A 57,033-nucleotide genomic window follows, 5' to 3' on the forward strand; every position below is an offset into this window, starting at 1 on the left:
GGCAGATACACACTGAGCCGGCCGTCGCGGCCGCGTATGAGCCAGTCGCCGTTCACCGGTTCACTCTAAGCGGAGGGCTTCACACAACGTGTCCGGGGCCCGGGCTTGGGCGCGGGGGGGCGGGGCGTGGGGGCGGGGCGCGGGGCACGGGGCACGGGCCGCCGAGCACCGGGCACCTGGCACCGGGCACAGGCCGCGGGACACGGGGCAGGGGCCGGGCCGCGGAACACGGGACACAGGCCGGGCCGCGGGACACGGGGGCACAGGGCAGGGGCCGGGCCGCGGGACACGGGGGCACAGGGCAGGGGCCGGGCCGCGGGACACGGGGGCACAGGGCAGGGGCCACAGGCCACGGGGCAGGGGCCGGGCCACGGAACAGTGGACACAGGCCACAGGCCACAGGCCACAGGCCACGGGACAGGGGCCGGGCCACGGAACACAGGCCACAGGCGACGGGACACCGGCCGGGCCACGGAACACAGGCCACACGCCAGGGCTTGTCGAGGGCGCGGCTGGATGAGGAAGAGGGTGCTGGCGGGGTGCGGCCGCGAAGTGGCGCATAAGCAGCCGTCCGGCGGCAGGTGCCGCGCCCGGGGAGGATCACCCAGGGCCGCAGGCAGGTGCCACACCCGGGAAAGGTCACGCAGGGCCGCGAAGAGGCCGCCGCCTGCCCTGCCGCGGACTCAGCTCGAGGCGGCAACCAGGACCTGCTCCCCCGTGGCGGTCGGACCCGACGCAGACGAGGACCCGCCGGCCGCGCGGGCGGCTGGGAGCCAGGGTGGGAAGGAAACGTGGGTGCACAGCGGCCCTCAGGGGCCCGCCAGGCGCACGGGAGCGGTGCGGCGGAGGCGGGGACCGCTGCCGACTCCGGGGGCCGCGTGCGGCTCACGACGGGGCCATTGCCGCCGTCGGGAGACCTCGCCGCGCCGAGCAGCGTCGCCGAGCCTGCGGTCGGTGTCCGGGGCGGTCTCCTCGGCGTCGACCCGCGCTGATCAGGCAGGCTGGTCCACAGCAGCAGGCACGTACGAGGACAGGAAGTTGACGTCATGACCGACACCCGCACCGTGAGCGTCCTGGGCACCGGGATCATGGGGGCCGCGATGGCCCGCAACCTCGCCCGCGCCGGGCACACCGTCCGGGCCTGGAACCGCACCCGCGACAAGGCCGACCCCCTCGCCGCCGACGGCGCGTTCGTGGCCGGCACGCCCGCCGAGGCCGTACGGGGCGCCGACGTGGTCCTGACGATGCTGTACGACGGTCCCGCCGCCCTGTACGTGATGCGCGAGGCGGCGCCGGGGCTGCGTCCCGGCGTCGCCTGGGTGCAGTCGACGACCGCGGGCATCGAGGCGGTCGGCGAGCTGGCCGGCTTCGCCCGCGAGCACCAGCTCCGTTTCTTCGACGCGCCGGTGCTGGGCACGCGTCAGCCGGCGGAGGCCGGACAACTGACCGTGCTGGCCGCCGGACCGGTCGAGGGCCGGGCCGCGGTGGCGCCGGTCTTCGACGCGGTCGGCGCGCGGACCGTGTGGACCGGCGAGGACGGCGCGGCCGGCTCCGCCACGCGGCTGAAGCTGGTCGCCAACAGCTGGGTCATCGCCGCCACCGCGGCGACCGGCGAGGTACTGGCCCTCTCCCAGGCCCTCGGCGTCGACCCGCAGAGCTTCTTCGACCTCATCGCGGGCGGCCCGCTCGACATGGGCTACCTGCACGCCAAGGCCGCGCTCGTCCTCGACGACCGGCTGACCCCGCCCCAGTTCGGGGTGGCCACCGCCGCCAAGGACGCCCGTCTCATCGTCGAGGCGGGCGAGCGCAACGGCGTACGGCTGGACGTGGCGGTCGCGAGCGCGGAGCGGCTGGAACGGGCCGCCGCGCAGGGGCACGCCGACGAGGACATGGTGGCGGCGTACTTCGCGAGCTTCGACGAGAAGCGGGAGGACTGAACCGGAGCCCTGCTCCCCCCTCGGCCGTGGGACCCTGGCCGGTATGGACGAGAACGCCCCGCTGCTCGTGATCGTGGACGCCGCGAACGTCGTCGGGTCGGTGCCCGACGGGTGGTGGCGGGACCGGCGGGGGGCCGCGGAGCGGCTGCGGGACCGGCTGGCGGCCGACGGGGTGCCGGGGCGTTCCGAGGCGGTGGAGATGGTCCTCGTCGTCGAGGGCGCGGCCCGGGGTGTGGAGTCGGTGCCGGGGGTGCGGGTCGAGGCCGCGCCGGGGAGCGGGGACGACCTCATCGTGGACCTGGTGGACCGGGCGGGTGACCGTCCGGTCCTGGTCGTCACGGCGGATCGCGAACTGCGCCGCCGGGTCGGGGAGTCGGGGGCCGAGGTGGCGGGCCCACGGACCGTCAGGCCGACCTGACGGCCGACGTGCCCGACGGTCCAGCGGGTCCAGCGGGTCCAGCCGGTCCAGCCGGTCCAGCCGGTCCAGCCGGTCCAGCCGGTCCAGCCGGTCCAGCGGGTCCAGCGGGTCCAGCGGGAAGGGTCTACCCCTCGGTCCCGTTCGGGGGCTTCGGGGCCTGGCCGGCCGGGCTCTCCTCGCGTAGTCCGAGACGGCTGTGCGAGCGGCCGTAGAGGAAGTACACGACGAAGCCGATCGCCATCCAGAGGGCGAACCGCAGCCAGGTCTCGGCGGGCAGGTTGAGCATCAGCCACAGCGAGGCGCACACCGACAGGATCGGGATGAACGGCACCCACGGGGTGCGGAAGGCCCGGTGCAGGTCGGGGCGGGACTTGCGGAGGATGATCACGCCGATCGCGACGACCACGAAGGCGAACAGCGTGCCGATGTTCACCAGCTCGGCGAGTTCGCTGAGGGGGGTGAAGCCCGCGAGGATCGCGATGAGCACACCCAGCAGGATCGTCGGCCGGTGCGGGGTCTTGAACCGCGGGTGGACCTGCGAGAAGAAGCGGGGCAGCAGTCCATCGCGGCTCATCGCGAAGAAGACGCGGGTCTGGCCCAGCAGCAGGATCATGCAGACGGTCGTGAGGCCGACGGCGGCGCCGAAGCTGATGAACCCCGCGAACCAGGGGTGTCCGGTGGCCTTGAAGGCGTCGGCGAGCGGGGCGGTCACGGACAGCTTGGTGTAGTGCTGCATGCCGGTCACCACGATCGACACCAGGACGTACAGCGTGGTGCAGATGATGAGGGAGCCGATGATGCCGCGGGGCATGTCCCGCTGCGGGTTCTTGGTCTCCTCGGCGGCCGTGGCCACGACGTCGAAGCCGATGAAGGCGAAGAAGACGACCGAGGCGGCGGTGAAGATGCCCATCACACCGAAGTTGGAGGGCGCCCAGCCGAACATCAGCTGGATGAGCGGGGACTGGAGACTGTCGCCCGCCGGCACCTCCTGCGCCTTCGGGACGAACGGGTCGTAGTTGCCGCTCTTGACGAAGAAGGCGCCGGCGACGATCACCGTCAGGACGACCGTCACCTTGATGGCGACGACCAGCGAGGTGACGCGCGCGGAGAGCTTGGTGCCGAGCACGAGGATGCCGGTGAGCACCAGGACGAGCGCGGCGGCGAGGATGTCGAAGCCGAATCCGTCGGCGCCGTCCCTGACGCCGAGCGCCTCGGGCAGGTGCCAGCCGGCGTTGTCCAGCAGCGAGGCGACGTAGCCGGACCAGCCGACGGCGACCACCGCGGTGCCGAGCGCGAACTCCAGGACCAGGTCCCAGCCGATGATCCAGGCGGGCAGTTCGCCGAGTGAGGCGTAGGAGAAGGTGTACGCCGAGCCGGCCACCGGGACCGTCGAGGCGAACTCGGCGTAGCAGAGCGCGGCGAGCGCGCAGACGACCCCGGCCACCGCGAAGGCCAGGGCGACGGCGGGACCGGCGTTGTTCTTGGCGACGGTGCCGGTCAGGACGAAGATGCCGGTGCCGATGATGACGCCGACGCCGAAGACGGTCAGGTCCAGCGCGGACAAGGACTTCTTGAGCGCGTGCTCTGGTTCCTCGGTATCGAGGATGGACTGCTCGACCTTCTTCGTCCGGAAGAGGGTGCTGCTCACGGGGTACCTCCCACGCTTGTCGTCCTCGACATGATCGAGAGGGGGCGTACTGCGTATGCCCCGGCGCGGGCGGATTCACGCCAATGGGCCGGTTCCACCACCCTTCGCGGTGGCGGAACCGGCCCATCCGGCCTACCTGCTGCGGCTAGTCGCGCGCGGGTTCCACCGCGTCGACCTCGGCCGCCGTGCCGCCGTACCGGCCGTCCAGCTTGGACACGAGGCCGGTGACCTGGCGGGCGATGTCGGGGGCGGTGAGTCCGATCTCCGCCATCACCTCGGCGCGGGAGGCGTGGTCGAGGAAGCGCGGCGGGATGCCGAAGTCGCGCAGCGGGACGTCGACTCCGGCGTCGCGCAGGGCCTGCGCGATCGTGGAACCGACGCCGCCGACGCGGGAGTTGTCCTCGACGGTGACGACCACGCGGTGCCGCTCGGCGAGCGGGGCCATGGCCTCGTCTACGGGCTTGACCCAGCGCGGGTCGACGACGGTGGTGGAGATGCCCTGCTTGTCGAGGAGGTTCGCGATCTCCAGGCACATGGGCGCCAGGGCGCCCACGGAGACGAGGAGCACGTCCGGGGTGTCGGTGCCGGGCTCGCGCAGCACGTCCATGCCTCCGACCCGCCCCACGGCGGGTACGGCGGGGCCGACGGCGCCCTTGGAGAAGCGGACCACGGTCGGCGCGTCGTCGACGGCGACGGCCTCGCGCAGCTGGGCGCGGACCTGGTCGGCGTCGCGCGGGGCGGCGAGCCTGAGGCCGGGCACGACCTGAAGGATCGACATGTCCCACATGCCGTTGTGGGAGGCGCCGTCGGTGCCGGTGACGCCGGCCCGGTCCAGGACGAAGGTCACACCGCACTTGTGGAGGGCGACGTCCATGAGGACCTGGTCGAAGGCACGGTTGAGGAAGGTGGCGTACACCGCGAACACCGGATGCACACCACCCGTGGCGAGGCCCGCCGCGGAGACGGCGGCGTGCTGCTCGGCGATGCCGACGTCGTAGACCCGCTCCGGGAAGGCCTTGGCGAACTTGTCGAGGCCGACCGGCTGCAGCATGGCGGCCGTGATCGCGACGATGTCCTCGCGCTCCTTGCCGAGCTTGACCATCTCCTCGCCGAACACGGAGGTCCAGTCGGCACCGGAGGTGGAAATCGGCAGGCCCGTGTCGGGGTGGATCTTGCCGACGGCGTGGAAGCGGTCCGCCTCGTCCTGGAGGGCGGGCTGGTAGCCGCGGCCCTTCTCGGTGAGGCAGTGCACGATGACGGGTCCGCCGAAGCGCTTGGCCCGGGCCAGCGCCGACTCCAGGGCCTCGATGTCGTGGCCGTCGATCGGACCGACGTACTTCAGGCCGAGGTCCTCGAACATGCCCTGCGGCGCGATGAAGTCCTTGAGGCCCTTCTTCGCCCCGTGGAGGGTCTCGTACAGCGGCCTTCCGACGACGGGCGTCCGCTCCAGCACCTCCTTGGTACGGGCGAGGAACCGCTCGTAGCCGTCGGTGGTCCGCAGGGTCGCGAGGTGGTTGGCGAGGCCGCCGATGGTCGGCGCGTACGACCGCTCGTTGTCGTTGACGACGATGACCAGCGGGCGGTCCTTGGCGTCGGCGATGTTGTTGAGCGCCTCCCAGGCCATACCGCCGGTCAGGGCACCGTCACCGATCACGGCGACCACGTGGTCGTCGCGTTTGAGGATCTGGTTGGCCTTGGCGATGCCGTCGGCCCAGCCGAGGACCGTGGAGGCGTGGCTGTTCTCGATGACGTCGTGCTCGGACTCGGCCTGCGAGGGGTAGCCGGAGAGGCCGCCCTTCATCTTCAGCTTCGAGAAGTCCTGACGGCCGGTGAGCAGCTTGTGCACATAGGACTGGTGGCCGGTGTCCCAGAGCACCTTGTCCTTGGGCGAGTCGAACACCCGGTGCATGGCGATGGTGAGCTCGACCACACCGAGGTTGGGGCCGAGGTGGCCGCCGGTCTTGGAGACGGCGTCGACGAGGAAGGTCCGGATCTCCTCGGCCAGCTGGTCCAGCTGCTCCAGGCTGAGCCGGTCCAGATCGCGCGGTCCCCTGATGCGGGTCAGCAGCGGCACCCGTGCCTCCTTGCAGTAGAGCTGTTGCCGGGCTTGTCGAGTCTAATGTTCCGCCTTCGGGGCCCGCGCCCGGGCGGTGCGTGGTACGTCACGCGATCGGCTGTACCCAGGTTGTGGCGTTCCTACGACACAACTGTGCCCGGCACCGCGATCGGTGCCGGGCACAGAGTTCTTTCAAGAGGCGCAACCGCATCGCCCCAGGGGCGCGGGGAACCGCGCGACCAGCCACAAACGGCCGGTCAGCCGCCAGAACACCGCACCCCCACGGCGCTTCCGCGCTATGCGCGACCCGCGGCCTTCTGACTCCTACGCGAGACGGAGTCGATGACCACCGCACCCAGCAGCACCGCGCCGGTGATCATGTACTGGATCGAGGTGTTCATGTTCAGCAGGTCCAGACCGGTCTGGATCGACTGGATGACCAGCATGCCCAGCAGCGCCGACCACACGGTGCCCCGCCCGCCGAACAGGCTGGTACCGCCGATGACCGCTGCCGCGATCGCCAGCATCAGCGTGTTGCCGCCACCGGCGTTCAGCGTCGCGCTCTGCGTCTGACCGGCGAAGAACATGCCGCCGATCGCCGCGAAGCCACCGGCGATGGAGAACACGGTGATACGGATCATGGACACGTTGATACCGGCACGGCGGGCGGCCTCGATGCCACCGCCGACCGCGAAGATCTTGCGGCCGTACGGGGTGCGGCGCAGCACGAAGTCCACGATCACCAGGGACGCGAGGAAGATCACCAGGGCGTTGGACACACCGGCGGCCTGGTTCAGGACGTAGGCGGAGACGAACGCGGCCAGCGCGAGGGCACCGACCCGCAGCGCGATCTCACTGGTGGGCCGGAAGGGCACACCGGCGGCCCGACGGCGGCGCTGGTCGATGAGCGAGCCGTAGAGCATGGAGGCGACACCGAGGCCGGCCAGCAGGTAGGCGCCGATGACGGCCTGGTCCATGAAGAACGAGCTCTGGCCGAAGAGGTGCACCGGACCCTCGTCCGGGATGTTGATGGTGCCGCTCTCGCCGAGCAGCCACAGCATCAGACCGTTCCAGCCGAGGAAGCCCGCCAGGGTCACCACGAAGGCCGGAACACCGATCCTGGCGAAGAACCAGCCGTGCAGGGCGCCGATGCCGACACCGGTGATCACGGTCAGCACCAGGGCCAGCCACGAGGTCACCCCGTGGTCGACCACGAAGACGGCGAACAGCGTGGACGCCAGGCCGCTGACGGAGCCGACGGACAGGTCGATCTCACCCAGCAGCAGCACGAACACCAGGCCGATGGCGAGCATGCCGGTGGCCGAGAGGTAGTAGCTGATGTTGGACAGGTTGTCGGCGCTGAGGAAACGGTCGTTCTGCAGCTGGAAGATCGTCCAGATGACGATCAGACCGATGACGACCGGCAGGGAGCCGAGCTCGCCGCCCTTCATCTTCCGCTTGAACTCGGTCAGGTAGCCCTTGAGGCCCTCTTCGCGGATCAGCAGACGCGGGTCGACTACGGTGACCGGAGCGGCCGTGGGGTCGTCGGCAGGGGCGACGGTGACCTGGGACGCCGACTCCGGATCCTTCTTCACGGTCTTGGACGTGTCACTCACTTTGCCGCCTCCGTGGTGCGTCGCCCGGCACGACGGGTCACGGCGTTGTCCGTGGCACCGGTGATCGCGGCGATGATCTCTTCGTGGGTGGTGTCCTTCACGGGGAAGGCTCCGTTGTTCTTGCCCAGGCGCAGCACGGCGACGGTGTCCGCGACCGCCTTGACGTCGGCCATGTTGTGGCTGATGAGGATGACGCCGAGGTTGCGCTCGCGCAGCCGCTCGACCAGGTCGAGGACCTGCGCGGTCTGCTCGACGCCCAGGGCGGCGGTGGGCTCGTCGAGGATGACGATCTTGGGGTCGCCGATCAGCGCGCGGGCGATGGCGACGACCTGACGCTGGCCGCCGGAGAGGCTGGCGATCGGGATGCGCACGCTCGGGATGCGGATGGAGAGGGTGCTCAGCAGCTCGCGAGCGTTCTTCTCCATCGTGACCTCGTCGATGACACCGCGGTGCAGCAGCTCACGGCCGAGGTAGAGGTTGCCGACGACGTCGAGGTTGTCGCACAGGGCGAGGTCCTGGTAGACGGTCGCGACGCCGAGTCCCTGGGCGTCGTGCGGCTTGTTGATGCTGACCGGCTTGCCGTCCCACTCGATGACGCCCTCATCGATGGGGTGCACGCCGGCGATCGTCTTGACCAAGGTGGACTTTCCTGCGCCGTTGTCGCCGACCAGGGCGACTACTTCTCCGGCGTGGACCTCCAGCTCGACGTCGGTGAGGGCCTGCACCGCACCGAATCGCTTGGAGACTCCGCGCAACGCCAGCACGGGCGTAGCGGACACGTGAACCATCTCCTTCGCCGCCTGACCGGCGGGGATGCCGCGCTTGTCGAAAGGCGCGGAGTGTTGTGCACAAGGCACTGGTTTACAAGATGAACATGCGCGCGGCCGATGCCTCTTGGCAACGGTTGAGCGGCGCCGGAGAGTGCGGGTACGTTTCCTCGCCCGCCGTGGCGGCGGCCGGTGCCGGTCCGTGCGTCTCGGGAGAGCGCCCGGAGGGCGGCGTGGGGGTGTTCCTGGACTTGTCCGGAGTCGCTCACGTCATGCTTCCGTCCGGCGCCCGCCCCGCAGCGGGGTGTGAAGGTGGGGCGGGCGCCGGACAGGCTCTGCATGCCGCTGTGCGGCTCTTACTCGAGACCGGCTGCCTTGCACTTGGCGGCGTAGTCCGCGGTGCAGATGTCGGCGACGGTGTAGAGCTTGTCCTTGACCACCGTGTCCTTGATGTTGTCGACGGTGACCGAGACCGGGGTCAGCAGCTGCGAGGGCACCTTGTCGCCGGAGCCGCTGGTCAGCGTCTCGGTGGCCAGGTCGTCGATGCTCTTGCCGTCGAGCAGGTTGACCGCGAGCTGGGCGGCCGCGTCGGCCTCCGGCTTGAAGGCCTTGTAGACGGTGCTGGACTGGGTGCCGGCGACGATGCGCTGGATACCGGCGAGCTCCGCGTCCTGACCGGTCAGCGGGATGCCGCTGATGCCGGCGCCCTTGAGGGCGGTCGCGATGCCACCGGCCATGCCGTCGTTGGCGGAGTAGACGCCCGCGATGTTCTTGGCGCCGAGCTGCGTGATGGCGGCCGACATCTTCTGGGCGGCGACCGTGTCCTTCCACAGACCCGACTGCTCGTAGGCGATGTCCACCTTGCCGTCGAGGGCCTTGTGGGCGCCTTCCTTGAACTGCGCGGCGTTCGGGTCGGCGTCGTCACCGTTGATCATGACGACCTTGGACTTCGGGGTCGCCTTGGAGCCGAGGGCGTCGACCAGGGCCTGGCCCTGGAGCTCGCCGACCTTGACGTTGTCGAAGGAGACGTACGCGGAGACCGGGCCCTGGGCCAGACGGTCGTACGCGATGACCTTGACGCCCTTGTCGACCGCGCTCTGGATCGAGGACTTGATCGCGGCGGAGTCCTGGGCGCTGATCACGATGACCTTGACGCCCTTGGTGATCATGCTGCTGACCTGCTGCGCCTGCTTGGCAGAGTCGGCCGCGGCGTTCGCGTACTCGACCTTGCAGTCGGAGCAGAGTTCGGCGACCTTGTCCTCGAAGTACGGCCTGTCGAACTTCTCGTAACGAGCGGTGACGTTGTCGGGAAGGAGCAGGCCGATCGACTTGCCGCCCGAGCCGCTGCTGCCGCTGTCCGAGTCGTCGTCGCCGGCCTTGCCACAAGCCGCCACCGAGACGGCGAGCGCCCCGATCGCTACAGCAACGGCGGTACGACGCATTCGCGTGTTCACTTTGTAACCTCCCTGACGAGGCCGCGTCGTTGCGGCCGAGGTGGCTGGAAGTCAACTCGGCCACGCGTGCGACGTCAAGAAGTAAATACTTAACGAGATGGCAACGGCGTCCTGCGTTCTCTAAGTGAAGACAGGCGTCGCGGCATGCAGCGTGCTGTCCAAAAGGGTCGAATCACCCATCTCGCTGAGCGCGAGGGCGAGTGCTCCGAGCACCTCCGCACGACCTCCAAGTGCCCCTGGAAGCACGGACAGTTGGCGAGCCGCACTGGGGATCGCATAGCGGCCGACGGACTCCCTGATGGGCCCGAGCACCAGCTCACCGGCCTCGGCGAGATCACCGCCCAGGACCACCCGGCTCGGGTTCAACAGATTGCAGAGATTGGCGACTCCACTGCCGATGTGTCGGCCTACGTCGGCGATCACCCGACGACAGCCTGGGTCTCCGTCCCGCGCCAACCGCACGACGCCTTCCATCGTCAGATCGGTCCCGTGGCTGGACTGGAGCAACGGCAGCACGTAGCGCGCGGCCGCGAAGGTCTCCAGGCAGCCCCGGTTTCCGCAACGGCAGACGGGGCCGGACTCGTCAAGTGTAATATGTCCGATTTCACCCGCAGTGCCACCGGGGCCGCGGTAGATCGTCCCGTTGATCACCAGGCCGGCCCCGACACCGCTGGCGACCTTGATGTACGCCAGGTCACGCACCCCCCGCCCACTGCCCCACACCAGCTCACCGAGGGCGCCGAGGTTGGCGTCGTTGTCCACGTGTACGGGTACGCCCAGGCGCCCGCGCAGCTCCTCGGCGGGCTTGGTGCCGATCCAGCCCGGCAGGATGGCGGAGGAGCCGAGCGTGCCGGACTCCAGGTCGATGGGGCCGGGTACGCCCAGACCCACACCGGCGATCTTCGACCGGTCGACGCCCGTCGCTGCGATCAGGCGATTGACCAGGTGTTCCGCCCGGTCGAAGCCCTGCGCCGAGGAGGCGTCCACGTCGAGCGGCTCGGACTCCTCGGCCAGCACCTGGTGGGCGAGGTTTCCGACCGCGACGCGCAAATGCGTGTGCCCGAAGTCGACACCGATGACGATCCCGGCGTCCCCGCTCAGGGAGACGCTGCGAGCCCGGCGGCCACCCGCCGACGTGGGCGTGACCTCGACCGTTCCGCCGTCCTTGAGTTCACGCACGATGTTGGAGACCGTCGCCGCGGACAGCCCCGTGGTCCGCGCGATCTCGGCTTGCGTGAGCGACCCGGCCAGCCGAACGGCCCGTACGACCCGCTCCAGGTTGGCTCGGTGCAGTGACGACTGCGACCCCGGAGTCTCCACGACGACCTCCTGCGCGCGGGACCGCTTCAATGGGGCCCCGTCTATGTCCAACTAGTGAACTCTAAGCTGAGCCGTTCGTGCTGCCTCCCGTCAAGAGGTTGAACCCACTCGCGTTCATGTACACAAACACGGCCGCCGCTTCCGGAAGATCCGGAAGCGGTCGCCGTACGGGTGGAGGGGCCGCTACTTCAGCGCCCCCGCGGTCAGTCCCTGCACCACCTGCCGCTGGAAGATGATGTACGCCGCGAGCACCGGCAGCATCGCCATCACCAGGCCCGCGAACAGTCCCGACCAGTCGCCCTTGTACCCCTGGCTGACCGCCAGCTGCACCAGGCCCTGGGTCAGGACGCGCTTGTCCGGGTCCGTGTTCAGCACCGTGGGCAGCATGTACTGGTTCCACTGCCCGAGGAAGTTGAAGATCCCCACGCTGATCAGACCGGGCTTGGCCATCGGCAGCATGATCTGGAAGAACGTCCGGGAGTGCGAGGCCCCGTCCACGAAGGCCGCCTCCGCCACCGAGGTCGGCAGGGTGCGGAAGAACGCGGTGAGGAAGAACACCGTGAACGGGAGCGAGTAGGCGATGTAGACCAGGATCAGGCCGTGGATCGTGTTCAGCAGGCCCATGTTGTTCACGACGTAGAACAGCGGGACCAGCGCCAGCATGATCGGGAAGCTCATGCCGCCGATGAACAGGTAGTAGATGAACCGGTTGCCCGGGAAGTCGAAGCGGGCCAGCACATAGGCCGCCATCGAGCCGAGCACCAGGGTCCCGATGAGCGAACCCCCCACCACCAGAATGGTGTTGAGGAAGTAGTCGCTCATGTTGGCCTCGGTCCAGGCCCGCGACCAGTTGTCGAAGTGCAGCCGGTCCGGCAGCGACCAGGGCGAGCCGAAGATGGCGCTGTCGTCCTTGAAGGACGTCATCACCGCCCACAGCAGCGGCAGTACGACCATGATCGCCCAGATGACCAGGATCCCGTGCGAGAAGACGTTGAGGGCGGTGCCCTGCTTCTTCTCCTTGCGGGGCGGGCCGGCCGGGACATCGACCTTGGCGACGGGAATGCCGGGCTCTGCCGGTACGGGGGCGGGGGTCTCGGTCGTCTTCATTCGATCAGTACTCCAGCCGCTCGCGCCGGCCCAGCCGCATCACGAGGGCGGCGAAGGCCAGCGTGACGACGAGAAGGGCGACGCCGATGGTGGTGGCATAGGCGGCCTGCCCGTCGCGGAACGCCTTCTGGTACACGTACAGGACCATGACGGTGGTCGAGTAGTCGGGGCCGCCCGGCCCGGTCGTCATGATCTGTACGACCGCGAACGACTCGGCGCCCAGGGCGAGGATGCCCATGTAGACCCAGCCGGACTGCACGGTGTCCCACAGCAGCGGCAGGGTGATCCGGAAGAACGTGGTGGCGCGGCCCGCCCCGTCGAGCAGTGCCGCCTCGTACAGGTCCGCCGGGATGGAGGCCATGCCGGCGGAGAAGAGGACCACGAAGAAGCCGACCGTGGACCACACGAGCACCGCCATCACGCACCACAGGGCCAGGCTCGGGTCACCCAGCCACAGGGGCTGGACGCTGTCGAGTCCGATGCCGCGCAGCAGTGAGTTGATGGCACCGCTGTCCGGGTTGTACGCGAAGGCGAACAGCAGGGCCACGATGGCGATCGAGAGCACCTGCGGGAAAAAGTAGACGATCTTGTAGAAGGAAGAGCCCCGGACTCCGGAAATCACCGGGCCGCCCTTCCTTCTCCGTCCGCCGACATTGATCATGAAGGCGAAGAACAACGCCAGACTGATCGTCACCAGCGGCAGCACGACCGCGAAAATCAAGCTGTGCTGCAAGGACTTCCAGAAGATCTCGTCGTCCAGCATCCTCCGGTAATTGTCCAGGCCGACCATCTTGAATTCGGGGCTCAGGCCGGTCCAGTCCGTGAACGAGTAGTAGATGGACTGGATGAACGGCCAGATCACGAATAGCGCGTACAGACCGAGGGGCAGTGCCAAAAACCCCACGATGAACCGGTACTTGCCGTGCTGCATCGCTTCTCCGGTCCGTTTACTGGTGCTTGTAGTGCTTGATCGAACTGTCCTTGGCCGTCTCGTCCGCGTAGGCCTGGATCTTCTTGATCGCCTCGGCCGGAGTGAGTCGGCCGGCCATCATCTCGCCGAGTCCGGACACCCCGATCTTCTCCTTCTGCAGCTGCACGTACCAGTCCTGCAGACGCGGATTCACCACGTTGTCGCCGGCCTTCTCCAGCGCCGCGACACCGGACTTGAGACCGGGGGTGAGGGTGATGCCGTCGGTGCCGCCGTTGTACGCGGTCAGCGACTTGACCTTGCTCGTGAAGTTCTTCGAGGACGCCTCGCTGAGCATGATGCGCAGCTGCTCCATGCCGCCCGTGCCGTTCTTCGCCTTGGCCGGGACGATGAAGGGCTCACCGCCGGAGGCCCAGATGGTGCCGAAGGGCATCTTGTCGGAGGAGTCGATGCCGGTGGGCGCGGAGACGGCGAGGTCGAAGTCGGCCGGGATGACGTTCGCCGACTCGTTCTCCACCCAGGAGCCGTTCGGGATGAACAGCGCCTTGCCCTTGGCCCACGCGGTCTGCGACTGGATGTGGTCCAGACCGGGTGTGCCCTTGAGGATGTAGCCCTTCTTGAAGAGCTCGTAGTAGGCCTCGAAACACGCCTTGACCGCCGGGTGCTTCCAGGCGTTCGGCTCCAGGTTGTCGATCGCGTCGAGGACTTCGACGCCGCCGACCTTGCCGATCATCGGGTACAGCGAGAAGGGGAGGTAGTACGGGTACTTGCCCGCGTACGTCCAGCCCGCGATGCCCTGCTTCTTTGCCTTCTCGCAGACCGCGAGCATCTCGTCCCAGGTCTCGGGATAGGTGGCGTCGAGCGAGTCCAGGGCCTTCTGCGAGTACCACACGCCGTACACCGTGTAGGCGTAGTACATGATCCAGACCGGGTCGCCGTCCAGCTGGCCCATCTCCACGATGCCGGGGCGCAGCGTGTCGCGGACCTTCTTGTTCGGGTCGTCGTAGGACGGGGCGTCGAGGAGCGGGGTGAGGTCGGTGAGCTGGTTCTTGCCGGCCAGGACGCCCATGTCCATCTGCTCGGCGCCGGAGTTGTCGATGAGGTCCGGCGGGGTGCCCTGGTTGAAGCGTGGCTGGAGGGTGGACTGGATTTTCTGGGTCGCGGAGAACTTCACCTTGGCCTCGGGGAAGTTCTTCTCGTAGATCTTCACGGCGTCCTCGGCGTACTCCTTGCCGAATCCGCCGTCGAACAGGACGAATTCCATCCCCGCGGTCTCGTTCACACCCAGCGGGTTCTTCTCGGTCTTCTTGCCGGCCTTGGCCTTGTCCCCGTTGTCGTCGCCGCCACTGCTGGCGCACGCGGACAGGAAGCTCATCGTGGGGACGGAGATCAGGCCCAGCGCGGCGGACCGCTTGATCAGATCGCGGCGGCCGACGCCACCGGTGCCGTTGTTCTCGGCGGAAGTGGATCCCATGCTCAAGTCCTCGCCTTCTCCAGGACTCAGGCGGTGTACCGGATCCTCCCGGGCACCGCGGTCAGGTCAAGCAGGTTCGTGCGGATCATGACGTGCGGATCGTGTGAATCGTCGACAGGTATAGTCCACTTCAGGTCAATGGAGCAAGATCGAATGCAAGGTTGACCGCGGGTCTTTCCCGAGTTGAGACCTCCCGGAAATATGAGCGACCTGTGCGCACCTTGCCTGAAAAATCCCTGACATAGAGCTCGAATACCACAGTCAAGACTCTTGACATCATGGGCCACAGGAGTCAGAGGCGATCCTTGCGCAGCGACATTGACAACGTTGTCCACGGCGCAGGGAGGGTGCCCGCGTCCGCCGTTCAGTTCTCCACAGCGGCAGCGAGTACCTGTCCGCCACGGCATGCTCTCGCTGGTCGACCGTGGCCCGAGTGCTCGCCCACCGCCAAGGCGGGCGCGGGATTCACCGGAAAGCGTGCACTGCGCTACGCCGGCCGGCGGACGGGCGGGCGTCCTCGTGCACCAAGGTCTTCGGCGTCGTCGGGGCCGTGGGCCGGGCGGCCCGGCTCACGTACCGGATCTTCCCATCGACGGCGGACGGCGACCGGGACGTCGACGCCACGACCGTCCGCGTCGACCTGACCGTCACCGACGGCACCCCCGAACGGGGAGGTTCCGGCACCACCGGCTGGTCCTCGACACGCAACCTGCCCTGGCCCAGGCGGAGTTGCCGGCCAGAATCCGCCACATCCCGGCAGTCGACAGGTACCTCGCGAGCGTCCCATGCACCAGAATGGCCGGGCCGCCGGTGAGCACCGCGCGGCACGACATCCGGAGGGGGAGGAAGCGCGGATGAGCTTCAAGAGACGGCTCCCGGGCCTGCTCGCGGGGACCGGCCTGGTGGTGGGCGCGCTGTGCGCGACGGCCGCGCCGGCCCAGGCCTACAGTCCCAATCCCGGTCTCGCCAAGTACTACTACGACACCGACAACTGCCCGTGCAGCGGCGGGAATCTCACGGACCCGTTCGACGGCACCTACTTCGCGGACGACGCCGGTGGCCTGGCCGTCAAGATGGAACTGAACGACGACGGCTGGTTCGTCGGCAAGGTGGAGTTCCATCCCTACGACGAGAAGCTCTGGGTGTACGACACCCGCAACGACGGGGACGGCTTCTTCGTCGCCGTCGGCTACTCGTCCGGCGGCAGCTACCACGACCTCGGCACCTTCTCCGCGCCGGGCACCTCCGAGGTCGTGGACGTCACTGTGAAGGACTTCGACATCCCGGACGGCGCCTCCGTCGACATCTCGGTCTACGACGAGTCGGGCCGCACCGACCTGATCGGCGCGGCGCGCGGAACGGGCGCGGCCATTGCCTGACGTCGACCCCGCCTGGCTGCCGCCCGGCGTCTTCCGGGCGCTCGGCACCCGGCGCACGCTGATCCGCGGTTCGGGACGCCTGGTGGAGACGGTGCACGGGGAAGCGGCCGAGGCCTGTGCGCGGTTCGGCGGCCGTGTCGTACGCGACTCCGGGCCGGGCGACACGACGGACGACCTGGTGCTGGAGCTGACCGGCTCCGACGGCTCAGACGGCTCAGAGGCGTTCACGTACGAGCGCGAAGGCGGTCTGACGACCGTCACCGCGTCAGGGCAGGCCGGGTTGCTCCACGGCTTCTTCCACGTCGTACGGCTCGGAGAGGACGCCTTCCGCGGCGAACGGGCGCGGGAGACGCACTGCCCCGCGGTGGCGCTGCGGATGGTGGACCACTGGGACAACGTGGCCGTGCACCCGGTCATGGGCCAGGTGGAGCGCGGCTACGCCGGCGGATCGCTGTTCTGGGCGGACGGGCGGGCGCGGGGCGAGACGGAGCGGGTGCCGGCGTACGGCAGGCTGCTGGCCGCGTGCGGGATCAACGCCGTGGCGGTGAACAACGTCAACGTGCACGAGTCCGAGGCTCACCTGCTGACCGACCGGATCGGTGAAGTAGCCGAGATCGCGGGCGCGTTGCGGCCGTACGGCATCCGTACGCATCTGTCGGTCAGCTTCGCCGCGCCGGTGCTGCTCGGCGGACTGTCCACGGCCGATCCGCTGGACGCCTCGGTGCGCGCATGGTGGGCCGAGGCGACGGAGCGGGTGTACGAGAGCGTCGAGGACTTCGGCGGGTTCGTGGTGAAGGCCGACTCGGAGGGTCAGCCGGGGCCGTTCGCCTACGGCCGCAGCCACGCGGACGGCGCCAACATGCTGGCCGCCGCACTCGCCCCGCACGGCGGCACCGTGCACTGGCGGGCGTTCGTCTACGACCACCGCCAGGACTGGCGGGACCGGACGACGGACCGGGCGCGGGCCGCGCACGACCACTTCACCCCGCTGGACGGGGAGTTCGCCGCGAACGCGGTGCTCCAGGTGAAGCACGGGCCGCTGGACTTCCAGGTGCGGGAGCCGGTCTCACCGCTGATCGGCGCGATGCCGGGGACCCGGCTCGCGGTGGAGGTACAGGCCACGCAGGAGTACACCGGTCAGCAGCGGCATGTGTGCTGGCTCGGACCGATGTGGAGCGAGGTGCTGCGGTTCCGGCCGGAGGGTGAAGGGGGCGCTTGTGTCGGGGAGTTGGCGCGCGGCGGTCTGGTGGCGGTGTCCAACGTCGGCGACGACCCGTTCTGGACGGGGCATCCGCTGGCGCAGGCCAACCTGTACACCTTCGGGCGGCTGGCCTGGCAGCCGGACGCGGATCCGGACAGCGTCCTCGACGAGTGGATCCGGCTCACCTTCGGACCGGAGGAGACCTCGGACCCCGTACGGCTGCGGGGCGGGCTGCACGCCGTGCTCGACGGCTCGTGGCGGACGTACGAGAAGTACACCGCCCCGCTCGGGGTCGGCTTCATGGTGCAGCCGGGACACCACTACGGGCCGAGCGTGGACGGCTACGAGTACAGCCCCTGGGGCACCTACCACTTCGCCGACCGGGACGGCATCGGCGTCGACCGGAGCGCGGCGACCGGCACGGGGTACGCGGCGCAGTACGTCAAGCCCTGGGCGGAGGTGTACGAGTCGCCGGCCACCTGCCCCGACGAGCTGCTGCTGTTCTTCCACCACGTGTCGTACGACCACGTACTGCACAGCGGGAAGACGGTGATCCAGCACATCTACGACACCCACTTCGAGGGCGTGACGGAGGTGGAGCAGGCCCGTGAGGTGTGGGCCTCACTCGCGGACCTCGTCGGCCCGGCACGCCACGCGCGGGTCGCGGAGCGGTACGAGGAACAGCTCCGCAGTGCCCGCGAGTGGCGCGATCAGGTCAACAGCTACTTCTTCCGGAAGTCGGGTGTGCCGGACGCACATGGGCGGCGCATCTACTGAATCCGCAGGATCACTGTGCCGAGCGGGTCGAGGGTCAGCGGGTCACCCTGCTCGACCCGCTTGCCGGTCAGCAGGTCGGTGGCGGAGGCGTGGGCCGTCAGCGCGGCCGGTTCGGGGACGTGGTTCAGGAGGAAGACGAGTCGGGTCCCGTCCGGGGCGACGCGGGTCGCGGTCTCCACGGTCGTGTGGTCGGCGTACGGGCCGATCAGGTCGTGGCGGGTGAGGACACGGCGTACGACCTCGTCGACGCCCGGCTGGTCGAGGGCGGTGGCGACGTACCAGGCCTCGCCTCCGTTCTCGCCGAACCGGTTCCGGGTCACGGCCGGCGTGCCCGCGTAGAAGTCGGCGCCGTAGGTGGCGACCGGCTCGGCGCCGCGTGGCAGGACGATCTCGAAGACGAGGCGCGCCTCGCTCTTCAACTCCCCCAGCCTCACTGGTTGTACGAAGTCCGGTGGGCGGGAGTCCCATTCGTCGACGCGGATGCCCGTGAGAGGGGCGAGCGGGCCGGGGACGTCGGTGAGGAAGGCGCGGTCGTGTTCGTCCACGCGGCCGGAGAGGAACGTGGACAGGACCGTGCCGCCGCGGGCCGCCACCCCTTCCAGGCGGTCCGCCAGATCGCCCTTGATCATGTGCAGGACTGGGGCGAGGACCACGTCGTACGGGGTGAGGTCGGCTGTCTGCGGGATCACGTCCACGTCGGCGCCGGCCTCGCGGGCGGCCCGGTAGTAGGCGTGGACGGTGTCCTGGTAGCGGACGAGACGGGACGGGCCGTCGGAGATCTCCAGGGCCCACCAGCTGTCCCAGTCGAAGAGCAGGGCGGTGCGGGCGGGGGTGCGGGCGCCCAGACTCGCGTCTCCGAGCAGCTCCAACTCCCTTCCCAGGTCGGCCACTTCATGGAAGACCCGGGTGTCGTCGCGGCCCGCGTGGCCGATCACCGCCCCGTGGTACTTCTCGCAGGCGCCGCGGGAGGCGCGCATCTGGAAGTACAGGGCCGCGTCGGCGCCGTGGGCGACGGCCTGGAAGGTGGCGAGGCGGAGTTCGCCGGGGCGCCGGAGGGGGTTGACGTCACGGCAGGCCGTGGTGGACGGGGTCTGTTCCATCAGCCAGAAAGGGGCACCGTCCTTGAGGCCGCGCATCAGGTCGTGGGCGAGGGCGGGCCAGGTGGGCGGGGCGTCGAGGGGCGGGTAGCTGTCCCAGGAGGCGAAGTCGAGGTGGGGCGCCCAGCGGTGGTAGTCGAGGGGGCGGAACATGCCCATGAAGTTGGTGGTGACGGGGGTGTCCCGGTCGTGCTGCCTGATCGCCTCCTTCTCGGCGAGGAAGCAGCCGAGGAGGGCGTCGGTGGTGAAGCGGAAGTAGTCGAGGGTGGTGCCCTGGAAGGCGGTGTGATCGGGGCCGCGCCAGTGCTCGGTGAGGACGTTCGGCGGCTCGATCTCGGCCCAGTCGGTGTAGCGGTGGGACCAGAAGGTGGTGCACCAGGCGTCGTTGAGGGCCTCCAGGGTGGCGTACTTCCCGCGGAGCCATTCCCTGAACCCGTCGGCGCACAGGCCGCAGTAACAGACCCCGCCGTACTCGTTGTTGACGTGCCAGGCGAGCAACGCGGGGTGTCGTACGTACCGTTCGGCGAGACGGGCCGCCATCGCGGTGGCCTGGCGGCGGTACGCCGGTGAGCTGGGGCAGAAGTTGTGCCGCTGGCCGTAGCGGTGCCGCCGCCCCTCGAAGTCGGTGCGGTTGACCTCGGGGTACTTCTTCGCGAGCCAGGGCGGGAGGGCGGCGGTGCCGGTGGCGAGGCAGACCTGGCGGCCCTCGGCGGCGGCGCGGTCGAGGATGCGGTCGAGCATCGTGAAGTCGAGGGCGTCCTCGGCGGGTTGGGTGAGCGACCAGGAGAAGACGCCGACGGTGAGGGTGTCGATGCCGGCCCGGGTGAACAGCCGGTGGTCCTCGTCCCAGACCGGCTCCGGCCACTGCTCGGGGTTGTAGTCACCGCCGTACGGGATCTTGGGGGTGCCGGGCACGGTCATGCGGTGAAGTCCTCCTGGGTCTCGGCGATCACCGGGCGGCCGCTGTGCAGCAGGGACAGCAGCAGCGTGGCGGCCAGCAGGGCGGTCAAGGCCTCGGTCAGCAGGGCGGTCAGTCCGGCGGCCAGGACGAGCAGCGAGGCGGCGCCGAGCGTGGCGCGGCCGTGCCGGAACAGGAAGTACGCGGCGAGGCGGGCCGTGTCGCGGGCACGGAAGGCGAAGAGGGAGGTGAGCACCAGTGCGTGCGCGCCCCAGAGGAGGGACCCGGCTCCGATGGTCGCGAGCAGTACCGCCCACCAGCCGGGAAGGCCGGTGGCGGAGAAGTGGGTGAGGGTGAAGGCGACGACGGTCAGCCAGGCGAGCAGCGGCGTCCACAGCTTCAGGGCGGGGAGGGCGTTGAGCCGCCAGCCCCGCCAGTAGGTGCGGGCCGGGTGGAGGTCGGCGAGGTCACGGTCGCGGTGGTGGAGGGCGTACAGGGCGGCGGACAGGGCCGGGCCCAGCGGCAGGAGGCATACGGCGGCCAGGGGGAGGTTGGCGGCGTCGGGGCCCACCAGCAGCAGTCCGGCGAGGCCCGGCGCGGCGGCGAGGAGCAGCAGCGCCTCGACGGTGACGAGGGTGTGGATCAGGGCGGCGGCGCGGGAGAGGGCGCCCTGCCCGAAGGTGACGGACGTGCTCGTGCTCACTGCGGCTCCCTTCCGAGCAACCGCCGCTCGTCCGACCAGGGCGGTGCCTCGTCCTCGACGGGGGCGGGCACACGGATCACCCGTTCTCCTTCTTGAAGCGGTCGTACGCCTTGTTGTGCACGTCGACCAGCTGGTCCATGTTCTTGGCCTTCAGCTCGGTGACGTAGTCGTCCCACTCGGACAACGGGCGCTTGCCGAGGGCGAACTTGAGCGTGTTCTGCGTGACGTGGTCGCGCAGCGGGGTGTCCCAGAGCGTCGCCTGCTCCTGCTCGACGGACTGCAGCGGGTGGGCCGGGTCGACGGGGAGTTGCTCCCGCTGGGACATGGCGTCCTGGAACTTCTTCTCGTCCGGGCTGAACGAGGAGGAGACCAGCGCCCAGCTGCCGCCGTAGGTGAAGACGCCGTTGAAGAAGCCGTAGTCCTTCTGCAGGTCTTTCGGGGCGTCCGGGTCGGAGCCCATGAGGCTGATGCCGGGCTTCAACTCGTACTGGTCGCCGGACGCGGTGTAAGTGACGTTCTGGACGCCCCACTTGCAGAACTTCTGGCCCTCGTCCGAGTACCACAGCCAGTCCACGAACTGCATCATCGCGACGAAGGTGTCGCTCTTGAGCGCCTTGCCGGCGATCATGACGCCGTTCTCGAGGCGGCTTCCGCCGATGAGTACCGGCCCCGCCGGGCCGAGCGGCACCGGCACCATGTCGATCTTCGCGCCCTTGACCTGCTTCTCCAGGTTGTAGCGGTAGTTCTGTACGAGCTCCTGCGGGTTGGCGCTGATCGCGAACGACTTCTCTCCCAGCAGCTTCTGCACGGCGGCGTCGTCGGTCTGGGTGAAGCTCTCCGGGTCCATCAGCTTCTCGGCGACCAGTTTTCTCAGGAACTCGATCATCTGGCGGTAGCCGTCCTGCGCGCCGGTGAAGACGAACTCCTTCGCCCTGGAGTCGAAGCTGATGTTGTCGTACGTCCAGCCGGCCCGGACGCCGTACGCCTGGCCGAGGTAGCTGAGCAGGGCGGCGACGGGGTAGGGGGTGTTGGTGCTCCAGCGGTCCGAGAGGGGGTAGCGGTCGGGGTACTCCGCCTTGAGTGCCTTGAAGACGTCGTACACCTCGTCCCAGGTGGTGGGCAGGCTCAGGCCGAGCTGGTCGAGGACGTCCGTGCGGAAGGACAGCGAGTAGCCGGACTTGGCCTTCTCGTGGAGGCCGGGCAGCAGGTAGTACTTGCCGTCGGACTGGCGGATGGAGTCGAGCTCGGGCTCCAGGCCCCACTTCTTCACCTTGGCCCGGAAGTTGGGCATCAGGTGCACATAGTCGCTGACCGGCAGGATCGCGCCGGAGGACACGAAGGCGACCTCCGCCGGGTGGTACGTCTTGGGGATCAGGAACGGGGCGTCGCCCGCGCCGATGAGGACGCTGCGCTTCTTCTCGTAGTCGGCCAGGGGGACGTCGACGGGCTTCAGGGTGACACCGGTGCGCTTGGTGACCTCCTTCCAGAACAGCCAGCTGTCCTTCATCGGGTAGACCGGGTTGTTGTTGTGCAGGACCGAGAAGGACAGCGGCTTGGCGGCCCTGAACTGCTGGCCGGCGCGGTACTCCTTCATCGCGCCGTTCTGCTTCTTGGAGAGGTCCTTGGAGTCGCCTCCGTCGTCTCCGCTGCCGCATCCGGTGAGGGTGGCGAGGCCTATGAAGCCTGCGGCGGCCAGGATCTGACGCCGGGACAGCTCTCCTGCGTTCGTCACGGATACTCCTTTGTTCCGTAGGGAATTGAGTTGCCGTCAGCCCTTGACCGCGCCGAGCATCACGCCCGAGACGAAGTAGCGCTGGACGAACGGGTACACGCACAGGATCGGCAGCGCGGTGAGCACGATGGTGACCGACTGGATGTTCGCCCCGACCTGGCTGAGCTGCTCGGTGGCGGCGCCCGCGTTGCCGCCGCCGGTGGCACCCGAGATGAGGTTGCGCAGGTAGACGGTGGCCGGCATCAGCTCGGTGCTGTCCATGTACAGGAACGCCGCGAACCAGGAGTTCCAGAAGGCCACCGAGTAGAAGAGGATCATCGTCGCGACGACCGCCTTGGACAGCGGCAGCACGATGCGCAGCAGGATGCCGTACGTGCTCAGCCCGTCGATCTGCGCGGCTTCCTCCAGGTCGGTCGGCAGGCTCTCGAAGAAGGCCTTCATCACCAGGAGGTTGAAGACGCTGATCGCGTTCGGGAGCGCCAGCGCCCAGATGGTGTTCTTCATGCCCAGGCTGCTGATCAGCACGTAGTTGGGGATCAGTCCGCCGGTGAAGAACATGGTGAAGACGGCGATGCCGACGAGCAGGCCCCGCCCGCGCAGGTGCTTCTTGGACAGGACGTAGGCGTAACAGGTCGTCAGGACCATGGCGACGACGGTGGACACGACCGTGTAGAGCACGGTGTTGCCGTAGTTCCGCCAGAACATCGAGTCCTGAAAGACGATCTCGTAAGTGGTGAGGTTGAAGCCCTTGGGCCACAACGTCACCTCACCGGCCCGGATCTGGCGTTCCCCGCTGAAGGACCGCGCGACGATGTTGACGAACGGGTACAGGGTCACGACCACGACCAGGGTGAGGATCACTCCGTTGACGCCCTGGAAGACGCGGTACCCACGCGTGGGTCGGTGGACGCTCACCACAGGCTCGTCCCCACGGTGCGGCGCGAGAGCTGGTTGGCGGAGGTGATCAGCACCAGGCCGATGATCGCCTCGAACAGGCCGATGGCGGCGGCGTAACTGAAGCTGTTGGACTCGACTCCGGTCCGGTAGAGGTACGTGGAGATCACGTCGGCCTTCGGATAGGTCAGCGGGTTGTACAGCAGCAGGACCTTCTCGAAGCCGACGGCCATGAACGTGCCGATGTTGAGGATCAGCAGCGTGATCATCGTGGGCCGGATGCCGGGCAGGGTGACGTGCCAGATCTGCTGCCAGCGGTTGGCGCCGTCGATGCGGGCGGCCTCGTACAGTTCCTCGTCGATCGTGGTGAGGGCGGCGAGGTAGAGGATGGTGCCCCAGCCGGCGGTCTGCCAGATCTCCGAGCCGACGTAGATCGTGCGGAACCAGTCCGGTTCCTGGATGAACCGGATCGGATCGTGGCCGAACCAGCCGAGGGCGTGGTTGACCGGGCCGTCCGTGGCGAGCATCTGCATCGTGATGCCCGCGACGATCACGATCGACAGGAAGTGCGGAAGGTAGGACACCGACTGCACGAACCGCTTCAGCGAACGTCTGCGCACCTCGTTGAGCAGCAGGGCCAGCACGATCGGGATCGGGAAGCAGAAGACCAGCGTGAGCCCGCCGAGCCAGAGGGTGTTGCGGAACACCTGCCAGAAGGTGGGGTCGGTGAGGAACATGCGCACATAGCGCAGCCCCACCCACTGCTCGCCGAAGAGAGAGCCGCCCGGCTCGAAGCGCCGGAAGGCGATGACGTTGCCGATCATCGGCAGATAGCGGAAGACCAGGAAGAACAGCAGCGGCAGGACGGCCAGCGAGTACAGCTGCCAGTCCCGGCGCAGGGACCGCCGCCATCCGGGGCGCGCGGCTTTCCGCCGACGACGGCGGGGTGCGGCTCTGGCCGGAGGCGGGTCCTGGGTGCCCGGCGGTGGGGCCGACGTGGTGGACGTGCTCATGCTCGGGCCTCCCGGGGCATGGGACGGGGAACCGAAACTTTCGAGCTCTTACCGGTAACTTCGCGGCAACTTAGGGGCAGCAGAAAGCGCTGTCAATGGGGGCTGCACACGGGGATGTTGAGCCTGGAGGCGACCACACCGCACTGGATTCACCTCAAGGTGCGGGTGGAAGAGATGAAGGGATCGGCGCGGCCACTTCGGAACTTTCTGTCACATGACCGCAACGATCGGACCGAGCCGCGTCGTTGAAGTCTGTGAGGAGCCGCCGTGCCCGCGTTCGACCTGCCCTGGAGAGAGCTCGAGCAGTACCGACCGGATCCCGAAGAGCCCGCCGACTTCGACGAGTTCTGGCTCGGCACCCTCAAGGAGGCCGGACAGAGCGACCCGGTGGTCTCGGCCCGGCCCGTGGACAGCGGCCTGCGGCTGACGCAGACGTGGGACGTGACCTTCCGCGGCTTCGCCGGTGACCCCGTCCGCGCCTGGTACAGCCGGCCCGCCGGGGTGCGCGCGCCACTGCCGGCGGTCGTCGAGTACGCCGGGTACGGCCGTGGGCGCGGCCTTCCGCACGAGCGGCTGACCTGGGTGAACGCCGGGTACGCACACCTACTCATGGACAACCGGGGCCAAGGTGACCAGTACGGCTGCGGAGGCGACACCCCCGACCCGCACGCGGGCGCGCCCGGCGGCCCCGGACCCGCCGTACGCGGCCTGCTCGCCCCGCGGGACCACCACTACCGCCGTCTGATCACGGACGCGGTGCGCGCGGTCGCCGCGGTGCGGGAGCTGCCCGGGGTCGACGGTCGTCGCGTCGCGGTCGTCGGCAACAGCCAGGGCGGCGGACTCGCCCTGGCCGTCGCGGGGCTGGTGCCGGATCTGGCGGCGGCCCTGGTCACCGCCCCCTTCCTGTGCGGCATCCGACGCGCCCTCGACCTCACGGACGCGGCCCCCTACGGCGAGATCACCGCGTACCTGTCCGTGCACCGGGGCGCCGAACAGGCCGCGTACCGCACGCTGTCCTACCTGGAGGGCATCTCCTTCTCGCGGCGCGCGCAGGCCCCGGCGCACTTCGGGGTGGGCCTGCGCGACACGGTGTGCCCGCCGAGCGGGGCGTACGCCGCCTTCAACCGCTACGGGGAGTTGACCGGCACCGATCCCGGCAAGGAGATCCACGCCTATCCCTACAACGGCCACGAAGGCGGCGACGCCGTGCACGTGCGGCGCCAACTCGGCTGGCTGGCGGGGGTGTTGCGTCACGGGGTGGAGTGAGCACGTACAGGTCCGCGTGGTCGGGCGGCGACTTCACGCCCGCAGACGGTCCGCCTCTCCGGTTCCGTGAACGGCTTCGTCTCCCGGGCCTGCGGGGCGACCGGGTCCCGGGAGGGCGAGTTCGACCGTGCCGGTGCGGCCGTCGGCGCGGGTGGCCTTCGCCCGGGTGGCCTTCGCCCGGGCGGCTCGCGGGCCCGGCGGCACACCGCCACCGGGCCCGCTCCGAGCGAAGGTTCAGTACGGCGATTCAGGTGATCGCGGCTGGGCCGGAGTTCAGCCCACTCGGCAGGGAAGTGTCGTCGCCGAGTCACCGCCGGAGCCGGAGACGACGTAGCCGAACGTCGTACTCTTCCCCGGATCCAGCGAGCCGTTCCAGTTGGCGTTGTGGACCATCACCGCCTGGCCGTTGTACGTCGCGTTGCCGCTCCACAGGCTCTCGACCTTCTGGCCGCTCGGCAGCGTCCAGTCGACCATCCAGCCCAGCATCGGGACGTCGCCGGAGTTGGTGACGGTCACCTCGGACTGGTAGCCGCCGTTCCAACTGCCCGTGGTCTTACGGGTGGCCGTGCAGGTGCCCGGCACCGGTTCGGTCGGGTTGCCCGGCTCGTGGATGCCGGTGACCTCGCCGTTGCCGCCGTCGAAGACGACGTCGGAGCACGAGTAGAAGGTCTCGGCACTGTCCGAGCGCTGCCAGACCATGTAGATGATGTGCCGTCCCGACTTGCCGTCGGGGAGCTTGCCGTTCCAGGAGTAGTTGGCCTCGACCGTGCCCGGGCTGCCGTTGAGCGGCGGGTGGTCGACGGAGAGGAAGGGCTGGGCCTCCATGTCGTTCCAGGTGAGAGCCTTCTTCGGGTCGAAGCCGTCCTTGGTGACGTAGACGTAGAACCAACCCGGGTGCGCGGCCCAGGCGTTGTACGAGAAGTCGACGGTCGCGCCCGAGGTGAGGTGGGTCAGCGGCCAGTCGTCGCGGGCGGCGTTGAAGCCCGTGAAGTTGGTGTTGCCGCCGCTGCACAGTTCGCCGTCCGGCACGAAGCCGCGGGTGCGGCCGGCGCCGTCCGAGCGCAGCACCGAGAACCAGTTGTAGAACGGCGTGGTGCCGCTGACCTGTTGGGCGTTCTTGCAGGCCGGGTTGACCGGCTTGATCTCGCCGGTGTCGGTGAGGCCGTCCTGCCAGCACAGGAAGGTCCGGCTGCCTGGCTTCATCGGAGTGCCGTGAGCCTCCGCCTCGCCGCCGGCCGTGACGACAAGGCTGAGCGCCGGGATGGTGGCGAACAGGGCCACGAGGACGAGGAAGAGGGCTCTGGCGCGGGTGGGGAGCGTTAATCGCGGTGAGGAGTCCGGGGACTTCGCCGTTGTTCTTGTCAGGATCATGACAGATCAGTCCGTTCCTTGAGGTACGGGCCGTGTGGATGCGTGTGCGAACGCGCGTGTGCGCGTGTGCGGTTGCCTGTGCGGAAGCGGGGGGTGGGGGCGGCCACGGGGGCGGGTTCCGGTCCACCCGCATGGGAGCGCTCCCACCCCACCTGTGGGGGAAGCTAGCGCCGAGTGGCCGACTTGTAAACGTATGGCGCACAAGGGCCGCACCTAATGAGGTGCGGCCCTGGGTGCCTGGCGTGCCCTCCGTGGCGCCCTCCGTGGCGCCCTCCGTGGTGGTACAGGGTCATCGACCGCGGTGACACATCCTCGGGGCGGACGAAGTACACGGCGCCGTCGACAGCGGCGGCCGGAGAATGGTGGAGCGATGCGCACCAAGGCGGCGAACCTGGGGCTCATCGGCCTCACGGCTTGCCGAAGACCACTCCGCGCCAGGTCCAGCCCGCCTCAAGGACTGCGTTCTGCAGGGGGTTGCGCAGTTCGGCGGCGTCGAAGCGGAAGGTCTCCGTCGCTTCGAGGCTGCCGCTGTCCCCGCGTTGGACCGTGTAGTGGCGCGAGACGGTCCTGTCGGGGCCACGCGAGTACGCCCCGGAAATCTTGAGCGTCGGCGGATTCCCCACCCGGGTGACCTCCCACCCCTCCTCGAGGGCGCGCACCTCATGGTCCCCCTGGACCAGCCGCATCCGGATCCGGACGGCGCGAGACAGCTGCGACTCGACGAAGACGGCCTGCCAGGCGGGCTCCGCCATCCGCCATTCCGCTACCAGGTCGGCGCCCTCCGGGCCGCCGTCGCGGATGACGTACGGGACATCCGGCCGGTTGACGCCGAGAAGAGCGGCCCGCACCTCATCGGCCGAGCGCGGAGCGACACCGTCATCGGGGCGCTTGGTTCCGGTCAACTTGTCGAAGAGTCCCATGAAAGCAACCTATGAGGGGGCTGATTGCAGGTGCAAGATCTGCCGCTCGGGTGGGACGCACTACGAAGTCGCGCCGGTGTCCGGGCGGACCGTGCGAGCCTCTCGGTCGTGGCCGTCGGCACGCTGCTCGTCGGCTGCTCGGCTTCGGTCGACGTGGGTACGTCCACGCCGAAGATGTCATTGGACAAGCTGGCCACCACTCTCTCCGAAAAGCTCGCCGCCACGACGGGCCAGCCGAAGCCAGACATCAACTGCCCCGAGGACCTCGCCGGCAAGGTCGGCACCACCACCCGTTGTACGCTCACCGCGGACGACGGCAGCCCCTTGGGCGTGACGGTCAAGGTGACCTCTGTCGACGGAGACCAGATCAACTTCGACATCCAGGCCGACGGAACTGCTTCCCCTGCGCCGAACTGACGGCAGGGGCCTTCCGACTTACACCTAGGTGAGTGAAGATCGCTTACGTGTGACTGCGAGCCAGGCACGCGGAGCACGTCGGCGATGCCGTTCGGCCTGATCCACAACAGCTCCAGAACCGCCTGTTGCAAGTCGGCCGAGCGCGTAGCCGCCTGTGAATTCGATGTGCGCGTCCCCGGTGCCCGCCGGCCTGTTCCGGTTCGCCCATCGCCCATCCCTGTGCCGTACCGCAGTTCAGCGGCACCCCGACTGGTGCCCGCCCGTGGGCCGACGACGTGGGGTCGCCTCACACCGGTGCCCGACTGCTCCGGGCCCCCGCACCCCCGCCGCGTGGTCTGCCGCCGACAGGTCGATCGTGAACTCGGTGTGCCCCGGGACACTGTGCACGTCGATCCGGCCGCCGTGCGCGGACGTGATCGCCGCCGCGATGGCGAGGCCCAGGCCGGAGCCGCCCGCTCTCGCGTCCGGGCGGGAGCGGGAGGTGTCGGCTCGGGTGAAGCGTTCGAAGACTCTGGGCAGGAGGGCGGGCGGGATGCCGGGGCCGTTGTCGCGGACGCGGATGACGCGGTGGTCCGGCGTGGCCTCGACGGACGCCACCACCGTCGTTCCAACGGGTGTGTGCATACGCGCGTTGGCCAACAGGTGGGCCACCACCTGGTGGAGCCGGGCCTCGTCGCCGACGACCAGCGCGGGGGCGTCGAGGCCCAGTTCCAGCTGCCAGTCGTGGCCGCCGCCCGCGGCGCGCGCGTCCCACACGGCCTCCGCGACCAGTGCCGCCAAGTCCACCTCGGTGGACTGCAGAGGCCGGCCCTCGTCGAGGCGGGCCAGCAGGAGGAGGTCCTCCACCAGGCCGGTCATCCGGGCCGACTCGGCGGAGACCCGGCTCCAGGCCAGTACCGGCTCCACGCGGTCGGCGCCACGGTTCATCAGCTCCGCGTACCCGGCGATGGACGCGAGCGGCGTACGCAGTTCGTGACTGGCGTCGGCGAGGAAGCGCCGCATCTTCTCCTCGCTGCGCCGCACCCGCTCCTCGCTGCGCCGCCGCTCGACGAAGGAGGACTCGACGTGGTCGATCATGAGGTTGAGTGCCGCGCCGACCTGGCCGGCCTCGCTGCCCGGGTCGGTGTCGGGTTCGGGCACCCGGGTCAGGCCGGTGACCTCGCCCCCGCCGAGCGGCGCGCGGGAGACCTCGGCGGCGGTGGCGGCGACCCGGCCGAGGGGCCGCAGTTGGCGGCGTATGACCACCGCGCAGACACAGCCGGCGACGGCCAGCCCAAGACCCGCGACCACTGCCTCGACCACGACCAGGCCGCTGATCATGCGCTGTACGTCGCCCATCGGGAGTCCGGTCAGGACGCGGACCCCGTCGTTGTCGAGGGCGGTGACCCGGTAGGTGCCGAGGCCGGGGACGCTCCGGGTGTGCTTCGAACCGTCGGTGCCGATGCCCTCCAGGGCGGTGCGCTGGGCGGTGGTGAGGGCCTGGGGAGCGGCGTCCTCGGCGACGACCGACGCGGACAGGACGGTGCCGTCGGTGTCGAGCCGGGCGGCGAGCATGCCGGCGGGGTGGCCGCTCTCGTCGAGGAGGGTCAGGTCGTCCTCGACGACCGGGTGGAGCGCGGCATCGCTCAGGCTGCGCTCGGCGGCGTTGGTGACGCGGTCGTCCAGGTCGCCCATGAGGTAGGCGCGTTGGACGAGGGCGGTAGTGAACGCCATCGTGGTGCACACGACGGCGAGGGTGACGCCGACGAGGAGGAGCAGCCGGGTGCGCAGGGAGTGCGTGCGCGGCCCGGGGTGCGGCCTGGCGCTCATCTCCCCTCCTCCGTGGGCCTGATCGCGTGGCCCGGCCCGCGCACGGTGTGGATCATCGGCGTCCGGCCCTCGTCGATCTCGCGGCGCGGGCTGTGCTCCGGCGCCTCGCGGGCGGTGAGCATGAGGACGGGCGGCTTCGGCGGTCCCTGCCGCGGTCGGCGCGGCACCTGCGGCCCGTCGAGGTCGGGCAGCATCCCGTCGAGCGCGACGGCGTGCGGGGCGCTACGGCGGGCGACGCGCAGCGCACTGTGCCCGTCTGCGGCCGGGCAGGACCGTCGGCCCGCCCCGGCGACGGCCACCGGCAACACTTCGGTGAGCGTGGGCTCGTCATCGACGAGGAGCACGCGGACGCGGCCGGTTCGGGACCCGGAAGTGCCAGTCATGTACCGATCGTGTCCCCGCCCGCTGAGGGAACCCTGTGTTCCACCTGAGGGTGGGTGATGACCTGGGATGTCCTGGTCCGGGCACGGCGGAGGGCCGCACCCCCGTCGCCGGGGATACGGCCCTCAACTGCCCTGCCGTTCCGCCTACTTGCGGATCAGGCTGCGCAGCACGTACTGCATGATGCCGCCGTTGCGGTAGTAGTCCGCCTCGCCGGGGGTGTCGATGCGGACGACCGCGTCGAACTCGACGCCCGTGTCGGTGGTGACCTTCACCGTGCGCGGGGTGGTGCCGTTGTTGAGCTCCTCGACACCGGTGAAGGAGAAGGTCTCCTCGCCGGTCAGGCCGAGGGAGGCGGCCGAGGCGCCCTCCGGGAACTGGAGCGGCAGGACGCCCATGCCGATGAGGTTCGAGCGGTGGATGCGCTCGTACGACTCGGCGATGACGGCCTTGACGCCGAGGAGCGCGGTGCCCTTGGCGGCCCAGTCGCGGGACGAGCCGGAGCCGTACTCCTTGCCGGCCAGGATGGCCAGCGGGGTGCCCTGCTCGATGTAGTTGCGGGAGGCGTCGTAGATGAACGACACCGGCCCGCCGTCCCGCGTGAAGTCGCGGGTGTAGCCGCCTTCCGTCCCCGGCGCGATCTGGTTGCGCAGGCGGATGTTGGCGAACGTGCCGCGGATCATGACCTCGTGGTTGCCGCGGCGCGAGCCGTAGCTGTTGAAGTCACGGCGCTCCACACCGTGCTCGGTGAGGTACTGGCCCGCCGGGGTGTCGGCCTTGATCGCACCGGCCGGGGAGATGTGGTCGGTGGTGACCGAGTCGCCCAGCTTGGCGAGCACGCGGGCGCCCGTGATGTCGGAGACCGGGGTGGTCTCCATCGTCATGCCCTCGAAGTACGGGGGCTTGCGGACGTAGGTGGACTGCGGGTCCCACTCGAAGGTGTTGCCGGTCGGGATCGGCAGCGCCTGCCACTGGGCGTCGCCCGCGAAGACGTCCTGGTAGGACTTGTTGAACATGTCCTCGCCGATGGCGTTCGCCACGACGTCGTTGACCTCGGCCTCGGAGGGCCAGATGTCCCTGAGGTAGACCGGGTTGCCGTCCTGGTCGATGCCCAGGGCGTCCTTGGTGATGTCCACCTTCATGGAGCCGGCGAGGGCGTACGCGACGACCAGCGGCGGGGACGCCAGGTAGTTCATCTTGACGTCGGGGTTGATCCGGCCCTCGAAGTTCCGGTTGCCGGAGAGGACCGACGTGACCGCCAGGTCGTGGTCGTTGACGGCCTTGGAGACCTCCTCCGGCAGCGGGCCGGAGTTGCCGATGCAGGTGGTGCAGCCGTAGCCGACGAGGTTGAAGCCGACCTTGTCGAGGTAGGGGGTGAGCCCTGCCTTGTCGAAGTAGTCGGTGACGACCTTCGAGCCCGGGGCGAGGGTGGTCTTGACCCACGGCTTGCGGGTCAGGCCCTTCTCCACGGCCTTCTTCGCGACGAGCGCGGCGGCGACCATGACGTACGGGTTCGAGGTGTTGGTGCAGGAGGTGATGGCCGCGACCGTCACCGCACCGTGGTCGATCTCGTACGTCGAGCCGTCGGGGGCGGTCACGGTGACCGGGTTGGACGGGGCGCCGTTCGGGTGGACGGCCGGGGCGTCGGAGGCCGGGAAGGACTCCTTGCCCGCCTCGTCCACGTCGTCGACGTAGTTGCGGACGTCCGTCTTGAACTGCTCGGCGGCGTTGGCGAGGACGATGCGGTCCTGCGGACGCTTCGGGCCGGCGATCGACGGGACGACCGTCGACAGGTCCAGCTCGAGCTTCTCGGAGAAGTCCGGCTCGGCCTTCGGGTCCAGCCACAGGCCCTGCGCCTTGGCGTACGCCTCGACGAGCGCCAGCTGCTGCTCGGAGCGGCCGGTCAGCTTCAGGTACTTGATGGTCTCGTCGTCGATCGGGAAGATCGCGGCCGTGGAACCGAACTCCGGCGACATGTTGCCGATGGTGGCGCGGTTGGCGAGGGAGGTGGCGGACACGCCCTCGCCGTAGAACTCGACGAACTTGCCGACCACGCCGTGCTTGCGGAGCATCTCGGTGATCGTGAGCACCAGGTCGGTGGCGGTGGTGCCGGGGGTGAGCTCACCGGTCAGCTTGAAGCCGACGACGCGCGGGATGAGCATGGAGACCGGCTGGCCGAGCATCGCGGCCTCGGCCTCGATGCCGCCGACGCCCCAGCCGAGGACGCCGAGGCCGTTGACCATGGTGGTGTGCGAGTCGGTGCCGACGAGGGTGTCGGGGTAGGCCTGGCCGTTGCGGACCATGACCGTGCGCGCCAGGTGCTCGATGTTGACCTGGTGGACGATGCCGGTGCCGGGGGGTACGACCTTGAAGTCGTCGAAGGCGGTCTGGCCCCAACGCAGGAACTGGTAGCGCTCGCGGTTGCGGCCGTACTCCAGCTCGACGTTCTGCGCGAAGGCCTCGTTGGTGCCGAACTTGTCGGCGATGACGGAGTGGTCGATGACCAGCTCGGCCGGGGAGAGCGGGTTGACCTTCGCCGCGTCGCCGCCGAGCTCCTTCACGGCCTCACGCATGGTGGCGAGGTCCACGACACACGGCACACCGGTGAAGTCCTGCATGATCACGCGGGCCGGCGTGAACTGGATCTCCTGAGAGGGCCGGCCCTGCGAGTCCCAGCCGCCGATGGCGCGGATGTGGTCGGCGGTGATGTTCGCGCCGTCCTCCGTGCGGAGCAGGTTCTCGAGCAGGACCTTGAGGCTGTACGGCAGTCGGGCCGAGCCCTCCACCTTGTCCAGCCGGAAGATCTCGTACGACTCGTCGCCCACCTGCAGCGTGCTGCGGGCGTCGAAGCTGTTCGCCGACACGACAGTCTCCTTCATTTTTGTGCGCTTACCACCGCATCCTGCCGCCACGCCCTCTTGGCCGATCCGCTAAGGTAAGGCTAAGTTAGGCGTGCCTTACCGCCGGACTGATGACGACGTGCGACCGCGGCGCGCCTCGGCAGATATCTCGATGTCGAGATAACTCTAGTACATGGGGCCGCGTTGGTCATGCCCGGCCTCCCTGTGATGTCCTCCTGTGACCATGAACCGAGCCGATTTCTCCTGGGACGACTTCGCCTGGATGGCACGGGTGCCACTGCCGCCGGACACCTGGGCGGCCGCGACGGGGACACTCGTACCCCTGTACTACGCCCCCGAGGGCCGCGAGGGCCACCCGCTGGACGACGCCGAGATCGCGGCGGCCGCGTGGACGGCCGACCGGCTGCCCGCCCTGCTCGCCGGGGCGCGGCCCGCCCTGAGCGCCCACGCCGTGCACACCCTGAAGCCGGAGGACCTGGCCACCGCGTCCGGCCTGGCCGACCTCGTGCGCCTCAGCGCGCTCTATGTCCACCCGGTCTCCAGGGACGGCATCCCGTACGTGGGCATCGAGCTCTCCTGCCCCTGGGACGAGGAGCACGGCCTGGGAGTTCTCCTGCACGGCACGCGTGTCGTCGACGTCGGCGGGGCCGACACCGCCTTCCTGCTGTGGATCGCCGAGCGGGACGCCACGGATGCGCGGGCGGGCCTGGACGAGTCGCTGATCGGCTACTGGGACAGCTCCCCCTTCGACCAGGGCGTGATGGAGTCGTCCGCGCTGGAGCTCCGCGCGAACGGGCAGGGGTGGAGCAGCCTGGCCAACCTGGGCGGGGAGCACGTCACGCTCCTGACGTGGAGCTGCCCGGAGCCGGGGGTCGTCGAACTGCGGGACGAGGAGGGGCGGGCCTCACGACACCGGTACGACATCGCGCCCGTCGTACCGCCGTACGGCACCGAAGCGGTGACGTCGGTCACCTTCGAGGAGACGGTGGAGTGCTGCCATCAGTTCGCCAAGTGGGGGTATCCGACAGGAGTTGGGAGCAACTGACCGATCCTCAAGAGAGGCCCACATGCCCCTCACATTCCGCAAGAGCTTCCGGATCCTGCCCGGCGTGCGCCTGAACATCAACCGGCGCTCGTGGTCCATCACCACCGGCGGCGGCAGCCACGGGCCGAGGCACACGACCAGCAGCACAGGACGACGTACGACTTCGGTTGATTTGCCCGGACCTTTCGGATGGCGCCGCACCCGCACCGCGAAGCGGCGTTGACGATTCCTCAGGTCCGTCGCCGCCATCGCCGCCGGTCACCCGAACGGCCCTCCCCAAGAGGCGCCATCTCATATCTGAGATAGCCTCAACCCCATGGCAGACGACTACCTCGTACGCATCGGCAAGCTCATCCGTGACGCCCGGCAGCACCGGGGCTGGACCCAGTCGCAGCTCGCCGAGGCGCTCGGCACCAGTCAGAGCGCCGTCAATCGCATCGAGCGCGGCAACCAGAACATCAGCCTTGAGATGATCGCTCGCATCGGTGAAGCGCTGGACAGCGAAATCGTCTCTCTGGGCTACGCGGGCCCGATGCACCTGCGCGTGGTCGGCGGTCGTCGGCTGTCCGGCGCCATCGACGTGAAGACGAGCAAGAACGCCTGTGTGGCACTGCTGTGCGCCTCGCTGCTCAACCAGGGGCGCACAGTGCTGCGCCGGGTCGCCCGCATCGAGGAGGTGTACCGCCTCCTGGAGGTGCTCAACTCCATCGGCGTACGCACCCGCTGGATCAACGACGGCGTCGACCTGGAGCTGGTGCCGCCGGCCCAGCTGAACATGGCGGCGATCGACGCGGCGGCGGCCGTACGGACACGGTCCATCATCATGTTCCTCGGCCCCCTGCTGCACCGCATGGACCGCTTCATGTTGCCGTACGCCGGCGGTTGCGACCTCGGCACGCGGACCATCGAGCCGCACATGATCGCGCTGCGCCGGTTCGGGCTGGACATCGCGGCGACCGAGGGCCAGTACCACGCGGCGGTCGACCGGTCCGTACGACCCGACCGGCCGATCGTGCTGACCGAACGCGGGGACACCGTCACCGAGAACGCGCTGCTCGCCGCGGCCCGGCACGACGGCGTCACCGTCGTCCGCAACGCGTCCTCGAACTACATGGTCCAGGACCTGTGCTTCTTCCTGGAGGCCCTGGGCGTCAGGGTCGAGGGCATCGGCACCACCACCCTCACCGTGCACGGTGTGCCGAACATCGACGTGGACGTCGACTACTCCCCCTCCGAGGACCCGGTCGAGGCGATGAGCCTGCTGGCCGCCGCGGTCGTCACACAGTCGGAACTGACGGTGCGCCGCGTCCCCATCGAGTTCCTGGAGATCGAACTCGCGGTCCTGGAGGAGATGGGCCTCGACCACGACCGCACCCCGGAGTACCCCGCCGACAACGGCCGCACCCGCCTGGTGGACCTCACCGTCCGGCCCTCCAAGCTGGAGGCACCGATCGACAAGATCCACCCGATGCCGTTCCCCGGCCTGAACATCGACAACGTCCCCTTCTTCGCGGCCATCGCGGCCGCCGCTCAGGGCAAGACACTCATCCACGACTGGGTCTACGACAACCGGGCGATCTACCTGACGGACCTCAACCGTCTCGGCGGGCGGCTGCAGTTGCTGGACCCCCACCGGGTACTGGTCGAGGGCCCGACCCGCTGGCGCGCCGCCGAGATGATGTGCCCGCCCGCCCTGCGGCCAGCCGTGGTCGTCCTGCTGGCGATGATGGCGGCGGAAGGCACGTCCGTGCTGCGGAACGTGTACGTCATCAACCGGGGGTACGAGGATCTCGCCGAGCGTCTCAACTCGGTCGGGGCGCAGATCGAGACGTTCCGGGACATCTGAGCGGGTCACCGCTGGGGCTGTGCGAGCAGCCGGCGGGTGGGATCCGGGCCGGGAGGACGCGGGACAGCGGCGTGAACACGAGCTGCCTGGTCTGCGCCGCGAGTTTGACGTACAGCAGCAGGCTGTTGGGCATGTTCGCGCCGCCTTCGGTCGCGAAGTGCTGTTCCGTGCTGCCGAAGCCGGCGAAGCCGAACGCGTCGGCCCAGCGGGCGATGTCGGTGGGCGTCACGGGGGTGACGCTGCGGGACCGGACCAGTTTCTTCACGTGCCTCCTTGTGGTCGACAGACGAGGGCGGGCAGCAGGCAGGCGGCTCCGGCGCCGGGCGGGGTCAGTGGTCGGGCGCGGGCGGTTCGCCCGAGGTCGGCACGCTGCTCGGCGGCAGGTGGTCCTGCGCCCACACGGTCAGGGCGGCCAGCGGGATGAGGCAGGCGTTGCCGTGGGAGGTGAGGGCGTAGCGGGTGCGCGGTGGGGGCCGGGGACGACGGTCAGGGTGATCAGGTCCAGGTCGGCCAATTCCTGGAGGCGGTCGGTGAGCGTGCCGTCGCTGATGCCGGGGACTCGCTCGCACACCTGGCCGAAGTCGGCCGGGCCCCTGGCGAGCGCCGCGATGACCAGACCGGCCCAGGCCCTGCCCAGCAGGGCGCAGGCCTGGTTGAGGGCCAGGATCGGCTCGGGTGCCGGCGGGAGCCCGGAAGACCGGTGCCCCGGCTGGGTGCGGTGTGGGGTGGTCATGGGAATGTCCGATCCCGTACGGCGCGAGGTGTCGCGGTGACACCTCGCGCCGTACGTCGACGTGGCCGGTCGCGCCCTCCGCGCGGTCAGCCCATGTGGACGGGCGGTGCGCCCTCGGTGTGCCGCTGCTTGCCGGCGTTGACGGCCAGGAACATGACCGCCACGCCGAGCAGGAACATGGCGGCCGCGGCCACGAAGGCCATCGTGTAGCCGTGCGTCAGTGCCTCGCCCGCCCTCGCGACCAGCGGGAAGTCCTTGGTGGCCAGGCCCCGGTAGAAGGACGAGGCCGCCTCGGGCAGCTTGTCGTTCGCGGCCGAGGTGGAGATCGTCGACAGAACCGCGAGACCGAGCGCGCCGCCGATCTGCTGGGCGGTGTTCAGCAGTGCGGAGGCCATGCCCGTGTCCTTGTGGTCGATGCCGCTGACCGCGCCCAGCGTCATGGGGACGAAGGCCATGCCCAGCCCGAGTGCGGTGACGAACATCGCCGGCATCAGGTGCCCGGCGTACGAGGAGTCGGTTTCCAGGGTGGCGAACCAGACCATGCCGACGGCCGCGACCAGCAGGCCGGGTCCGGCGATCAGCCGGGGTGCCAGGTGCGTGATCAGCTTGGAGCTGATGCCCGCTGCGGCCGCCATGCCCACGCTGAAGGGCAGGAAGGCGAAGCCGGTCCTGACCGCGCTGTAGCCGAGGATCAGCTGCATGTAGAGCGTCAGGAAGTAGAACATGGCGAACATGCCCGACCCGACGAACAGCATCGTGCCGTAACTGCCGGAGCGGTTGCGGTCCTTGAACAGGCGCAGGGGCATCATCGGGTCGGCGGCGCGCGTCTGGACGAGCAGGAACACCACGAGGAGTACGGCGGCCGTGGCGAAGGACGCCAGGGTCAGGCCGCCTGTCCAGCCGTGTTCGCCGCCGCGCGTGATGCCGTAGACGAGGGCGATGAGTCCGCCGGTCCCGGTGACGGCGCCGGGGACGTCCAGACGGCCGGGGTGGCGTTCGGCCTCGACGAGGGTCCTGGTGCCGGCGAGGACGGCCAGGCCGATGGGGATGTTGATGAAGAACACCCAGCGCCAGTCGAGCGCGTCGGTCAGTACGCCTCCGAGGAGGAGGCCGACCGTGGCGCCGACACCACCCATGGCCGCGTAGACGCCCATCGCCGTGTTGCGGGACTTGCCGGGCGGGAAGGTGGTGGTGATCAGGGCCAGCGCGTTGGGCGCGGCGAGGGCGGCGCCGACGCCCTGCAGGATGCGGGCGCCGATGAGCAGGCTCTCGTTCGGGGCGAGTCCGCCCAGCAGTGAGGCGAGGGTGAAGACGGCTATGCCCGCCTGGAAGACGCTTCGCCGCCCGAAGAGGTCGCCCGCCTTGCCGCCGAGCAGCATCAGTCCGCCGAAGGCCAGCGCGTAGGAGTTGACGATCCAGGCCAGGTTGGCGTCGGAGACGCCGAGGTCGGTCTGGATGGCGGGCAGGGCGATGTTGGTGATCGTGGCGTCGAGGATCACCATCAGCTGGGCCGCGGCGATGACGAAGAGCGCCAGGCCGAGATGCCGCCCGCCCGGGGAGGCCCCGGACGCCTCGGCACCCGGCTGCCCGGGGATCGTGGTTGTGCTGTCGGCAGACAAGAAAGCACTCCAAAGAAAGAGAGGGGAATGGAAAAGGGGTTTTACCCCGACCGGGAAAGGACCTGGAATGTCAAATTCGACTCGGAAAACGCCCGATGAAGAGGCGACAGGACCACCTGACCGCAATACAGAGACGAACCGTAACACCCGGCTGACACCGGTAACGGCCTCCGGAAGCCATTCTCCGCGTAATTGTTTTTGGACTTGACTTCCTGCTCGACATAGGGGCAACGCGCCGGAGAAGGGAACTCCCTGTGCCCATGAACGTGGTCGGTCTGTCAAATGCGGAATTCACTTCCGGAACCATTGGCAGATTCGTGTCAGCGGGGTGTTAGCGCAGGAGAAACCGGAGGCGGCGGCCGTCCGTCCGTCCGTCCTTCAGGGGGTGGTGAGCCCGCCGGTGCAGGGGGCTCCCGGTTCGGGGGTCTGCGGCCCCTGGACGTAGGCGGTGAGGAACTGCTCGACGCGCGGGTCGAAGGCCGTGCCGACCGTGAGCTGGTGACCCCAGGCGGACAGCGTGACCGTCCCGGACTGGTGAGGGACGGGGCTCATCAGGGTGTAGGGCGTGCGGGTCACTTTTCCGGCGAGTTCCCTGCGGTCCGTGGCGGTCGCCGTGCCGTTGTACGTGATCCACACGGCGCCGTGCTCCAGCGAGTGCACGGCGTTCTCCTCGCGGATCGGCATCGTGTGGACAGTGCCGTCGCAGGTCATCCACGCCTTGTCGTGGTCGCCGCCGACGGGCGGGGTCATGGGGTAGTCGACGTCTTCCTCGACATGGCCGTACTTGAGCGTGTCGGCGTCCCAGACCCTTTCGCCGCGAACGTGTTTCCTGGCCGCGGCGGCCTCGCGTTCCCGCTCCTGGTGAAGGTCGAAGGCACACTGGCCGACGAGTCAGGCGACGACGATCACGCCGATGGTCAGCAGGAAGGCGCGGTGTCGGCGCTCGCGGGAGCGGAGCAGTTCCTGGGTGCGGTCTTCGCGCGCCGCGGCGGCCGCCCTGGCTGTCGCGGCTCTGGTTCTGGTGGTCCTGCCCATAGGGGTGTGTCCTCGGGTATGTCCTCGTAGGTTCTGAGGTGAACAGCCGACAGGGCTTGGAGCGAAAGCTCGCTCCAAGCCCTGTCGCACTCGACCGCGGTCGCGGCACGGCCCACGTCGGCGAGGTGCCGTGGCGGTGGCCGACGGGAGTCAGGTGTTCCAGACGCCCTGCCGGGCGGCGGTGTCGGCGTACTCGGTGAAGTCCCGGGGCGGACGGCCGAGGGCCCGCTCCACGCCGTCACCGATCGACTCGAGGACGCCGGCACGGACGTGCTCGTACAGGCCGACCGACAGGTGCACCCATTCCTCGGGCACGCCCTGCGCGCGCTGCTCGTCCGCGTACTCCTCGGGGGTGAGCGCCACGTAACGGAGGTTCCGGCCGGTGGCCCGGGCGATCTGCTCCACCGCGTCCCCGAAGGTCATCAGCCGGGGCCCGCTGATCTCGTAGTGCCGGCCGGCATGCCCGGCCTCGGTGAGAGCGGCGACCGCCACCGCGGCGATGTCGTCGGCGTCGACGAACGCCTCCTTTCCGTCCCCGGCCGGCAGCCGCACCTCGCCGCTGAGGACTGGGTCGCGCAGGAAGTCCTCGCTGAAGTTCTGGAAGAACCAGCGCACCCGCAGCACGGTCCACTCCAGGCCCGCGTGCTCCAGTCCCCGCTCAGCGGCGAGGACGTGCTCCTGAGCAGGGCCCCAGGCGTCGGAGGGCGTGGACAGCAGTACCGCGCGCCGGGCTCCGGCCGCCGCGGCCTGCCGGGAGAAGGCGGCAACGGCTTCGGCGGCCTGCGGGCGGCCGAGGTCGGGGAGCACCAGGTACACACCTGTCACGCCCCGCAGTGCCGGCTCCCATGTGGAGCGGTCCGTCCAGTCGAAGGAAGGCGTACCGGAACGGGATGCCGCGCGGACCGCCACGCCCCGCTCCTCCAGCAGCCGCACCACCCGACGGCCGGTCTTGCCCGTCGCCCCTGTCACCAAGATCATCTCGTCGTTCATGGCTCAACTGAACCAGTCGCCGTGAGCCCAGGCCATGCCGTGCGGACTCATGTCCATACGCGTTCGTCTACCCTGACCGGCATGGATCCTTCGGGCCTGACCAGCACGGATCCGCTGACGGACCTCCTGAACGCGGTACGGACCAGTGGCGCGCTCTTCCACCAGTCCTCCCTGACCGGCCCCTGGGCAGCACGCTTAGAGGACGGCTCACCGCTGGCCCTCGCGGTCCTGCTGCACGGCTCCGTCTGGATCACCCCTCAGGGCGGCGATCCGGTCCGGCTCGGTCCCGGGGACGTCGCGGTGCTGTGCGGCGGAGCACCGTACGTGATCGCGGACGACCCGGCCACCGAACCGGACGTGGCGATCCGACCCGGGGGCCGGTGCACCACCGTGGACGGCGAGGAGCTGGCCGCCGCGCGGGCTCCGGGCAGGGACGGCCCGGGCCCGGCCGGGCCGGACAGCACGCTCCTGTTGAGCGGTCTGTACACCGGGGACAACGGCATTCCGGGCCGGCTGCTCGCCGCGCTGCCGCCCCTGGCCGTCATCGACGCGAGCGTGGGCACCTGCCCCTTCAGCCTGTCGGCCTTCGAGGAGATCACCCGCGAGGAGCCCGGGCAGCAGGTCCTGCTCGACCGGGCGCTGGACCTGATGCTCATCACCGCCCTGCGCGCCTGGTTCACCCGCCCCGGGGCCCAGATCCCCGCCTGGTACCGGGCGCACAGCGACCCCGTGGTCGGCCACGTTCTGCGCCTGATGCAGGCCGATCCCGCACACCCGTGGACCCTGCCGGGCCTGGCCGCGAGGACCGGCGTGTCCCGAGCGAACCTGGCCCGGCGCTTCACCACGCTGGTCGGACAGCCTCCGATGACCTACCTGCGGGAACGGCGCCTCGCCCTCGCCGCCGACCTGCTGCGCGATGCCGACGCCACACTCGCCACGGTGGCGGACCGCGTCGGCTTCGCCAACGCCTTCGCCCTGAGCGCCGCGTTCAAGCGGGAACACGGTGTCAGCCCGAGCGAGTTCCGGACGCGCGAGAGTCGCGCGCAGGCCTGAGAGGGCACCGATCCCAGGAATTCGGTGCGGTGGGCCACCCACGTCTCCCTGTTTCGATGGCCCGGTGGATCGCCGACGCCCGCACGATCGTCCTCGGCGGACCGCTGCTGTCGGCGGGCTCCGTCGGCGACCGGCCGAACCGCCCCCGTTTGCGGCTCTCGGCGCCCGCACGGCAGGGTGCGGGGGTGGCTACTTTGCTGATCGTGCATCACACGCCCTCGCCGAACTGCCAGGCGATGTTCGAGGCCGTCGTCGCCGGTGCGACGGACCCGGAGATCGAGGGCGTCCACGTCGTGCGGCGGGCGGCGCTGGCCGCCACGGCGTCCGACGTCCTCGCCGCCGACGGGTTCGTGCTCGGTACGCCGGCGAACCTCGGCTACATGTCCGGTGCGCTCAAGCACTTCTTCGACCAGGTCTACTACCCCTGCCTCGACGCGACGCAGGGCCGCCCCTTCGGTTACTACGTGCACGGTGGCAACGACGTGACCGGAGCGGTCCGCGGCATCGAGGCCATCACGACGGGCCTCGGCTGGCGGCGGGCCGCCGAGGCCGTGACCGTGACGGGCGAGCCCCGCAAAGCGGACACCGAGGCCTGCTGGGAACTGGGCGCCACGGTCGCCGCGGGACTGATGGACTGACGCCGCGCTCAGCTTTCGATCAGGGTGACGTCCTGCTGCCGGGTCGCGTGGACGTGGGGCAGTAGCAGGCCCCCCTCCGGACGCAGCTCCATCAGGGTGGCCTCGACGTACGCAGGGCCTGCCTGGAGCGAACGCGTCGAGGGCTTGCCGGTGTTCGCCCAGGTGTGCTCCAGCCCGTCGCACACCGCGCGGGTGCCGCCGATGCCCTCGCCGGCCGAGGAGGGGTGCCGGCCGACGGCCGAACTGACGAACACCGGGCCCGTGGCGCCCGTGCAGCGGTAGGTGCCGGAGAGGGTGACCGTCCCGTCGGACGCGATACGGCCCCTCGGGTCGACCGTCACCGTCTCGTCCGGGTCGGCGGTTGTCGGCGCGGCGGAGGCGGCGGCGGGGGCGGCCAGCAGGAGCAGCGCGGCAGCGGTGGCGGTGGCCGTCGCGGTGAGGACGGGACGCAAGGACATGGGGAGAACCTCCTGAAGTGGGGGCCTCCACTGGTACCGGGCGCGAGCGTCCTCGGCGGTGACCGTCACCCTTTCGGTGGCGAGTCCGCACCGACGGTCGTGGAACGGTCCGGGTGTTGTCCGCGTGTTGTCACGCTTCACAGCAGGCTGTTCCGATGAGTTCGCCGCCGGAGGATGGTCTGTCACAAGGACCCGGTCCGATCCGATGGTCCTACCGCCGTGGAGGTGCGCCATGTGTTCCCACCAGCCCTCGTGCCCCGCAACCGACAACCACGCCCCGCACGTCGTCGCCGCCCACCCCGAGCAGGGGTGGAACCTGCTGTGCACCGGCGCGATCGTGTTCGACGACACCGGCGAGCTGCTGCCGGACGGCCGGGTCGTCGCCCCGCACCGGGCGGTCGCGGAGCGGCTGACGATCGCCGCCTGATCACGTTCCCGCGATGCGGGGAAAGCCGCTGGTTCTAGGGCAGCACCGCGAAGCCGTCGAGTTCCACCAGCGCCTGGTCGTCCCACAGGCGTACGACCTGCACGACCGCCATGGCCGGGTAGTCGCGGCCCGCCGACTCCCGCCAGATCCGGCCGAGTTCGGGAGCGTGGGTGCGGTACGCGGCGATGTCCGTGGCGTAGACGGTGACGCGGGCGAGGTCGGCGGGGGTGCCGCCGGTGGCGGTCAGGGCCGCCAGGAGGTTGTTGAGGGCTCGCTCGAACTGCTCGGGGAGGGTGTCGCCGACGACCTTGCCCTCGGTGTCGAGGGCGGTCTGGCCGGCGAGGAACACGAGCCGGGTGCCGGTGGCGACGACGGCATGGGAGAAGCCGGTGGGCGGGGAGAGTTCGGGCGGGTTCACACGCTCGGCTGTCACGCGTCGGCCTCCTGGGCACTCACGGGATCCACGGCATCCATGGCCTCCGCGGCCTCCAGATTCGCGTACAACTCCTTCGCGATGATGCCGCGTTGGACCTCGCTCGCGCCCTCGTAGATGCGCGGGGCGCGTACCTCGCGGTAGAGGTGTTCGAGGAGGTGGCCGCGGCGCAGGGCGCGGGCGCCATGGAGTTGGACGGCCGCGTCGACGACGTACTGCGCGGTCTCGGTGGCGAGCAGCTTCGCCATCGCCGCGCGCCCCGGGACGTCCGGGGCGCCTTCGTCGTACGCCGTCGCCGCCGCGTACACCATGAGGCGGGCCGCCTCGGTGCGCAGGGCCATCTCGGCGACCTGGTGGGCGACGGTCTGCAGGTCCCGCAACTTGCCGCCGAACGCATCCCGTCGGGCGGTGTGGGCGAGGGTCGCGTCGAGCGCCGCACGGGCCATGCCGACCGCGAAGGCGCCGACGCTGGGGCGGAAGAGGTTGAGGGTGTCCATGGCGACCCGGAAGCCGCGGTCGGTCTCGCCGAGCACGTCGTCGGCGGTGACCGGGACGGCGTCGAAATCGAGGCTGCCGATGGGGTGCGGCGAGAGCATGTCGAGGGCCGCGCCGGTCAGACCGGGGCGGTCGGCGGGGACGAGAAAGGCGGTGACCCCGCGGGCGCCGGCGCCGGGGGTGGTGCGCGCGAAGACGGTGTAGAAGTCGGCCTCGGGTGCGTTGGAGATCCAGCACTTCTCCCCGGTGAGCCGCCAGCGGGCGGGGCCGTCGGACTCCGCGGCGAGGGGGGCGCCCGACTCGGCTCCCGGCGCGCCCGCCCGCCGCGCGGACTCTCGTTCCGCCCGCAGGGTCAGCGCCGCCGCGTCCGATCCCGCCCCCGGCTCGCTCAGGGCGAAGGCCGCCACCGCCGTGCCCTCGGCCACCCGGGGCAGCCAGCGTTTTCGCTGGGCGGGGGTGCCGTGGGCGTGGACCGGGTGGGCTCCCAGGCCCTGGAGGGCGAGGGCGGTCTCGGCCTCGGTGCAGGCGTAGGCGAGGGACTCCCGCATCAGGCAGAGGTCGAGGGCGCCGGAGGTGAAGAGGCGGGACAGCAGGCCGAGGCGGCCGAGTTCCGTGACGAGCGGGCGGTTGACGTGGCCCGGTTCGCCCTTCTCCGCGAGGGGGTGCAGCCGGTCCGCGGCCAGGGCACGCAGTTCCGCAGCCCAGGCGATCTGTGGTGGTTCGAGTGAGAATGCGGGCATTGCCGGTCCTCTCTCCCCCGCGGCCCTGCGGCCACTCCCCCGACGGTATCGCGCACCGTTGACTGCCGTCACCAACACGATACGCTCGATGCGCGAACCCACCCGGGGATGCCGACCCGACGCCCACCACCGACGCCCACAAGGCAAGGGGGCGAACCGCCATGAACCCCTCGGCCCACGTCGACACCTTCACCCGCGACCATCTGCCGCCCCCCGAGCAGTGGCCCGAGCTCCGCTTCGACCTGCCGGAGCTGCGTTACCCCGATCGGCTGAACTGCGCCGCCGAGCTGCTCGCCGGGCAGGCCGCGGACCGACCGGTGTTCCACACGCCGACGGGCGGGACCTGGACGTACGGCGATCTCCACACCCGCGTCGACCGCATCGCGCACGCCCTCACCCGTGACCTCGGGGTCGTCCCCGGCAACCGGGTCCTGCTGCGCGGCCCCACCACCCCCTGGCTGGCCGCCTGCTGGCTGGCGGTGCTCAAGGCGGGCGCGGTCGCCGTCACCGTGCTGGCCCAGCAGCGCCCGCACGAACTGGCCACGATGTGCGAGATCGCCCGCATAGAGCACGCCCTGTGCGACATCCGGGCCGTCGACGACCTCGCCAAGGCCGAGATGCCGGGGCTCAGGATCACGACGTACGGCGGCGACACCCCCGGCGACCTGCTGAACCTGGCGACGCCCGAAGAGCCGTACACCGCCGTGGACACCGCGTCCGACGATGTCGCGCTGATCGCGTTCACCTCCGGGACCACCGGCCGCCCGAAGGGCTGCATGCACTTCCACCGGGACGTGCTGGCGATCGCCGACACCTTCGCCCGCCATGTGCTCGGGCCACACCCCGAGGACGTCTTCACCGGCAGTCCCCCACTGGGCTTCACCTTCGGTCTCGGCGGGCTGGTGGTCTTTCCGATGCGGGCCGGTGCCAGTGCCCTGCTGCTCGAACAGGCCGGTCCCAGGCAGCTGTTGCCCGCGATCGCCGAGCACCGGGTGTCGGTCCTGTTCACCGCGCCGACCGCCTACCGCGCGATGCTCGACGAGCTCGACACGTACGACGTGTCCTCCCTGCGCCGCTGTGTCTCCGCCGGCGAGAACCTGCCGGCCGCCACCTGGCGGGCCTGGCACGAACGGACCGGGCTGCGCGTCATCAACGGCATCGGCGCCACCGAACTGCTGCACATCTTCATCTCGGCGGCCGACGAGCGCATCAGGCCGGGGACGACGGGGATGCCGGTCCCGGGGTGGCACGCGCGCGTGCAGGACGAGGACGGCGCGCCGGTGCCCGACGGCGAGCCCGGTCTGCTGGCCGTGCGCGGCCCGGTCGGCTGCCGGTACCTCGCCGATCCCCGGCAGCGCGAGTACGTGCGCGGCGGCTGGAACGTCACCGGCGACACGTACGTCCGCGAGCCCGACGGCTACTTCCGGTACGTCGCCCGCGCCGACGACATGATCATCTCGGCCGGGTACAACATCGCCGGGCCGGAGGTCGAGGACGCGCTGCTGCGCCACCCGGACGTCCTGGAGGCGGCGGTGGTGGGGCGGCCCGACGAGGCGCGCGGGCAGGTCGTGGTGGCCTTCGCCGTCCTGAAGGAGGGCGCCGAACGGGACACCGAGGCACTGCGCGCCTTCGTCCTGTCCGAACTGGCACCCTACAAATGCCCGCGCGAGATCGTCCTGCTGGACACCCTGCCGCGCACCGCGACCGGCAAGCTGCAACGCTTCAGACTGCGCGCCGCCGCCGACAACGCAGGTGACACCGAAGGTGACCAGCAGTGATGCCGACGAACTAAGATGATCAACGTGTCCGACCAGCATGCACCACGGTCTCTCATCGTCACGCTCTACGGCGCGTACGGCCGCTTCCTGCCCGGCCCACTGCCCGTCGCCGAGCTGATCCGACTGCTGGCCGCGGTCGGCGTCGACGCCCCCTCCGTACGCTCGTCCGTGTCCCGGCTCAAACGCCGCGGGCTGCTCCTGCCGGCCCGTACGGCACAGGGCGCGGCGGGGTACGAACTGTCGCCGGACGCCCGTCAGCTGCTCGAGGACGGTGACCGGCGCATCTATGCCACGACACCGCCGGACGACGAGGGCTGGGTGCTCGCGGTGTTCTCCGTGCCGGAGTCCGAGCGGCAGAAGCGGCACGTGCTGCGCTCCCGGCTCGCCGGGCTCGGCTTCGGAACCGCCGCGCCCGGCGTGTGGATCGCTCCGGCGGGCCTGTACGAGGAGAGCCGGCACACGCTTCAGCGGCTGCGGCTCGACCCGTACGTCGACTTCTTCCGCGGCGAGCACCTCGGCTTCGCGCCGACGGTGGAGGCGGTCGCCCGCTGGTGGGACCTGGCGGCGATCGCCAAGGAGCACGAGGCGTTCCTCGACCGTCACGCGCGCGTGCTGCACGACTGGGAGCGGCGCGCGGACACCCCGGCCGAGGATGCCTACCGCGACTACCTCCTCGCCCTGGACACCTGGCGCCACCTCCCCTACACCGATCCCGGGCTGCCCGCCGGTCTGCTCCCGTCGGACTGGCCGGGCGTGCGCTCGGCCGCGGTGTTCCGGGCGCTGCACGAGCGGCTGCGGGACGCGGGGGCCGCCTTCGCGGGCGTATGACCCGCTTCGCTGGGGTGACCAAGCACTCCGGAAGCCCGGAAGGCGATCAAGTCCCCAGCGTCAGACGGGGCTTGGGGGCGTCCGTGCGTCCCGTCCGCGGGCGTCGGCTGCCTGCCCGGTACGGCGCCGGCCAGACGACGCCCGGCCCGTCGTAGCCCTGCTCGGCCGCGGCGTGCAGGGTCCAGTGCGGGTCGTAGAGATGAGGGCGGGCGAGTGCGCACAGGTCCGTACGCCCGGCGAGAATCAGGGAGTTGACGTCGTCCCAGGAGGAGATCGCGCCGACCGTGATCACCGGGACCCCCACCTCGTGACGGATCCGGTCCGCGAACGGCGTCTGGTACGACCGCCCGAACTCCGGCCGTTCGTCGGCGACGACCTGCCCGGTCGACACGTCGATCGCGTCGGCGCCGTGCGCGGCGAAGGCGCGGGCGATCTCGACGGCGTCCTCGGCCGTGTTTCCGCCCTCGGCCCAGTCGGTGGCGGAGATGCGGACGGTCAGGGGCTTCTCCTCCGGCCACACCCCGCGTACGGCGTCGAAGACCTCCAACGGGAAGCGCAGCCGCCGCGCGAACGAGCCGCCGTAGGCGTCGGTGCGGCGGTTGGTCAGCGGGGAGAGGAAGCCGGAGAGCAGGTAGCCGTGGGCGCAGTGCAGTTCGAGAAGGTCGAAACCGGCACGGGCCGCGCGAGCGGCGGCGGCCGCGAACTGCTCGCGTATGTCGGTGAGTTGGGCGCGGGACAACTCGCGCGGGGCCTGGCTGCAGGGCTTGTACGGGATCGGGGACGGGGCCACCAGCGGCCAGTTGCCGTCCTCCAGGGGCTCGTCCATGCCCTCCCACATCAGTTTCGTCGAGCCCTTGCGCCCGCTGTGGCCGAGTTGCACGCCGATCGCGGTGCCCGGCGCCCGCGTGTGCACGAAGGCGGTGACCCGCTTCCATGCCTCGGCCTGCCTGCCGGTGTAGAGGCCGGTGCAGCCGGGGGTGATCCGGCCCTCGGGTGACACGCACACCATCTCGGTCATCACCAGGCCGGCGCCGCCGAGGGCCCGTGCCCCCAGGTGGACGAGGTGGAAGTCGTCGGGGAGGCCGTCGGTTGCCGAGTACATGTCCATGGGTGAGACGACGACCCGGTTGCGCAGGGTCAGGCCGCGCAGCCGGAACGGCGTGAACATCGGAGGTGTGCCGGGCGGGCAGCCGAACTCGCGCTCCACGGCCTCGGTGAAGTGGGCGTCACGCAGCCGCAGGTTGTCGTGGGTGACGCGGCGGCTGCGGGTGAGCAGGTTGAAGGCGAACCGGCGGGGCGGCTGGTCGAGGTACAGCCTCAGGTTCTCGAACCACTCCAGGCTGGCGCGGGCGGCACGCTGGGTGGAGGCGACGACGGGCCGCCGCTCGGCCTCGTACGCCGCCAACGCCCTCTCCAGACAGTCCTGTTCCTCCAGGCAGGCGGCCAGGGCGAGGGCGTCCTCGACGGCGAGCTTGGTGCCGGAGCCGATGGAGAAGTGGGCGGTGTGGGCGGCGTCGCCCAGCAGGACCACGTTGCCGTGCGACCAACGCTCGTTGACCACCGTACGGAAGGTGGTCCAGGCGGACTTGTTGGACCTGAGCGGCCGCCCTCCCAGCGCGTCCGCGAAGATCTTGGCGCAATGCTCGACGGACTCCTGCTCGTCCAGCTCTCCGAACCCCGCCGCCAGCCAGACCTCCTCCCGCATCTCGACGATCACGGTGGAGGCGTCGGCCGCGTACGGGTAGCCGTGCAGCTGCATCACGCCGTGTTCGGTCTCGGCGATCTCGAAGCGGAAGGCGTCGAGGGCGAAGTCGGCGGCGAGCCAGATGTATCGGCAGTGGTGGGTGGCCACATGGGGCCGGAACACATGGGCGTATGCCTCTCGGGTGGTGCTGTGCACACCGTCGGCGGCGATGACGAGGTCGTACGCCTCGGCGAGCCGGGCCGGGTCGGGCGCCTCGGTGTGGAAGCGGAGTTCTACGCCGAGGGCGCGGCAGCGGTCGTGCAGGATCTCCAGGAGGCGTTTCCTCCCCAGGGCGGCGAATCCGTGTCCTGTGGAGGTCTGGCGGGTGCCCCGGTGGACGATGTCGATGGTGTCCCAGCGGACGAAGTGCTGCTGGAGGGCCTCGTGGACGGCCGGGTCGGCGTGTTCTATGCCGCCGAGGGTCTCGTCGGAGAGGACCACTCCGAAGCCGAAGGTGTCGTCGGGGGCGTTGCGTTCCCAGACGGTGACTTCACGGTCGGGGCGGAGACGTTTCAGCAGCGCGGCGGCGTAGAGGCCGCCGGGGCCGCCGCCGATGATCGCGATACGTCGGGCATGGCTGGTCGCGTCGCCCGATTGCGGGCCGGTGGGGGCCGGTCGCGCCCCGCGGCGGAGCCGCACATCGACACAGCCCCGCGCCCCTGGGGTGGGCGCGCTCACCGCCCGCTCCATTTGGGAGGTCGCTTTGCCTTGAAGGCCTCATGGAACTCGGCGTAGTCCTCGCCGTTCATGAGGAGGGCCTGGGTGGCGGCGTCCATTTCCACCGCTGCCGCCAGCGGCATGTCCAGTTCGGCGGTCAGCAGCGCCTTCGTCTGGGCGTACGCCAGTGCCGGGCCCTCGGCCAGGCGGTGGGCCAGGGACTGGGCGGCCTCGTCGGCGCGGCCCTCGTCGGTCAGTTCGCTGATCAGGCCGATCCGCTCGGCCTCGGGGGCGTGGACCGGCTCGCCAAGCATGAGCAGCCGGGTGGCGTGGCCGAGGCCGACGACCCGGGGCAGCAGGTAGGCGGCGCCCATGTCACCGCCGGAGAGGCCGACGCGGGTGAAGAGGAAGGCGAAGCGGGCGCTCGGATCCGCCACCCGGAAGTCCGCCGCCAGGGCCAGCACGGCGCCCGCGCCCGCCGCCACCCCGTGCACCGCCGCGATCACCGGGAAGGGGCACTCCCGTACGGCCCGCACCACCTGCCCGGTCATCCGGTTGAAGTCGAGGAGCTCGGCGGTGTCCATGTCCAGGGTGGCGCCGATGATCTCGTCGACGTCACCGCCGGAGCAGAAGCCGCGCCCCTTCCCCGCCAGGACCAGGGCGCGCACGGACCGTTCCCTGGACAGTTCGGCGAGCAGGTCGCGCAGGTCGGCGTAGGCGCCGAAGGTGAGCGCGTTGAGCTTGTCGGGGCGGGCGAGGGTGACGGTGGCGACGCCGTCGGCGAGGTCGACGCGCAGGTGACGCCAGTGGGGGGTGCGGGCGGCGGAGCCGGTGAAGGGACTCACGAGGTGCGGCCTCCTCGTTCGGTGGCGGGCACTGCCTCACGGAGCTCTGTCCTTCGAAGTTATCACTCATCCGTGACTGTCGTCATGAGTGCGCGATACGTCGGTCCAGTCGGTTCCGGGTCGACCCGGTCGGCCCCGTCGACCCCGGTCGGCCCCGTCGACCCCGGTCGGCCCCGTCGGTCCCGTCAGTCCCGTCGGTCCCGTCGGTCCCGTCAGTCCCGTCAGTCCCGTCGGCCCGGTCGGGACATCACCGCGGATCTGACCCGGGCCCGTCACATCCGTCACGGCTCGTCGACACCCCCGTAACGGCGGGAGCAACCGCGCGAGGCCCGCCGTTCATCCGGGTAAGCCGCCCGCAACGGGGCCGAAGGTCCCGCACGGTGCCCGTCCGGACGCCTCTGCCGGGCGGCGCCGTACCATTCATCAGGTTGAAAGCAGGACAGCCTGCTCATGAACGGAACCGCCTTGCACGAACGCCCCGCAGCCTCCGCCTCCTGGCGCATCGCACTGCCGCACTCCGCCGCGGCCGTGCCGGTGGCCCGTGCCCTGGTGCGCACGGCGCTGGCCGAGCTGGAGCACGGGGCCGACAGCGACACCGCGGAACTGCTGACGGCCGAGCTGGTGGCGAACGCCGTGGAGCACACCGCCGGGGACGCGCCGATAGAGCTGGTGGTGGAGCTGCTGCCGAGCGGCTGCCAGGTCGAGGTGCACGACCCGGACCCGGCCCCGCCCGGCAACCTCACGCGGCCGGTGGACACCGAGCCCGACCCCTGGCAGGAGCACGGACGCGGACTGCTGCTGATCCGCGCCCTCAGCTCGTCCTGCGGTCACCGCCCCACCGGGTCGGGCAAGGCGGTGTGGTTCAGACTGCCGACCGTGCCGCCTCAGCGCCGTCCGGTGTGACCGGTGTGACCGGTGTGACCGGGTAACCGGCGTTCAGGCCAGGGTGGCCACCAGGACCGCCTTGATGGTGTGCATACGGTTCTCCGCCTCGTCGAAGACGACCGAGTGGGCCGACTCGAAGACCTCGTCCGTCACTTCCAGCGACTCCAGGCCGTGCGCCTCGAAGATCTCGCGTCCGACCTTGGTGCCGAGGTCGTGGAAGGCCGGCAGGCAGTGCAGGAACTTGACGTCCGGGTTGCCGGTGGCGCGCAGGACGTCCATGGTCACGGCGTACGGCACGAGGGCGGCGATCCGCTCGTCCCAGACCTCCTTGGGCTCACCCATGGAGACCCAGACGTCGGTGGCGACGAAGTCGGCGCCGCGGACGCCGTCCGCCAGGGACTCGGTGAGGGTGATGCGGGCCCCGCTGGTCCCGGCGAGCTCGTGGGCCCGGTCGACGACGTCCTGGGCGGGCCAGTAGGACTTCGGGGCGACGATGCGCACGTCCATGCCGAGCAGGGCCCCGGTGACCAGGTAGGAGTTGCCCATGTTGAAGCGGGCGTCACCGAGGTAGGCGAAGGAGACGTCCCGGACCGGCTTGCCGCTGTGCTCGGTCATGGTCAGCACGTCGGCGAGCATCTGGGTGGGGTGCCACTCGTCGGTGAGGCCGTTGTAGACGGGGACACCGGCGTACGCGGCGAGCTCCTCGACCTTCTCCTGGCTGTCCCCTCGGTACTCGATCGCGTCGTACATCCGGCCCAGCACGCGCGCGGTGTCCTTCACGGACTCCTTGTGGCCGATCTGCGAACCCGAGGGGTCGAGGTACGTCGTCGAGGCGCCCTGGTCGGCGGCGGCGACCTCGAACGCGCAGCGGGTGCGCGTCGAGGTCTTCTCGAAGATCAGCGCGATGTTCCTGCCGCGCAGGTACCGCGTCTCGGTCCCGGCCTTCTTGGCGGCCTTCAGCTCGGCGGCCAGCTCGATCAGGCCGAGGAACTCCTGCTCGGTGAGGTCGAGCTCCTTGAGGAGGTGGCGGCCGCCGAGGGCGGTCGGGACTGTCGCCATGGCGGGCGCTCCAGGGGTACGAGAACAAGGACCGTGGAAGTCTATACGACCCCCAGCATTTCTATACGACCCCTCGTTCGACCTGTCCGGCCTATACGCTCTCCCGTTCGACCGGACAGCTCATGCACCGCGGGCCACCACGCCCGCGCCCCAGTTCGCTCCCCGGGATCTCGATCACCTCGATGCCCTGCTTGCGTAGATGCGTGTTGGTCGTGGCGTTGCGTTCGTAGGCGACGACCACGCCCGGCTCGACCGCCAGGACGTTGCAGCCGTCGTCCCACTGCTCGCGCTCGGCCGCGTGCACGTCCTGGGTGGCGGTCAGGACACGGATCTCGTTCAGTCCGAGCGCGGCGGCGATCGCGCGGTGCATGTGCTCCGGCGGATGGTCGGTGACCTTGAGTTCCTTGTCACCGACACCCGGCTCGATGGTGTAGGAGCGGAGCATGCCGAGCCCGGCGTACTGGGTGAAGGTGTCACCGTCGACCATCGTCATCACGGTGTCGAGGTGCATGAAAGCGCGCCCCTTGGGCATGTCGAGGGCCACGATCGACTCGGCGGAGCCGGCGTCGAACAGCTTGTGCGCGAGCATCTCGACGGCCTGGGGCGTGGTCCGCTCGCTCATGCCGATGAGCACCGCACCGTTGCCGATCACGAGCACGTCCCCGCCCTCGATGGTCGACGGATAGTCGACCTGCCCCTCCGACCAGACCCGGAACGTTTCGTCACGGAACAGCGGGTGGTGCCGGTAGATCGCCTCGAAGTGCACGGTCTCGCGCTGCCGGGCGGGCCAGCGCATCGCGTTGATGGAGACACCGTCGTAGATCCAGGCGGAGGTGTCGCGGGTGAAGAGGTGGTTGGGCAGCGGACCGAGCAGGAAGTCGTCGAGCTCCATGACATGGAAGCGCACCGAGGTCGGCTCCTCGTGCACCTCCAGGAACTCCCGCTTGGTCATGCCGCCGACCAGTACCTCGGCCAGGTCCCGGGAGGGCAGGGTCTCGAAGGCGGCGCGAAGGTGGTCGGTGGCGAGCACCCCGTACTCCTTCTCGTCGAAGACCCGGTCCAGGACGAGCGTCCGGGCCGCCGGGATCGCCAGGGCCTCGGTGAGCAGGTCGCCGAAGAGGTGCACGGCGACACCGCGGTCGCGCAGCACGTCGGCGAACCCGTCATGCTCGGCACGCGCCCGGCGCACCCAGAGCACGTCGTCGAAGAGGAGCGCGTCCTTGTTGCTGGGGGTGAGCCTTTTGAGCTCGAGATCCGGCCGGTGCAGGATGACGCGGCGCAGGCGCCCGGCCTCGGAGTCGACATGGAATCCCATGCCTCCATCCTGACCATCGGAGGGCGGGTTGACCCGTCGCTCACGTGTTTCTGCGACCACTTGTTTTCGTCCTCTTGACGATAATCATCGCGTCCGGTTATCGTCGACCAGACGAAAAGCGAGGGGATCCCATGGCTGACATCACCCGGCGCCTCGGCCTGCGCCACCTGCGCGGCGCACCGACGGCGCACATCTGGCACCACCGCGCGGGCCGCCTGCTGCACGACGGGCCGGGGCTGAGCTTCTGGTTCCGGTCGCTGACCGCCGCGCTGTCGGAGGTACCGGTCGACGACCGGGAACTGGCGATGACCTTCCACGCCCGTACGTCCGACTTCCAGGACGTGGCGGTGCAGGCGACGGTCACCTACCGGATCGACGACCCGGGCGTCGCCGCCGCCCGCCTCGACTTCTCCATCGACCCGGACACCGGCGTGTGGCGAGGTGCGCCGCTGGAGCAGCTCGGCACACTGCTCACCGAGACGGCCCAGCAGCACGCGCTGGACGTCCTGGCGCGTACGCCGCTGGCGGCCGCGCTGGTCGACGGCGTGACCTCGGTGCGCGAGCGGATATCGGCCGGTCTGGAAGCCGAGCCGCGGCTGCCCGCGACCGGCATCGAGGTGGTCGCCGTACGGGTGGTGGCGCTGCGACCGGAGCCCGAGGTGGAGCGCGCGCTGCGCACACCGGCCCGCGAGCAGATCCAGCAGGAGGCCGACCGGGCGACCTACGGACGGCGGGCCCTCGCGGTGGAACGGGAACGGGCCATCGCGGAGAACGAGTTGGCCAGCAAGATCGAACTCGCGCGCCGCGAGGAGCAGTTGGTCGACCAGCGCGGCACGAACGCCCGGCGCGAGGCCGAGGAGCACGCGGCGGCGGACGCCGTCCGGGCACAGGCGGAGGCGGCGCGGACGGTGCGGCTCGCGGAGGCCGAGGCGGCTCGTGCCGTACGGCTGTCCCGGGCGGAGGCGGAAGGGGCGCGCGAGGTCGGCGAGGCACGGGCCCAGGCACAGGCCGCCTGGCTGCGGGTGCACGCGGAGGTGGACGTGGCGACGCTGCACGCGCTCACCGGGACACGGATCGCGGAGAACCTGCCGCGCATCGAGAGCGTGACGGTGTCACCGGACGTGCTGACCGGGCTGCTGGCCAAGCTGGGTGCCCGGGAGCAGGCGTGAGCCTCGCGCCGCGGATCGTCGTCGTCCATCGCACCACGGAGTACGAGGAGTTGGTGGCCCGGCACGGCACGCACGGACAGGCCGCCTTCTTCCTGTCCTCCCGGGGCCGGGACATCGCGGAGCTCACCGAGCGGCACCGCCGGACGCGGCAGGCGCTGGCCGAGGTCGGCTCGGCGGTGCCGCTGACCTGGCGCCAGGCGACAGTGGAGCGCGCCGACTTGGACCGTTTCCTGTTCGCGCCCGAGGACGTGGTGGTCGTGGTCGGGCAGGACGGGCTGGTGGCGAACGTCGCCAAGTACCTCGGGGGACAGCCGGTGCTGGGCATCGACACCGACCCCGGACGCAACCCCGGGGTACTGGTCCGGCACCGCCCACGGGACGCGGCGGCACTGCTGCCGGCGGTCCTCACCCGCTCCGTCGGCGTCGAGGAACGCACCATGGTCGAGGCCGTCGCCGACGACACCCAGCGGGTCGTCGCCCTCAACGAGATCTGTCTGGCAGCCGTCGGGCACCAGACGGCCAGATACCGCCTGGGCCTGGAGGGCGACGGGGGTGTCGTCGAGGCCCAGGCCTCTTCCGGGGTGCTCGTGGGCACGGGCACCGGGGCGACCGGGTGGATCCGGTCGGTGTGGCAGGAGCGCGGCGGACACTGGCCGTTGCCGTCGCCCACGGAGCCGCGCCTGCTGTGGTTCGTACGTGAGGCCTGGCCGTCCCCTGCCACCGGCACATCGTCGGTGGCCGGCGAACTCACCGCGTCGTCCGGTCTGCACATCACCGTCGAGTCGGAGCGGCTCATCGCCTTCGGGGACGGGATGGAGGCGGACGCGGTGGAGCTGACGTGGGGGCAGTCGGTGCGGGTGGGGATGTGTGAGGAGCGGCTGCGCCTGGTGGGGTGAGGGAACGCCCGGACCGGGTCAGCTGCTGGGCTGGGGCTGGAGCAGCTCGGGGCGGGCCAGGATACGGCGGGCCGTGCGGCCGGGGGCGAGGGTGGCGCGGGCGACGATCCAGCCGGCGAGGCTGTGCGGTTCGGCGGGGTCGGCGGCCAGTTCGTCGTCGTAACGGACGAGCGCCGCGCCCGGATCTCCGGCGGCGAGGTACTCGTCGGCGGTGTGCGGGGTGGCGGGCCGGATCGCGAAGGCGTGGGTGCGCAGGTCCGGCCAGGAGGTGCGGTCGGGGCGGAAGCGGGGGGTGCCCGCCGGGTGCGCCGCATCGTCCGGCGGAGCCACGTTGCGCAGCCGCCACTCGGTGCGGTGCAGGGCGGCGGCCGTACGGGCCCGGGCCAGGGCGGCGGCGGGCACGGGCTCGCGCAGCCAGCCGTCCAACGTGCGGGCCAGGCCCGACACCAAGGCGCGGCCCTGGACGGTGAGACGGCCCTCGGCCAACAGGGTGCGCACGACGAGCCGGCTCTGCAGGCGACGCAACGCGAAGTGGTACCCGGCCTCCTCCTCGGCGGCCGCCCGGTCGTCCCGCGCGGTGGCCAGGCGGTCCCGCCAGAAGCCCGCGACGCCGGTGAAGGCGTACGCGCCGTGCAGCAGGCCGGTGAGGTGGCGGGGATCGGGGCGCCAAGGGGCGTAGTACCGCTCTTCCCGGTCGTCGTCGAGCAGGGGGAAGAGGTGGAGGAGGGCGGCCAGCTTGCTGTGCTGGAACTCGTGGACCAGTGTCTCGGCGAGAGCGAGCGCGGCGGACGGACGGGCGATCACCATCGCGCCGAAGGAGTCGCCGCTGGAGGCGGAGACCTGGACGGTCGGCGGGGCGGGAGGCCGCGTGCTCGTACGGCCGCAGGGCACGACCGCCCGG

Annotated in this window: 50 protein-coding genes and 2 pseudogenes (2 of these 52 cut by a window edge); 18 read left to right on the forward strand and 34 right to left on the reverse strand. The window is 70.2% G+C overall.

Features of this window, described 5'->3' with window-relative positions:
• Nucleotides 1–56: the beginning of a hypothetical protein gene (locus ACFWWR_RS03985; protein WP_383857561.1), read on the reverse strand. 961 nt of this gene lie to the left of the window's left edge; the window shows 56 of its 1,017 coding nt (coding positions 1–56); it begins with the start codon at nt 54–56; its stop codon lies off the left edge, out of view.
• Nucleotides 57–1,046: 990 nt separating this feature from the next.
• Here ACFWWR_RS03985 and ACFWWR_RS03990 point away from each other — a divergent pair.
• Nucleotides 1,047–1,937 carry an NAD(P)-dependent oxidoreductase gene (locus ACFWWR_RS03990; protein ID WP_384301809.1) on the forward strand — a complete coding sequence of 297 codons (891 nt, stop codon included), beginning with the start codon at nt 1,047–1,049 and terminating at the stop codon, nt 1,935–1,937.
• A 43-nt stretch (nt 1,938–1,980) separates the two neighbouring features.
• Nucleotides 1,981–2,355: an NTP pyrophosphohydrolase gene (locus ACFWWR_RS03995; protein WP_384301811.1), complete on the forward strand. Its 375-nt coding sequence runs from the start codon at nt 1,981–1,983 to the stop codon at nt 2,353–2,355.
• A 124-nt stretch (nt 2,356–2,479) separates the two neighbouring features.
• On the opposite strand, the gene ACFWWR_RS04000 is transcribed toward ACFWWR_RS03995, so the two are convergent.
• The 9 genes from ACFWWR_RS04000 to ngcE form a co-directional block, all read right to left on the reverse strand.
• On the reverse strand, nt 2,480–4,003 hold the full coding sequence (locus ACFWWR_RS04000; RefSeq protein ID WP_383857570.1) for an amino acid permease: 1,524 nt from the start codon (nt 4,001–4,003) through the stop codon (nt 2,480–2,482).
• A 145-nt stretch (nt 4,004–4,148) separates the two neighbouring features.
• Nucleotides 4,149–6,077 (reverse strand): 1-deoxy-D-xylulose-5-phosphate synthase, encoded by a 1,929-nt coding sequence (dxs, locus tag ACFWWR_RS04005; protein ID WP_383857573.1) that lies wholly within the window; start codon nt 6,075–6,077, stop codon nt 4,149–4,151.
• A 278-nt stretch (nt 6,078–6,355) separates the two neighbouring features.
• Entirely contained in the window at nt 6,356–7,675 is a 1,320-nt protein-coding gene (locus ACFWWR_RS04010) for a sugar ABC transporter permease (protein ID WP_384301813.1), read from the reverse strand.
• On the reverse strand, nt 7,672–8,463 hold the full coding sequence (locus tag ACFWWR_RS04015) for an ATP-binding cassette domain-containing protein (RefSeq protein ID WP_063785996.1): 792 nt from the start codon (nt 8,461–8,463) through the stop codon (nt 7,672–7,674). Before ACFWWR_RS04015 ends, ACFWWR_RS04010 begins: the two co-directional genes overlap by 4 nt.
• Nucleotides 8,464–8,798: 335 nt before the next feature.
• Nucleotides 8,799–9,884: a sugar ABC transporter substrate-binding protein gene (locus ACFWWR_RS04020; protein WP_383857789.1), complete on the reverse strand. Its 1,086-nt coding sequence runs from the start codon at nt 9,882–9,884 to the stop codon at nt 8,799–8,801.
• A gap of 132 nt (nt 9,885–10,016) precedes the next feature.
• Complete coding sequence (locus ACFWWR_RS04025) at nt 10,017–11,216, reverse strand: ROK family protein (RefSeq protein WP_383857580.1); 1,200 nt, start codon at nt 11,214–11,216, stop codon at nt 10,017–10,019.
• Nucleotides 11,217–11,399: 183 nt separating this feature from the next.
• Entirely contained in the window at nt 11,400–12,323 is a 924-nt protein-coding gene (locus ACFWWR_RS04030; RefSeq protein WP_383857583.1) for a carbohydrate ABC transporter permease, read from the reverse strand.
• A gap of 4 nt (nt 12,324–12,327) precedes the next feature.
• Nucleotides 12,328–13,254, reverse strand: a complete 927-nt coding sequence (locus ACFWWR_RS04035) for a carbohydrate ABC transporter permease (protein WP_383857586.1) — start codon at nt 13,252–13,254, stop codon at nt 12,328–12,330.
• A gap of 16 nt (nt 13,255–13,270) precedes the next feature.
• The gene (ngcE, locus tag ACFWWR_RS04040; RefSeq protein ID WP_383857589.1) at nt 13,271–14,725 is read right to left on the reverse strand and encodes an N-acetylglucosamine/diacetylchitobiose ABC transporter substrate-binding protein; all 1,455 of its coding nucleotides are present in this window, start codon (nt 14,723–14,725) and stop codon (nt 13,271–13,273) included.
• Nucleotides 14,726–15,084: 359 nt separating this feature from the next.
• Between ngcE and ACFWWR_RS04045 the strand changes: the two are divergent.
• From ACFWWR_RS04045 to ACFWWR_RS04055, 3 genes and pseudogenes are all read left to right on the forward strand, one after another.
• Nucleotides 15,085–15,386, forward strand: a pseudogene (locus ACFWWR_RS04045) (hypothetical protein); the annotation flags it as partial.
• A gap of 193 nt (nt 15,387–15,579) precedes the next feature.
• Complete coding sequence (locus ACFWWR_RS04050) at nt 15,580–16,104, forward strand: hypothetical protein (protein WP_384301815.1); 525 nt, start codon at nt 15,580–15,582, stop codon at nt 16,102–16,104.
• The gene (locus tag ACFWWR_RS04055; protein ID WP_384301817.1) at nt 16,097–18,082 is read left to right on the forward strand and encodes an alpha-glucuronidase; all 1,986 of its coding nucleotides are present in this window, start codon (nt 16,097–16,099) and stop codon (nt 18,080–18,082) included. Before ACFWWR_RS04050 ends, ACFWWR_RS04055 begins: the two co-directional genes overlap by 8 nt.
• Here ACFWWR_RS04055 and ACFWWR_RS04060 read toward each other — a convergent pair.
• The 5 genes from ACFWWR_RS04060 to ACFWWR_RS04080 form a co-directional block, all read right to left on the reverse strand.
• Entirely contained in the window at nt 18,076–20,100 is a 2,025-nt protein-coding gene (locus ACFWWR_RS04060; RefSeq protein ID WP_384301819.1) for a beta-galactosidase, read from the reverse strand. The two genes, ACFWWR_RS04055 and ACFWWR_RS04060, sit on opposite strands and share 7 nt — an antisense overlap.
• The gene (locus ACFWWR_RS04065; RefSeq protein WP_384301821.1) at nt 20,097–20,780 is read right to left on the reverse strand and encodes a hypothetical protein; all 684 of its coding nucleotides are present in this window, start codon (nt 20,778–20,780) and stop codon (nt 20,097–20,099) included. Before ACFWWR_RS04065 ends, ACFWWR_RS04060 begins: the two co-directional genes overlap by 4 nt.
• A gap of 76 nt (nt 20,781–20,856) precedes the next feature.
• Nucleotides 20,857–22,512: an extracellular solute-binding protein gene (locus ACFWWR_RS04070; protein WP_383857600.1), complete on the reverse strand. Its 1,656-nt coding sequence runs from the start codon at nt 22,510–22,512 to the stop codon at nt 20,857–20,859.
• 36 nt (nt 22,513–22,548) lie between these two features.
• Nucleotides 22,549–23,430, reverse strand: coding sequence for a carbohydrate ABC transporter permease (locus ACFWWR_RS04075; protein WP_384301823.1), 882 nt, complete (start codon nt 23,428–23,430; stop codon nt 22,549–22,551).
• A complete protein-coding gene (locus ACFWWR_RS04080) occupies nt 23,424–24,419 on the reverse strand; it encodes an ABC transporter permease (protein WP_383857606.1) in 996 nt (331 codons plus the stop codon). The genes ACFWWR_RS04075 and ACFWWR_RS04080 overlap by 7 nt, the downstream gene beginning before the upstream one ends.
• Nucleotides 24,420–24,686: 267 nt before the next feature.
• Between ACFWWR_RS04080 and ACFWWR_RS04085 the strand changes: the two genes are divergently transcribed.
• Entirely contained in the window at nt 24,687–25,685 is a 999-nt protein-coding gene (locus tag ACFWWR_RS04085) for an acetylxylan esterase (protein WP_384301825.1), read from the forward strand.
• Between the two features lie 273 nt (nt 25,686–25,958).
• Here the strand turns inward: ACFWWR_RS04085 and ACFWWR_RS04090 are convergent, their stop codons facing one another.
• On the reverse strand, nt 25,959–27,056 hold the full coding sequence (locus tag ACFWWR_RS04090; protein WP_383857612.1) for a lytic polysaccharide monooxygenase: 1,098 nt from the start codon (nt 27,054–27,056) through the stop codon (nt 25,959–25,961).
• Nucleotides 27,057–27,463: 407 nt separating this feature from the next.
• A complete protein-coding gene (locus ACFWWR_RS04095; RefSeq protein WP_384301827.1) occupies nt 27,464–27,976 on the reverse strand; it encodes a hypothetical protein in 513 nt (170 codons plus the stop codon).
• Nucleotides 27,977–28,084: 108 nt separating this feature from the next.
• Here ACFWWR_RS04095 and ACFWWR_RS04100 point away from each other — a divergent pair, with 108 nt between their 5' ends.
• Nucleotides 28,085–28,393, forward strand: coding sequence for a DUF4333 domain-containing protein (locus tag ACFWWR_RS04100; protein WP_384301831.1), 309 nt, complete (start codon nt 28,085–28,087; stop codon nt 28,391–28,393).
• Between the two features lie 234 nt (nt 28,394–28,627).
• On the opposite strand, the gene ACFWWR_RS04105 is transcribed toward ACFWWR_RS04100, so the two are convergent.
• The 3 genes from ACFWWR_RS04105 to acnA all read right to left on the reverse strand — a co-directional run bounded on the left by ACFWWR_RS04105 (nt 28,628) and on the right by acnA (nt 33,447).
• The gene (locus ACFWWR_RS04105) at nt 28,628–30,202 is read right to left on the reverse strand and encodes an ATP-binding protein (protein WP_384301835.1); all 1,575 of its coding nucleotides are present in this window, start codon (nt 30,200–30,202) and stop codon (nt 28,628–28,630) included.
• Nucleotides 30,199–30,585, reverse strand: a complete 387-nt coding sequence (locus ACFWWR_RS04110) for a response regulator (protein WP_383857624.1) — start codon at nt 30,583–30,585, stop codon at nt 30,199–30,201. The genes ACFWWR_RS04105 and ACFWWR_RS04110 overlap by 4 nt, the downstream gene beginning before the upstream one ends.
• 144 nt (nt 30,586–30,729) lie before the next feature.
• On the reverse strand, nt 30,730–33,447 hold the full coding sequence (acnA, locus tag ACFWWR_RS04115) for an aconitate hydratase AcnA (protein WP_383857626.1): 2,718 nt from the start codon (nt 33,445–33,447) through the stop codon (nt 30,730–30,732).
• A 220-nt stretch (nt 33,448–33,667) separates the two neighbouring features.
• On the opposite strand from acnA, the gene ACFWWR_RS04120 reads away from it, so the two are divergent.
• From ACFWWR_RS04120 to ACFWWR_RS04130, 3 genes are all read left to right on the forward strand, one after another.
• Nucleotides 33,668–34,489, forward strand: a complete 822-nt coding sequence (locus tag ACFWWR_RS04120) for a DUF6985 domain-containing protein (protein ID WP_383857629.1) — start codon at nt 33,668–33,670, stop codon at nt 34,487–34,489.
• Nucleotides 34,490–34,511: 22 nt separating this feature from the next.
• Entirely contained in the window at nt 34,512–34,712 is a 201-nt protein-coding gene (locus ACFWWR_RS04125; protein ID WP_383857632.1) for a DUF4236 domain-containing protein, read from the forward strand.
• Nucleotides 34,713–34,805: 93 nt separating this feature from the next.
• Nucleotides 34,806–36,335 (forward strand): helix-turn-helix domain-containing protein, encoded by a 1,530-nt coding sequence (locus ACFWWR_RS04130; RefSeq protein ID WP_383857636.1) that lies wholly within the window; start codon nt 34,806–34,808, stop codon nt 36,333–36,335.
• Here the strand turns inward: ACFWWR_RS04130 and ACFWWR_RS04135 are convergent.
• From ACFWWR_RS04135 to ACFWWR_RS04160, 6 genes and pseudogenes are all read right to left on the reverse strand, one after another.
• Nucleotides 36,292–36,600, reverse strand: coding sequence for a hypothetical protein (locus tag ACFWWR_RS04135; RefSeq protein ID WP_384301838.1), 309 nt, complete (start codon nt 36,598–36,600; stop codon nt 36,292–36,294). The two genes, ACFWWR_RS04130 and ACFWWR_RS04135, sit on opposite strands and share 44 nt — an antisense overlap.
• A gap of 138 nt (nt 36,601–36,738) precedes the next feature.
• Nucleotides 36,739–37,068: a winged helix-turn-helix transcriptional regulator gene (locus ACFWWR_RS04140; protein WP_384301840.1), complete on the reverse strand. Its 330-nt coding sequence runs from the start codon at nt 37,066–37,068 to the stop codon at nt 36,739–36,741.
• 86 nt (nt 37,069–37,154) lie between these two features.
• Nucleotides 37,155–38,687, reverse strand: coding sequence for an MFS transporter (locus ACFWWR_RS04145; RefSeq protein WP_384301842.1), 1,533 nt, complete (start codon nt 38,685–38,687; stop codon nt 37,155–37,157).
• Nucleotides 38,688–39,065: 378 nt separating this feature from the next.
• Nucleotides 39,066–39,452: pseudogene (locus ACFWWR_RS04150) on the reverse strand (DUF3105 domain-containing protein); the annotation flags it as partial.
• A 126-nt stretch (nt 39,453–39,578) separates the two neighbouring features.
• A complete protein-coding gene (locus tag ACFWWR_RS04155) occupies nt 39,579–39,722 on the reverse strand; it encodes a hypothetical protein (RefSeq protein ID WP_383857647.1) in 144 nt (47 codons plus the stop codon).
• Nucleotides 39,723–39,872: 150 nt separating this feature from the next.
• On the reverse strand, nt 39,873–40,712 hold the full coding sequence (locus ACFWWR_RS04160) for an NAD(P)H-binding protein (RefSeq protein WP_383857650.1): 840 nt from the start codon (nt 40,710–40,712) through the stop codon (nt 39,873–39,875).
• 81 nt (nt 40,713–40,793) lie between these two features.
• On the opposite strand from ACFWWR_RS04160, the gene ACFWWR_RS04165 reads away from it, so the two are divergent.
• Nucleotides 40,794–41,765: a cupin domain-containing protein gene (locus ACFWWR_RS04165; protein ID WP_384301844.1), complete on the forward strand. Its 972-nt coding sequence runs from the start codon at nt 40,794–40,796 to the stop codon at nt 41,763–41,765.
• A 185-nt stretch (nt 41,766–41,950) separates the two neighbouring features.
• Complete coding sequence (locus tag ACFWWR_RS04170) at nt 41,951–42,403, forward strand: flavodoxin family protein (protein WP_383857793.1); 453 nt, start codon at nt 41,951–41,953, stop codon at nt 42,401–42,403.
• 8 nt (nt 42,404–42,411) lie between these two features.
• On the opposite strand, the gene ACFWWR_RS04175 is transcribed toward ACFWWR_RS04170, so the two are convergent.
• A complete protein-coding gene (locus tag ACFWWR_RS04175; RefSeq protein ID WP_383857657.1) occupies nt 42,412–42,861 on the reverse strand; it encodes a DUF6299 family protein in 450 nt (149 codons plus the stop codon).
• A gap of 232 nt (nt 42,862–43,093) precedes the next feature.
• Here ACFWWR_RS04175 and ACFWWR_RS04180 point away from each other — a divergent pair, with 232 nt between their 5' ends.
• Nucleotides 43,094–43,288 carry a DUF5999 family protein gene (locus ACFWWR_RS04180; protein WP_383857659.1) on the forward strand — a complete coding sequence of 65 codons (195 nt, stop codon included), beginning with the start codon at nt 43,094–43,096 and terminating at the stop codon, nt 43,286–43,288.
• Between the two features lie 34 nt (nt 43,289–43,322).
• On the opposite strand, the gene ACFWWR_RS04185 is transcribed toward ACFWWR_RS04180, so the two are convergent.
• Both ACFWWR_RS04185 and ACFWWR_RS04190 read right to left on the reverse strand, forming a co-directional pair.
• A complete protein-coding gene (locus ACFWWR_RS04185; RefSeq protein WP_384301846.1) occupies nt 43,323–43,721 on the reverse strand; it encodes a RidA family protein in 399 nt (132 codons plus the stop codon).
• Nucleotides 43,718–44,956, reverse strand: coding sequence for an acyl-CoA dehydrogenase family protein (locus ACFWWR_RS04190; RefSeq protein ID WP_384301848.1), 1,239 nt, complete (start codon nt 44,954–44,956; stop codon nt 43,718–43,720). The genes ACFWWR_RS04185 and ACFWWR_RS04190 overlap by 4 nt, the downstream gene beginning before the upstream one ends.
• Before the next feature lie 161 nt (nt 44,957–45,117).
• On the opposite strand from ACFWWR_RS04190, the gene ACFWWR_RS04195 reads away from it, so the two are divergent.
• The gene (locus ACFWWR_RS04195) at nt 45,118–46,734 is read left to right on the forward strand and encodes an AMP-binding protein (RefSeq protein ID WP_384301850.1); all 1,617 of its coding nucleotides are present in this window, start codon (nt 45,118–45,120) and stop codon (nt 46,732–46,734) included.
• Between the two features lie 15 nt (nt 46,735–46,749).
• A complete protein-coding gene (locus tag ACFWWR_RS04200) occupies nt 46,750–47,562 on the forward strand; it encodes a PaaX family transcriptional regulator C-terminal domain-containing protein (RefSeq protein ID WP_384301852.1) in 813 nt (270 codons plus the stop codon).
• 46 nt (nt 47,563–47,608) lie between these two features.
• Here ACFWWR_RS04200 and ACFWWR_RS04205 read toward each other — a convergent pair whose 3' ends face one another.
• Together ACFWWR_RS04205 and ACFWWR_RS04210 are read right to left on the reverse strand one after the other, a co-directional pair.
• Nucleotides 47,609–49,996 (reverse strand): bifunctional salicylyl-CoA 5-hydroxylase/oxidoreductase, encoded by a 2,388-nt coding sequence (locus ACFWWR_RS04205; RefSeq protein ID WP_384301854.1) that lies wholly within the window; start codon nt 49,994–49,996, stop codon nt 47,609–47,611.
• Nucleotides 49,981–50,808 (reverse strand): enoyl-CoA hydratase family protein, encoded by an 828-nt coding sequence (locus ACFWWR_RS04210; RefSeq protein ID WP_383857677.1) that lies wholly within the window; start codon nt 50,806–50,808, stop codon nt 49,981–49,983. Before ACFWWR_RS04210 ends, ACFWWR_RS04205 begins: the two co-directional genes overlap by 16 nt.
• 450 nt (nt 50,809–51,258) lie before the next feature.
• Between ACFWWR_RS04210 and ACFWWR_RS04215 the strand changes: the two genes are divergently transcribed.
• Nucleotides 51,259–51,711, forward strand: a complete 453-nt coding sequence (locus tag ACFWWR_RS04215; protein WP_383857680.1) for an ATP-binding protein — start codon at nt 51,259–51,261, stop codon at nt 51,709–51,711.
• 33 nt (nt 51,712–51,744) lie between these two features.
• Here the strand turns inward: ACFWWR_RS04215 and argF are convergent, their stop codons facing one another.
• Together argF and ACFWWR_RS04225 are read right to left on the reverse strand one after the other, a co-directional pair.
• The gene (argF, locus tag ACFWWR_RS04220) at nt 51,745–52,752 is read right to left on the reverse strand and encodes an ornithine carbamoyltransferase (protein ID WP_383857683.1); all 1,008 of its coding nucleotides are present in this window, start codon (nt 52,750–52,752) and stop codon (nt 51,745–51,747) included.
• 91 nt (nt 52,753–52,843) lie between these two features.
• On the reverse strand, nt 52,844–54,067 hold the full coding sequence (locus ACFWWR_RS04225) for an arginine deiminase (RefSeq protein WP_383857686.1): 1,224 nt from the start codon (nt 54,065–54,067) through the stop codon (nt 52,844–52,846).
• Between the two features lie 131 nt (nt 54,068–54,198).
• On the opposite strand from ACFWWR_RS04225, the gene ACFWWR_RS04230 reads away from it, so the two are divergent.
• Both ACFWWR_RS04230 and ACFWWR_RS04235 read left to right on the forward strand, forming a co-directional pair.
• Complete coding sequence (locus ACFWWR_RS04230; RefSeq protein WP_384301856.1) at nt 54,199–55,236, forward strand: SPFH domain-containing protein; 1,038 nt, start codon at nt 54,199–54,201, stop codon at nt 55,234–55,236.
• Nucleotides 55,233–56,132, forward strand: coding sequence for a hypothetical protein (locus ACFWWR_RS04235; RefSeq protein WP_383857691.1), 900 nt, complete (start codon nt 55,233–55,235; stop codon nt 56,130–56,132). Before ACFWWR_RS04230 ends, ACFWWR_RS04235 begins: the two co-directional genes overlap by 4 nt.
• An 18-nt stretch (nt 56,133–56,150) precedes the next feature.
• Here the strand turns inward: ACFWWR_RS04235 and ACFWWR_RS04240 are convergent, their stop codons facing one another.
• Nucleotides 56,151–57,033, reverse strand: the 3' portion of a protein-coding gene (locus ACFWWR_RS04240; protein WP_384301858.1) for an aKG-HExxH-type peptide beta-hydroxylase. Its footprint extends 1,118 nt past the window's final position; the window shows 883 of its 2,001 coding nt (coding positions 1,119–2,001); its start codon lies beyond the right edge, outside the window; its stop codon occupies nt 56,151–56,153.

The sequence above is a fragment of the Streptomyces sp. NPDC058678 genome (genome assembly GCF_042714835.1).
GTDB lineage: Bacteria > Actinomycetota > Actinomycetes > Streptomycetales > Streptomycetaceae > Streptomyces.

Excerpts from the sequence above, each read along its gene's own strand:
- ACFWWR_RS03990 (WP_384301809.1), top strand. The coding sequence starts at position 1,047 with ATGACCGACACCCGCACCGTGAGCGTCCTGGGCACCGGGATCATGGGG.
- ACFWWR_RS03995 (WP_384301811.1), top strand. The coding sequence starts at position 1,981 with ATGGACGAGAACGCCCCGCTGCTCGTGATCGTGGACGCCGCGAACGTC.
- ACFWWR_RS04015 (WP_063785996.1), bottom strand. The coding sequence starts at position 8,463 with ATGGTTCACGTGTCCGCTACGCCCGTGCTGGCGTTGCGCGGAGTCTCC.
- ACFWWR_RS04020 (WP_383857789.1), bottom strand. The coding sequence starts at position 9,884 with ATGCGTCGTACCGCCGTTGCTGTAGCGATCGGGGCGCTCGCCGTCTCG.
- ACFWWR_RS04030 (WP_383857583.1), bottom strand. The coding sequence starts at position 12,323 with ATGAAGACGACCGAGACCCCCGCCCCCGTACCGGCAGAGCCCGGCATT.
- ACFWWR_RS04035 (WP_383857586.1), bottom strand. The coding sequence starts at position 13,254 with ATGCAGCACGGCAAGTACCGGTTCATCGTGGGGTTTTTGGCACTGCCC.
- ngcE (WP_383857589.1), bottom strand. The coding sequence starts at position 14,725 with ATGGGATCCACTTCCGCCGAGAACAACGGCACCGGTGGCGTCGGCCGC.
- ACFWWR_RS04050 (WP_384301815.1), top strand. The coding sequence starts at position 15,580 with ATGAGCTTCAAGAGACGGCTCCCGGGCCTGCTCGCGGGGACCGGCCTG.
- ACFWWR_RS04060 (WP_384301819.1), bottom strand. The coding sequence starts at position 20,100 with ATGACCGTGCCCGGCACCCCCAAGATCCCGTACGGCGGTGACTACAAC.
- ACFWWR_RS04080 (WP_383857606.1), bottom strand. The coding sequence starts at position 24,419 with ATGAGCACGTCCACCACGTCGGCCCCACCGCCGGGCACCCAGGACCCG.
- ACFWWR_RS04090 (WP_383857612.1), bottom strand. The coding sequence starts at position 27,056 with ATGATCCTGACAAGAACAACGGCGAAGTCCCCGGACTCCTCACCGCGA.
- ACFWWR_RS04095 (WP_384301827.1), bottom strand. The coding sequence starts at position 27,976 with ATGGGACTCTTCGACAAGTTGACCGGAACCAAGCGCCCCGATGACGGT.
- ACFWWR_RS04105 (WP_384301835.1), bottom strand. The coding sequence starts at position 30,202 with ATGAGCGCCAGGCCGCACCCCGGGCCGCGCACGCACTCCCTGCGCACC.
- ACFWWR_RS04110 (WP_383857624.1), bottom strand. The coding sequence starts at position 30,585 with ATGACTGGCACTTCCGGGTCCCGAACCGGCCGCGTCCGCGTGCTCCTC.
- ACFWWR_RS04120 (WP_383857629.1), top strand. The coding sequence starts at position 33,668 with ATGAACCGAGCCGATTTCTCCTGGGACGACTTCGCCTGGATGGCACGG.
- ACFWWR_RS04125 (WP_383857632.1), top strand. The coding sequence starts at position 34,512 with ATGCCCCTCACATTCCGCAAGAGCTTCCGGATCCTGCCCGGCGTGCGC.
- ACFWWR_RS04130 (WP_383857636.1), top strand. The coding sequence starts at position 34,806 with ATGGCAGACGACTACCTCGTACGCATCGGCAAGCTCATCCGTGACGCC.
- ACFWWR_RS04140 (WP_384301840.1), bottom strand. The coding sequence starts at position 37,068 with ATGACCACCCCACACCGCACCCAGCCGGGGCACCGGTCTTCCGGGCTC.
- ACFWWR_RS04155 (WP_383857647.1), bottom strand. The coding sequence starts at position 39,722 with ATGGGCAGGACCACCAGAACCAGAGCCGCGACAGCCAGGGCGGCCGCC.
- ACFWWR_RS04160 (WP_383857650.1), bottom strand. The coding sequence starts at position 40,712 with ATGAACGACGAGATGATCTTGGTGACAGGGGCGACGGGCAAGACCGGC.
- ACFWWR_RS04165 (WP_384301844.1), top strand. The coding sequence starts at position 40,794 with ATGGATCCTTCGGGCCTGACCAGCACGGATCCGCTGACGGACCTCCTG.
- ACFWWR_RS04175 (WP_383857657.1), bottom strand. The coding sequence starts at position 42,861 with ATGTCCTTGCGTCCCGTCCTCACCGCGACGGCCACCGCCACCGCTGCC.
- ACFWWR_RS04180 (WP_383857659.1), top strand. The coding sequence starts at position 43,094 with ATGTGTTCCCACCAGCCCTCGTGCCCCGCAACCGACAACCACGCCCCG.
- ACFWWR_RS04190 (WP_384301848.1), bottom strand. The coding sequence starts at position 44,956 with ATGCCCGCATTCTCACTCGAACCACCACAGATCGCCTGGGCTGCGGAA.
- ACFWWR_RS04195 (WP_384301850.1), top strand. The coding sequence starts at position 45,118 with ATGAACCCCTCGGCCCACGTCGACACCTTCACCCGCGACCATCTGCCG.
- ACFWWR_RS04200 (WP_384301852.1), top strand. The coding sequence starts at position 46,750 with ATGATCAACGTGTCCGACCAGCATGCACCACGGTCTCTCATCGTCACG.
- ACFWWR_RS04205 (WP_384301854.1), bottom strand. The coding sequence starts at position 49,996 with ATGGAGCGGGCGGTGAGCGCGCCCACCCCAGGGGCGCGGGGCTGTGTC.
- ACFWWR_RS04215 (WP_383857680.1), top strand. The coding sequence starts at position 51,259 with ATGAACGGAACCGCCTTGCACGAACGCCCCGCAGCCTCCGCCTCCTGG.
- argF (WP_383857683.1), bottom strand. The coding sequence starts at position 52,752 with ATGGCGACAGTCCCGACCGCCCTCGGCGGCCGCCACCTCCTCAAGGAG.
- ACFWWR_RS04225 (WP_383857686.1), bottom strand. The coding sequence starts at position 54,067 with ATGGGATTCCATGTCGACTCCGAGGCCGGGCGCCTGCGCCGCGTCATC.
- ACFWWR_RS04230 (WP_384301856.1), top strand. The coding sequence starts at position 54,199 with ATGGCTGACATCACCCGGCGCCTCGGCCTGCGCCACCTGCGCGGCGCA.